Below are 57,671 nucleotides of genomic sequence, written 5' to 3' on the forward strand. Positions count from 1 at the left end.
GTATCGCTCCTCTCGTTTTAGTCTTAAATGAAACCTCAACTTGCTTGGCTCTACGACTGATGCAGGTGTAATGCGGACAACTTAACGGTACATGGGCTAACCTAAATATCGAGTCGATAAATCCTTGAAGCGCTCTCAATGGCATAGAAAAAACTCGTTTCACCATGAGTGCTGTCGTGATAGCTAAATCACTGAACCGACGCGGCCTCCCGCGCTTATTCTGTTTACTTTGCGCCCACCCGCTTATTGCTTCTTCATCAATCCAAAAGGTCAGAGAGCCACGGTTAATGAGTGATTGGTTGTATTGCTTCCAGTTGGTTGTTTTGTAACGAGGCTTAGGCATAGGGCTACGAGAGAGAGTGGACGTAGCTGATCAGATCGTAGGTTCTTGATTTAGTTCCATTGAATTACGCAACAAAGCCTTGATGTACTTCAAATTATCCAAGTCGAAATACAAACAAACGATCTCGCCATCGCTGATGTTTGCTTTGTTGAATTCGTGGAAGAAGCCCCTTCGATTAAGCAGCGTAGTCATAATATCAAAATGACTATTCTTGTATAAAATCCGACTCTCTTCTTTTAATAGAATTTCAGAACGCAATAGAGTCGATATGTTTTCAATCAAGCTAACTTGGCTCTCGGTATACGCTGTTGGGCTTAAATCAAACACCAAGAGCACCGCAAACACTTCGCCATCGATATCTCTTACCGGGACGCCGCAAAACGACTTATAGGCATCCGCTCCAATCGCAGAAACGGAATCACCACCAGCATGCCCACTCAAATACACCGTGCGATTTTCGTTATGCACATACTCACAAAAGAGGCTAATTTTGCTCTTATGTTGGTTACACGATATGTTTGAGGAGCTCCAAACACTCTCAGAACCAGAGCAACTCAAATCAGAGATCATGATGATGCCCGCATTCGATGCGTCCATTATGTCTCGTATATTATCCAATATAGATACCCAAGTATCGACATCGATATTTCTTCGCATCCCTTCAGAAGAGATTTTATCAAAAAGCATTAATATTTCTTTAGTGTCAGACAGTTAAACTTAATTGAATATTCATTAGTATACGTTGTAACAAAAATTCCAAGACCGATAGATTAGGGCGGTTATTGCCAAGCAACGACCAAACCCTACATCCTAGTTTTCTAGTTCAGAAGCATCATTCGCAGAGGCCCAAATTTCTGAGCGTCGATTCTTGGCTCTACCCTCTGACGTTGCGTTGGACGCAATAGGTTTACTTTCACCAAATGAGCGAATAACAAGGCGATTTTTCTCTACACCATCCGCGATTAAACCATCCGATGTCGTCAGTGCTCTTTGAAGCCCCAATGCTTGGTTATAACCTGCTTCGCCGGTGCTGTCAGTGTGTCCATCCACCGTAATCGCACTGCCGTTAGTCTTGAGCTCGCCTGCAAGTTGGCTCAGTGCTTTGCTGCCCATCGGCGATAAGTTGTGTTGGTCAAAACCAAAATGAAGTCGTGCCAACAACCCTTGACGCTCTTGGTTACTGATCCAAGTCTTACATCCTGACTGGTTCATACCTAGATTGGATTGACCTGCTAACGCTTGTTTTAGCTCACGGCTGTCAGACGGCTGCTCAATTTGTAAAAAGCCCTGTCTGTGCTGTGCAATGCCAACGACATCATCAACCGTGACACTGTGCTGATACTCACTGAACGCAGTATCGCAATAAACACTGATGCCTTCTTCCGCATTGGCGATAAGGCTAAATTGCAATGTCGATATGACGATTGAACCGATCATTAACTTTTTCATATTTCCCTCTAGTACAACTTAGTTATTCCGCTTGTTTTTGAGCCTTTACGGATGAGTTCTTCTATCTTTTCAATCAATTCATCTAGGTTAGATACGTCGATGATGTCTTCATTTGGGTCGACAACGCAGTCTTGGAAACCACTTTGTTGAGATGCTCGAAAATCGATACCAATAACACCAATGTATAAGCCGGGTATCTCCTCTCTTGCTTTGTTACACATGCCTCTGTCGACTAACCCTTTGAGGATGCCGTTATTCGGACTCTCCTGCCCATCGCTTAAGATCAGCAGCATCTTAATTTTCTTGTTGTAGACTTGCTGCTCTTCTTGATCGGAACTGTTCGGGTCACCGTCATGAAGCACCTGAGAACCTCTCAAAATACCTTGAAAAGCCGCAGTGCCACCGTCTGCCCACATCGAATTAATCGGATTCAAGTCTGAGAGCTTGTTCGATAGGCGAATGTTCGAAAACTGCGATGAATTGGAAGAACCATGCGCGTTAAATAAATTTGTTCCACTCACACTATAAAAATCAGGCTGTAACCCCGACTTATCAGTAAACATCGTCGACACTGATGTCGATAAATCTACATAGTTGTATACGTCTGCAACCAAGTAGTTATCTTGATAAATCACATCCTTAATACGTTTGGCGTACTTTTGATTCTCCGATTTTGGATATGAGCAACGTGACTGCCGGTCAGCACATCTAATCACGTCATTTTGTGAATAGGTGCGCCAGTAATCCCAGTTAACATCGTTGTAGGAATAAGGTGATACGTTCGTTTTATAGTTATCTTTGTAGCTCAACTGGCTTGTCGCCCGAGCTTGACTTCCCGAAACGATCTCCCTCGTTCGAACGTTAAAAGGCACAAAACCAACTCGATTAAGCAGTTTGTCTCCGGTTGTATCTTCTCCGGGCTCATCACAAACGTATTTCCACTCGCCATCGACATAGTCCTGTTTAATCGATGTGCAAAGAATTTTGCTGGATATTGCGTCGATGGCTGTCTTTAGATCGTCGATTTTTATGTGTCGACTTGAACCCCACCTGTCGTTCATTGAACCGGAAAAGTCCGACACAAACACAATATCGATGTTGTTATCACCAAGGTAAACCGGGTACTTTCTCGCTAACGAACGTCCCGCTAAGTCTTGCTGCTGATCAAACGAAGGGATAAAGCTACTCGCAAACCAAGAGTCATGTGTCGTCTTGGCATTCACGGTGTATTGGATGTATTCAAGAACCCCAGCGCCCTCATCTTCCGCTTGGTGGAACCGGTCTGCTGATAAATTGGTTGATTTGATGTCCCGAACATAATTTTCGACATACTTGGTCGCGAGCCCACGAGCCTGATCCGGTAGGTCTTCAATGGTTACCGCTATCGCCGCAGCCTCTGCTGAATCTCTGAGTCGGCTGGTCTCTTGTACATAACGTGTGCCCTCAACCGCCCAAAAAGTCATGCCCATGATTGGAACAAGCAATAAGCCCATCCAAACCGCGGCAACCCCTTGCTGTCTTTGGAGACTGAGATGCTGGCGATTGATATGGCGATCGTGCTGCATTTTCATTTCCTTATCTCCCAGGCATGATTGAAGAAGAGCCAATCTGAACCGTGGTACTGGTGCCACTGTTGAAGAAGGGCTTGAACCAAGAACTTTGCTCCTCACAAAGACTGATTCTGTACAGTGGATACACAACGCCCTTTTCTACCGGCGCTAAATCTGCATGCTCGATAATCGAATCGGTTTGGCAATTTAAGCTTCTGTACTTGCTGGTTGAGAATTCAGCGACATTAACTTTATTGGTCAATGACTCTATCTTGATCGCTACATTATCGACTGGTGTATTGAGCATTCGACTTGCCACTTTAGTCATGTCTTCTAACTCTGAATTAGTTACAGGTAGGTTTTGTCCTGCCAATACATCGGCTTCAAAATAGCGAGTACGCTCTTTGATAACATTGACTAAGGCAAAGCTGGATCGATCAAGCTTGGCGCGCGCGAGTAATTGATAGCTCAAGTCTGCTCCAAACAAATAAACGCCCCATAAGGCCACAAGAATGAAAACTAACTCAATGGTATACGAACCTTGCTGGCGCCTTTTAGAAAGCACACGTTGCTTACGGAGCATCATCTTTCCACCCCTCGTGTTCTAAATTCAAAACCATGGTGCTTGAAATATCCCTGTCAGCAGCACCAGCCAGTTTAATGACTGGGGTATAACGGTAGGTAACGGTGATCTCGGCTAAATCGTAATTGAAGTTCAAGCCTTGATCAGAGTGCCCCCTGTTCGCGACGAAATCGTCATAGGTTTTGAAATACTGACCTGCGATAGAGAACCTTGAGCTATCAATTAAGAAGCTCCATAGATTGTCATCATCTTCGATTAACGATTTGAACTTAGTTTCGTACTGCTCGTTGACCCCTTTGCCTTCATATATTTTGGTATTCCTGATGGTTTCTCTCAGCGAATACTCGGTCATATTCACGACGTAGATTTGATAGCTCGATTCGAAGATCGCGAAGGTGGCGAAAAACAGAACAAGCGCACCCAGCACAAACTCAATCGCCGTCACGCCCTTCTGCCTATTAAGAAGCTTCATCATTAACTCCTAGTTGAGTTAATTCAGCGGCGATGCTCTGAATCTCTTCCGCTGAAAAGTCACCTTTGAGTAACTTTTTGGCTGAGTCGATTTGCTGAGTTTTCATTAGTGCGATAGCTAGGTTCGCTTTTACTATCTTATTCGCCGGGTCTTCTTTTAAAACCGGAGCTAACGTTTCGATCGCCTGTTGGTACTCGCCATTAGCCATTTGAATCATCGCAATGTTGTTCTTAACCACGACATCGTCATAACCGCGTAAACGTGCTCGATTGAGCTCTTGATACGCTTCGTTGAATCTTCCAACTTTGGTGTATGACACACCGAGTAAGACGTGAATTTGACCCGAGGTATTCCCCGCATCTACTGACTCCATATAAGCAGCAATGGCACTTTCAACGTCATTTTTTGCATCAAAAACTTGCCCTTCTAACTGGTACAAGTTGGGATTTTCAAACCCCTCTTTTTGCAAATGTTGGACATAGAAATCTGCCGACTCGATATCCCCTTTATGAAAATATGCCCACGCCAGTTTCTCTTTTACTTCTGGGTCCTCGGAGCCCTGCTCTAGCTCGGATTTGTAATAACTAATCAAGCCGTCATAGTTCTTCACTTTTTCCATGCTCGTGACGTCGGCAAGCTGCAAGTCTTGTGGTGACGGGGCCGATTGACAGCCCGCCAACACATTCATCGACAAAAAAATGAGACAAAAACGTTTTCCCATCATTCGACGTCTCCCTATATATTCAATGTCATTTGCATGATGCTCGGCGCGAGAATCAAGATAACGATCGGGAACATGATGAAGAGGATCAATGGGACACTCATCTTCGCAGAGAGCTTACCTACCTTTTCCTCGACCGTAAGAATTTGGACTTTTCGCATGTCTTCCGCGAGGTCACTTAACACACTCGCCACGGATGTGCCGTATTGCAGGTTTTGGATGATGGTCAGTACAAAACTTCGTACTGGTGGCGTCGGGATACGCTCACTCAGATCATTGAGCGCCTTTTCTAAACCGTGTATTTTCGCCGAGTCCGATGTGCGCTTAATTTGGTAACAGAGGTCTGAATCAAATTCAGCCAGCTCTTTCCCCAAATAAACCAGCGCCGCTTCAATCGTCATACCGGTTTGGACACATACCGACATCATGTCGAGCAAATACGGCAATTGAGCTGATGTTCGACTGATCAACATCTTGCGGCGCATTTGAAGCATTGTATCTGGGACGACAATGACGCCAACCAGCGAGAAAATAACCACGAGCAGTTTGTTGGTTGACGTCATATCCCCTAACAGCACCACCCCAGAAACCAACGCTAATACCAACACCTTGGCCGGAAAATAGAATTTGGCCCAATCCGTGTTGTAATATCCCGCCTCAATCATTTTTTGCTCGAGTTCATGGCGATGTTCTTTACCAAAACGAACAAAAAAGCGATTTACGCGCGAAGGCGCACGAGCCGAATTATCCCCGATATAGAGCGCAACCTTCTTATGTCGTTGCTCTTTACGAATAGAATCAACAATCAAAAACAGTAACGAAAAAAACAACACAATAAGGGAAGCCAATAACATCATGCGCGTACTCCTCTCACTAACAACCAAACAAGAAATAGACCGAACAGTTCACTACCAAGCACGTAAAACAATACAAGCCTTCCTTCTGGGTCGTAGAGAACAAACTCCACATTATCGGGATTAACGTAGTTGAGAATAAGCATAAAAATCAGAGGAATAGCCGCAACTATTTTGGCGGAAATTCGAGCCTCCGAAGTCATCGCCATTTTCTTTTTCTCTAGCGTTCGAGAGTCCACTAGCACTCTAATCAGCCGCGCTAACACACCTTTGAGTTGGCCGCCTCGCGCGATATTCGCTCTGATCGTCACGGTAAAAAACAGAAACTCCGGATAAGGATAGTTTTTGCACGAACGTTTAAGCACCACTTCAGGTGACTCACCCAACTTCAGTCGGTCGCCCATTAGCTTAAATTCGCGGCCGATCGGGTTGTGCATTACATCGCCTACATAGCTGATAGCTTGCATTAAGCTGTCACCAGCAGTTACCGCACTCATTAGAATATTCAACGCATCAGGGAACGTATTCTCAAATTCTGTACGTCTTCTTGTAACCAGGACTCGATAACCGCAAAGGGTAAACACCATAGATGAACCCAGAACAAGCCATATATTGGTGATTGATAGCAACTCAACAACGATGTACCAAGATGCGATGATGCTGCCCGTAATATAGAGCGCAATGTAAAGAGAAGAACGCGGGCCTAACACCATTAACGTGGGTGATACGGACTCTTTGAACTTTTGCCAGTTTTGCTTACGAACCAAAGACTTGACGTTAATAGCATTGAAGTTTTCAGCTTCTACTTCTTCAATATTGAAAAACTGATTAACCTTTTTTACCTTTGAATCTCGGATCAAAAGCAGCACAAACGCAAAGAGGATTAACGAAAGCCAAAGCATGCTAAGCCCCCTTAAACGATGCTTTCAGCTCTTCATAGAGCCCGAAGAATTGCGCTTTTTTCACAAGCTCAGATCGTTGCATAATGCCATCGGTGACGAATTCGCCTTTTACGGTTTCTCCGTAGTGGGCGTCGTCATAACGAAAACGATAAATCTCTTCCATCACGACGCTGTCGCCTTCTAGGCCGACGATTTCCGAGATGCTTGTGATCTTGCGAGACCCATCGCGCAACCTGTTGACCTGAACAATCATTTGAACGGCACTCACGATCGTTCTTCTAATCGCATCAAGAGGCTGATTTAAGTTCGCCATCATGACCATCGATTCAACACGGGCAATCGCATCGCGCGGCGTGTTGGCGTGCAACGTAGACATCGACCCATCGTGTCCGGTGTTCATGGCTTGCAGCATTTCGAACGCTTCAGAGCCACGACACTCACCAAGAATAATGCGGTCTGGACGCATACGAAGCGCGTTAATAACCAATTCACGCTGCGTTACCGCTCCGGTTTGCTCAACACTTGAGGTTCGCGTTTCGAGTCGAACCAAGTTGGGTTGTTGCAGACGCAGTTCAGCCGCATCTTCAATGGTGACAATACGTTCATCTTCAGCAATGTATTGAGATAGCGCGTTAAGTAAAGTGGTTTTGCCTGAACCGGTACCACCAGAAATCAACACATTGATACGGCAACGAGAAGCAATCATCAACACTCTCGCCATATCTGGAGACATCGACCCAAACCCAATTAAATCTTCAAAACCGATGTTCTGCTCTCTGAACTTACGAATAGAGATCGAAGTACCATCCAACGAAATGGGAGGAATTACGATGTTCACACGGCTGCCGTCTTCTAACCTGGCATCTACCGTCGGCGAAAGTTCATCGACACGCCTTCCGACACGTGACGCAATGCGCTTAGCGATGGCTAACAACTGTTCTTCATTCACAAACGAGACTTCGGACTTTTTCACCTTACCGTGTCGTTCAAAAAAGATGTTGTTGGGCCCGTTCACCATGATGTCGGAAATGGACTGATCTTCGACTAAGGGCTGTAAAGGCCCCAAGCCAAACAGTTCATCAATCAAGCTTTTCACCAAGCCTGACTTCATCATCGAAGTAATCGGTCTTTGGTAGCTATTCGCCAACAAATCAACCGCCGCTTGTATCTGCGATTCAAGGTCTCGACGGCTCATTTTCTGAACCGCTTCGGCATCTAGGGCTTCAAATATCTGGCCACGAAACGCTAGGTATAAGTCTTTGTTAGAACTCATTTAGCACGCACCTTTTTCAACCAAGAGTTCATGCCCTTCTGGTCCATAGGTTGACCATTAATCAGCTTCACCAACTGTTCCATAGAACGACTAATATGACGGTCATGCTTATGCCCGCGTTTTCCATCGATAATGATGTGCGCCAGCGCTTTGCAGTAGTCGACTTCGAGATCAACATTGGCGCCTAAATACTTAATGAGATCGGGCTTTTGTAAAACGTAAGCGTTTTCCGGACGATGGTAGTTCACCACCGTAATCACACGAGTACGCGACGATAACGAAAGCTGTAAGTTGGAGACTTTTTCAAACAGTCGCTTTGCACTTCTTACTGAAGACACTGATGCGTCTAAAACCAACACAACCACATCAAAGTTTTCTACCAAGAGTTGAGGTTCAACTTTGAAATCCACACCACCAGAAAAGTCTTCGATAATGAAATTGGTGTTGCGCGCTAACAACTCGCACAAGGTTTGGTTGTAGTTAAGAACATCGCTTTGGCTCATGTCTCCATCAATCGCCAACAGACGTAGATTCTTGCGAGCGTTGATGAGGTAACTCAACGCCCCTTCTTCATCCATTTCGTGCAATGGTGCCGTGAACTCGTCGATGGTTCTCGGCTTAAAATCTTTTAGGCCGAGCAAAACATCAATGTTGGTATCGGCATATTGATGATCGACGAGAATCGTGTCCGAGCCTTGCGTCGATAACAGTGAGCTCAACTCAGTTGTGATAAACGATGCGCCAACGCCGCCTTTTGAACCGACAATCGCCACGCGCTTCGCTTTGCGTTTTTGGCTCACACCAGAAAACGTCTTCAGATTCTTGCTAACGTGGTTTAAGAAGTCAGCAAACTCCTGCTTATTCACCGGCCAGAACACGTAGTAAAAACCCATGTCTTTAAGAGAACGAAGCGTAGAAATAGCATCCTCTTTACCAATCACAACTACCCCTTTGTGTGTGGGTAGTTTGCTGGCAAAGGCTTTAGCGTCTTCAACCACATTGGTCGATTCATTAAGCTCTAGAATCACAATGTGGCTACTTTGTTGTTCTGTCAGCTTGGTCAATCCAGCTTTGGCTTTAACGCATGCAGGATCATTCCACCCTTCAAATCGAAAGACTTCTTGAACGAGGTCTAGACACTCTTGAGATTGATAGAACAAAGTACATCCGGCAACCCCTGTCGTTCCGGTCTGAACTGGCTTGGCCTTTGTTGTTAATGCTTTAGTCAGGTCAAACATTATTGCTCTCCTACCAATCGAGACTTGTAAGCCACTTGCTTCAAGCGCATCGATTCAGCAAAGCAGTCTGGCTGCCTCAACCGAACGTGAATCTGTGCTGGTGCGCATTCTTGAGTATTCAAACGCGTTAAGGTCACCTGAATCTTTAAGTCGCTCGGTAACAACGGAGCGCTTCGATACGAGACTCTTTGTGGCGCGATGACATGTGACGGATATTGATCGAAGATCTTTTGCAACATCGCTTTGCTGCGGGTTGATTTGTAATCCACAACATAGGTAGCTTCTTTATCCATTGACTCAATATCTTGAATCAAAGCGTTGATCTGCTTGGTGGTTTCAGCGCGGTTTTTCATCGCAAACTCAAAGCTGTGATGCTCTTTGTACACCAAGGCTTCAGCACCATGACCAACAAAATATTGCTCAGAGGCGCAGCCTAAAAGTGACGTGGTAAATAACGCCATTAATAGTAATTTCTTCATTGGATAAACCCTCCTTGCGACAACAGACGAATCGTTGCATCGGAAGACGTTACCGACTTGCCATCCCACTTAATGTTTAGCCAGCGCGCCAATGTAGAAGTCTTCTTGATGTAAGGCAGTTGAATGTCTTTCGGTTTCATCGGTTCAACAAGATTCACGGTCGCAACGATGATCAGTTCAGTTCGTTTTCTTTCTGTGGTTGCCTTGCGGAAGGCGGCACCTAGAACGGGAATATCGCCAACAAAAGGGATTTTTTGCATTTTTTCCAAATCAGCACTGCTCATCAAGCCACCAAGGACGAAGCTGTCACCATCAGCTAACTCTACGGTGGTCATCGCACGTCGTGAAGCCAGTTGCGGAACTTTGATACCTGCCGTTTCTATATAACCTTCAACTTCGCTTACTTCTGGCGCTAATTGCATGCGGATTCTGTCTTGGCTAAGCACTTTCGCGGTGAGATCGAGCTTGATGCCGAACTCTTTGAAGGAAATGTTCACATTGTTACTGGTAGTAACGATAACTGGCACTTCGCCGCCCACAAGGAAACTTGCAGACTCACCGGACAACACGGTTAAGTTAGGTTCAGCCAGAACTTCAGCAATCTGGTCGTTACCTAATGCCGTGATTAACGTACTCAGGTTTGCTGCATCGAATTGGTCGAAAACAAATTCGCCGACGCTTGAACCGACTGAACTCCAATCAACACCAACGGTTTGTCCAAACGACTCCGTTACCTGGGCCACTGATATTTTGACGTTCACTTGCTGGGTCGTTGCAACTTCAATGCGTTCGATGATCCCTTCCCACGTCATATTGCGGGCAAACACCATGCTTTCGGGCTCTTCATAATTTGAGCTGTCGGACTTAAACTCCAGCTTCACCGTTTTGTCCCATTTCTCTGTTTTTTCTCGTCCAAGCAGAGTGGCAACCAAACGATAGATATCGTCACGAGTCGCTTCGGAATCAACAAGACCACTCACGGCGACTTGCTCTCCCACAGACTGAATCTTGACTTTGGCATTAGGGAAATGAAATTTGAGTTGTCGTCTAATATCCGTTAAATCCAAATCAACAATAATGCGGTCTGAAAGCAGAACATCACCATCAATGCCATAGACGATCAGTCGTGATTGCCCAATAGCATTGGCGAACACAACTATCGTGTTGTCGTTGATTATTTTGTAGTCGACGATGTCAGGGTTATTAATAAACACTTGGCCAATCGGACTTTTTAACTGGATGTGCTGACCATCGTTGAGCGTGATGGAGCGATCGGCGGCAAAAGCGTTTGTTATAGAAAGTAAGCCAATCAGCGGCGCTAGAATGGAAGCAAACAGTACTTGTTTGATTCGATGGTGAATCATCATCACAAAGCCTCTCTCGGGTTGTTCTCGTTACCACGTAACTCAGCAATCCCTGTATAGTTATCGATAATATTGCGCACCTCCGCGAACTCGGGTTGCGTGTAGGTTTGGCTTCGGTAAATTTCGATGTGCATTGTTCGTTGCGCTAATGCAAGTTTTGGTAACTCGTCGGGGCTAACTTCGATGACCACCGTAGTCAGTCCATCCTCTTTACTCGGAGCGCGAGCGGTAATAGAACTATCGCCAGTTGCATCATTTCCAATGTTGAGTACTTTGACGTTTTTAAGAAACATCGACGCCTTCACCCCTCTAAAGCGCTTCGGTTTATCGATATTTCCAGCTAAGTTATCGTTTGGAGAACTTACAGTTAAGATATCGATGGACGTTCCAGGACGGATGTAATCGTTGATTAGGTTTTTGTCACTGACTTTAAGTGGGTACAACGTCATGCCTTCCGTGACCAAAAGATCTATGTATCCGGGCTGACCGGGCGTCACTTGATATTCAGGCAATACAACCTCGCCGGCGTTGAGGCTTCGATTGAGTAAAGTGGAGGGTGCAAAGCTGATTTGAGCGTCTTCTCTAACACCAAGCGTCAATGCTTGGCTCAGAGGGAGTTGTTGTTTAACGACGCCTTGCGCATCGATCGCACGTCCTTTTTCATAAGGTTCCGTGGTCATCCAAACGGCAACATGTTCTTCGTTTTTTTCTTCCACCACTTCAGTGGTCGTTGTCGATTGAGGTTCACTCTTGAACAAATCGACAACGCCTAGCGCGCCAACTATTAGGGCAGTAATGGCAACAAGTAATACCAGTCGAGATCTCATAATGTTCTCATTCTTGGAGGTTTATATATGTGGCGTGTTTTGAGTTAAAATTACCAAGTAGAATCCAACGCTAATCGCTATCCCATATGGAATACCTTGTTGGCCGTTCGACGTTTTTCTTACTAGCCTTTTACTTATCAGCTTGTTGTATACGAGATAAATAACGGCTAAAAATCCACCGGCAAAAGCCGTCATAACAAACGCCCAAAGTAAATCATTGAGAGGTATGGTAAGTGATAGAACCGCGGCATATTTAATATCGCCAGCTCCAATCCAAATCAGGGCGTAAACAATCAACCCTCCCCCTAACACCAGCAGAAAGCTCATAATTTGAATGTCTAACGGTGACAAAAAACATTGTAAAAAGAGCAATATCAACAAGGTGTGATTTTGTATCTTTCGATAGAGAAAATCGGTAGCCGATACATAGACACACACGATTACCAAAATCAGTAAATACACGTCAAAACTCAAAATTAGAAATATCACCTAGATTTATATGGATTAGCGTAAAGTATGTCTTAATTGATGTTCCTAATTAACTGAGCCAGACCAATGGAAAACATAGGTCTGGCACAAATATCTTTCGATATGATCTACATTAGCCAATAAGGCTTGATGTTAGCTGCTTGCAGTGTCAATAGCGGTAGCTACATCTTCAAAAGCACCTTCTAACTTACCAATGAAACCATCAGCGCCTACTGCAGTAGTTACTAATACAGCCATTGCTACTGCAATAAGACCATATTCAATAGCAGTTACACCGCGCTCATCGTTCTTGAATTGTGATAAAAACATGCTTGTTTTGACGTATAGCTTAGTAATCATTATGTGTTCCTATAAGGGCTGTTGAAAATTCGTCGCCATTATAATTAGCGCTACCAATCTATGGAAAATAACCCCTATCGACTTAATCAATAGGCCGGACGAAAAATGATCAAAATAAACACAATAAAAACAAAGGAATTAAAAACAAAACTATAATTAACAATGAGTTACATATAAAACCGGCCTCACAAGACAATATTAAATAAAATTTATAAACTTAAAAAAGTAAGACATCGGTCAATATTTTAACTTATCTAAACTTTATATAAGCTTTGGAACCAATCTAAGAATTAATTTACCCAGTTTTATTACTCCTTATAAAACTTGTTGAAATACAATTATCATCACGCTATTGTTCTTCAAATCAACAAACCATAAAAAATATAATTTATTTGTGTCAAAAGGTTAGTCGAATCATGAAACTACATTTCGAAAATATCATTTCGTTCATAGCGGTAGTGAGGAAGGTTCATTTAGCTCTGCTGCTCGCAAGCTTGGCAAGTCACAATCAACCGTTAGCACGGCTGTTCAAAATCTTGAGTCCGATTTAGGTTTCAATGTATTTAATAGGGAACACTCTAAAGTTTGGCTAACAGAAAAAGGAAAACGATTATTCCAGTTATCTTTACCTGTGGTATCGAAATATCGTGATCTAGTCACGATCGCACAGCAAATGAATATATCTGACCAAATAGTCTACCGGGTAGGCATAGACCCATTAGTGTTTAATAATAATGTAAAGAAAACACTATTAGCGTTTTCAGAAGCATTCCCTAACGTTGATTTACTTGTCGTAACTAAACCAAGTTTCGTGTTAGGTAACTATATAAATGAAGGGAAGATAGATTTAGCCTTAGGTAACCCCTATCACAAGACAAATTACGACTTCAACATAGAGGAGTTATTTCACGTCAACTGTTGGTGGGTGGCTCATGAAGACCTGGTAACCTTTAAGTCTCAAGCACCATCACAACGAGTTCTATTAATGGATGGTTGTGAAGAGCTGCTTAACTTGTCAAACATAGCATCGTATAACTTATGGCGACTGGACGACTTAGGAACCATCATCGATCTATGTAAGGCTCAAAAAGGCATCGCTTTTTTACCGGGGTTTCTCTTAGAGGGAAGTGTAGAAAATAGTAAACTTAAAGTAGTTACAGACCACCCTGATTTTTTTGGTAAGCGAGTTATTGCATCCCTTTTCTGGCAATTACATTCTGACTTTAGCTTGTTCAACCAATGGATCAAAAAAGAGCTGCAAACTACTGCCAGTTACAAGCAAACATTTGTTGCTGATTTAACTCAATAATACTCTGTTGAAATCTGACAATCACACTCTATTGAACTCTCCAGCTTCGAGTGTGATATTTCAATACCGATATTTTTCCAAATAGACACGCCACAATATACATACAAAATACACATAATTAATATTAAACATATCAGTTAATATATGCATTTTTATTTACTTCAAATTTTCCATTCCATAACCGTTCATAAATTTGTAATAAAACCTAGATATAAATTAAACTTTTAAGCGTGTTCGACACTTTATTAACACTCTAGTTTCTCACCAAACCTCGAACAAGGCCTCTAAAACTATGAACGAAGAATAACCCGCCATAGATAATGGCATTGAATAAGAAAAGAGCTTTTCTGTAGTCAAGTCAGACTAATCCCAGCTATCAGATTTTCTAACGATAATATCGATAATATCTGCGAGCTCTTTTCCTTTTTCTGTCAGACCGTAATATACCGTCACCGGAACTGTTTCTTCTTGCCTGCGCCAAATAAAACCTTCTTTGCTGAGTAACTTCAATCTCTCACTAAGTACTTTACTGGACACTAGAGCCAACTGCTTTTGAATTTGTCCAAAGCGTATCTCGTTACTCTGACCTAATAACCAAACGATGTGAGCAGTCCACTTCGTAGAGATCAATGCCAAATATTTATCAGCGCTGCAGTAACCTTCAGGTTGCTTACCCTGTTCACTCATATTTGCCTCTCAGCTTTTCCAAATCATCAATTGCATAGTTACTTAAAGGTAATTAGTTACTTTTAGGTAGCTAATTTCTTTTAGTAAGTACCCTATCTATTATGGCTTCAACCCAAAACACTAACAAGCAGGTAGTTCCATGAAGATATTTCTGTTCATAGTTTTAAACTCGATAACTTTTTTGTCATACGCATCAACAGATTACAAAAAGCCGCAGTCACCAACAGAACTGCACCAACTTTTCGCTGAATACTTTTCAAAACAAGACATCGACGGACTAGGAACTCTGTTCCATGAAGACGCCATATTCGTCCTAGATAACCAGGGTAACCTTGCTAGAGGGCCAAAGGCTATTAAGCCTATATTGAAAGGTTACCTTCAAGGTGACGTTGAAATGCTGACCCATGATGTATCTATCTATATTAACGGCGACACGGCTCTCATAAGGTCTGATTGGGAGATAGTTGGAGGCCCCAAAGGAACCGCTCTCGAAGTGATGAAGTATATAGATGGAGGTTGGCTATACGTAATTGACAACCCGAATGGTTTTTAAGTGGCTATCACACTTTAGAGCCTTGAAGAACAAAGTCTAAAAGCTTAGCAGGCAATAAACTACAGACACAAAAAAGCCCACGCTAGGTGGGCTTTTTGCTTGTTCATAAAGAACGAATTTGGTGCCGCTACTGGATTTTATTATCTAGTCTACGAGCATACTGAGCTATAGCTATCAAATTGAAACTAGCTCCTAAACTGCGTAGATTTACTTAGCTAACAGATCCATAACGACCTTACCAATCTGTTGTGCTAGATAAGGTGGTACAGCATTTCCCACCTGTACATACTGCTGTGTTCTGTTTCCTTCAAATATATAATTGTCTGGAAAAGTCTGCAAGCGAGCAGCTTCACGCACTGTCAAACTTCTGCATTGCTTTGGATCGTAATGAATAAAGTAATGACCATCTTTTGATATATGACTGGTAACTGTTGTCGCATATCTATTTGCCGCTTGGGTACGGAAACGGTCAGCATGTGAACCAGTATTCCAGTTTTCATGGTCAGGAGCCAGCTCAGCTGGGAAATCTCTCGCCTTAGGTGAAGTGCCACCACTTAATTGAGTAAATGCGGCGCTAAAAGCGTAACGCAGCAAATCGGATGTCATATGTCCGCGAGTCGCATGATTTAACACACAACCTGGATGATTATCTAAATACCAACTATCTAAATGTGGAGGTATCTTGTGCTCTATTTCCGATAATTGACTACTTTGACGCCCCAATCCCAACATTGGCTCAAGACTTAAATTATCTACAGCTTCTTTATCAAATTGTATTCCTAATATGCGTTTGAGCATTTTGGAGTTTCTCCGAACCTGTTTTTCCCAGTCCTTCGATATATCTTTCTGCTTAGAAAAACCACTTCTGAGCTGAGGCAAATCGGACAGTACTTGTTCAACCGATACTGTTCTTGCCATCGGATAGATCGTGCTGGGGATGCGGGTGATATCTTGCCGTACACCTAAGAGAATGACTCGATGTCGTGCCTGAGGGACACCATAGTGCTCGGAACGGATGAGAAAATCAGAGGAGTCTGAGTACTCAGGGTTCTTTGGATCTTCAGCCTCAACTACAAGTGAGAAAACTCTATATTCAGAGACACCTTGAACTGCCGTTACTTTGCCTGGGTTCCTTAAATCTTCCAAAATTTGGGGAAACATCACCTTACCGTCAATTTTTGCAGATAGGATACCGCGTACATTTTCCATCACAAACACATCAGGCTTCGCGATAGAAAGAACTTTGAGGTATTCTTTGTATAGAAAGTTTCTGTGATCGTCTTCGGCCTTATAATCTTTTATACCAGCATTACGAGAACGACCAGCTAACGAATAAGCTTGGCATGGAGGCCCCCCAATAACGACCTTAGGCCCTTGATGAATTGCCAACAGTTCACGAATTCGAGCATGAATTAACTCATTATCGTCACCAAGCGCTCTAGGCTCCTCTAATGTTTCGTAACTTGCCTCTGAAGCTTGTTTTGGATATAGACAAAAAAGATCTTCGCGAGTTAATTCTCCACGCACGTATCTAAAATAATCATCTAGCCCGCCATCCAGCACTTTAATTTTTCGATAGAAAGCTCGTGTTGTTAATGTTTTATGCGCAGAAGATTCTTTCTCGACCGAGACGCCGATTTTGAATGGATTGTTACCACCGTCATCTGTTACTGATGACACTCCTTCACCAAGCCCACCAGGCCCAGCAAAAAGGTCAATTACGAGCACTTCACCTGTTTTCATTTCACTATTACCACCAATAAAAATGCTAGGCAATGATACCAGGCTAAAACTGATGAGCAATAGGTTACTTTAGAAAAACAGGTTTATAGCCTATGTAAACCTGAGGGCTACTGATCGATTTAGATATATATCGAAACTTGTTATGTATGAAACCCTTCAGCCTGCAACTTCTTAAGCGCCTCAAATGCAATTTCACATTGTTTGGACGATGGCATTTTTCTAGGGATCGCAGCACAAATTTCAATAATACTATTTTCTCTAGGCGTTAACATACCACGCTCTTTAGCCCAATGTTTAACATCACCCCAAAACTTAGCACCTAACTTGAACACCTCGACCTCAACGTTGATTGAATTATCCAATGCATTTTCAGCCTTAACTTCCTTCACATTTTCAGCCGCCAGATCTGAAGATATAATTATACTCATAAAGGCTTTATTTATTGGTAGTTTGTTCTCAGCTAACCTTTGCCAACAAAGTGGTTTTTTTGCCCATTCACTGTAGTTTTTAATGCCTTCAGGAGGAGTAGTTATAACCCTTTGGGCCAACTCAGCAGATAGGAGCAAGGATGTTTGTAAGGCTGCTGGTATCTTCTGTATCTTCCAGATGAAATCAAGATCTATGACCATACCCATGCTCTTGGCGTCATTAACAAGTTTTGCAATTGCGTAAGTGACAATATTTGCTCGATAACCACCTTCATACCATTCAGCACTTGAGACGAGTTTTTCTGTTGTTCTAAATATGATCGCTTTAGCTATCAGTCTTTTAAACCATATATCATTGAAAGCAGTGCCTTCGCCCCCCCAATTTTTGCCGATTTTTTTTGCAAACTCTGAAAAGTTTTTTTGTGCACCAAGGCTAACTATATGTGGGCAACATAACCAAGTATTTTCATATTTCGCAAGGTCAGTTTTTACAAAAAACTGGCTCCGTGGATATTCAGCATCAAACTTCTTACGCTCAGTTTGAGTTCTTCTGCTTCTTTCATCTGCGAATTGGCCCCTAGCTCGCTCATAAAACCACTTCGTCTCTCGATAACTGTCAGTACTAGAAGGAGCTAAAATGCGACGAGATAGCTCTTCTATACGTATATGAAATGGGTGATTAGCAAAAAAATCCGCTGCGTTAACTTTATTCTGGCTGTTCGCGTACTCAGAAATTCTTGGGACTATTTCTTCAGAGCACTCCTTCGGAGTTAAGGTTAACTTCATCTGTACGAACACCTGCTGAATTTGCTCTTTCAGCACTTTACTCGCAGCATATAATGACGCCGTCGTCTGACCACCATTAACTATTTGAAGATTATGAACACTGGCTAATTGATAGCCTGAGTCAGTTTTAACTATTTCTATACTGTCAGCCGTAGCACTTAAGCCATTGTTATAAGAGAAAAACATATGGGGCTCGTCGCGAATAGTATCTCGAATACCTTTGTTCACTTTCCCCCGGACTTGAAGGAAACTTCTCACGTTAGCCTCAAGTAATCTAGGACCCCATTTATCATATATTTCTGCAAGCTGTTTTCCTGGAATAACAGCCAAATAACTTTCAAGGGCGTCATTTCCACCAGACGCTTTCAGTAACGGAATACCACCGCCAAAGTCATCTTTAAAGTTGATAACGGAATCAGCCCTAACGAGCCCTTGTTCCATGAAACGCTTCAACCGCTTAATATCCCAAATATTCAAGGTTATTGGCTTTTCATCAATAACATCAAAGCTAGCAGCATCAGTTCTTGCTCTATGGTCACCGTTAGTCACGATAATGAATTTTATTTTTTCTACACTATTCCATGTTGCTTTGATTAAATCAGCAATAGCAAATCCTGGGCTCGTTTCTTCAAGCCGCCCTCTAAACTGATCGTCTAAGCTTGCCTTCAAAAACCTGAAAAGCTTTTGGGATAAGCGTTTAATATGTTCTTTACGCAGGAGGCGAATTTCTCTATCCAAAGTAAAATCACATAGAATCAAACTCAAAATTCCATCATTTTCTCTAGGGTCACCACCATAACCATCAATTTGAGCAGAACCACGAGCGTATAGACTTTCATGAAAAGCACGGTTGGCGCTGTCGACCTCTCCAGCTTCACTAAGTAGGTCTCCTGATTTTTCAAAGAATGCTTCTACCGTTACTAAACCTAGGGCATCTGCGTCACCCTGTACATCAGCAATAAACTGGTGATGGAACTCTGCTAGATCTGACATTTTTAAAAACACTCACGAATACATTCAATTATATTGTTATTAAGCTTAAAAGGAGCACAGGCATCCAAGGATATCGAGTACCTCGCGTTCTGAACACCAAGGGGTAACGGATATTGTATGCGAGGAAATCCATCTACGACCTCAAAGTAAGTAGTGGACCTTATTAGCCAACGACGATCATCATATTTATTTAATGGGTCATAACCTGTTGAGTAGAGCGCATCTTCCCATTTCATATACGTATCACAGTCTTCCTTAAATAATGAGTCTGTTAGCGCAACAAAGTCATGTAGCGTCGTACCTTCAGGTACAATTGCAGACTCAGCATTAGTCACATTAAGAAATAAACGCCCACCATCACAATTAGCTAGTTGATCTGCTGATGAAATCGAAATAACAGATGTTGAAGCACTCCTACGGGTTTTTATTTCTACGCAACATCCAATTAGTTCAAAGTCTTTAGGTGCACCAAAGGGCCCTTTCCAAGCTCCAATCGCCATTTCAACGCCAAAATTTACCGAAAGCTCTCGAAGAAATGCTAGCTCACCAACTAGGCCTTGTTGCTCCTCAACAGTAAGGCCTTCGGTACGACCTGATCGTAAAAGATGATGCCATCTTTTCGTTCGTTGGATCACCTTTGCAAGGGCTTCATCAAGATTGGACGCATTCTCTCCTGCTTCAACCACATCTCTACAGAGGGTTTCAAAAAGCTCACCTTGGCTACTTTCTTTGAGGGCAAGCACAAATGCCCAGCGCCCTGATATTAATCTAAAGTTAACAAGGAGATGTTTAAGTTCCGGAAGTTTAAGTTTGGCGATTGGCTCAATTGGCAGCCTAAGCATAAGACCTGGCATTCCACCTTCTACAACCACCCAAAAAAAGTCAAATTGACCAGAGTTATTGACCCGTCTTGCATTACTAAGATCTAGGTCTTTCCATGGAGAGCTATCCATTTAACTCATCCTCATACTCTTCATCTATATCTTCTTCACCATAAAGCTCTTTATAGCGCTGGGTGTTAACAACGTAGGCAACTTTCTCTGATGGTTTTTTGGATACAGGAAGGCTAATACCCCAAGCAACAACAGGGTGACTTGGAATCAAAGAAACCTCTTTATCACCTTCTTTACCTCTTGGGGCCTTTGGTTTAACAAAGTGCAAAATAAATAATGGTTTGCTTCTTACTTTCCGATAAATCCAATCCGGGTAGTTACCTTTTTTATTGTAGGTATCTTCAGCAACTTGCGCCTTTTCCGACTCCACGCCAGCCTTTTCGATGCCAGTGGATGCAATCCTCATCTTTTTTCCGCTAAAAGACATAAAACCATCTTTTAAGTTATCAAGGTTAACGGAACGATTCGTAGGGATAATATCAACCCCTAGAGTATCGTTCTTATCACCTTTTTTCAGACTAGGAATTAGCAAGTCCCATAGCGCTAACTCATCTTCCTTTCGAGCATTCAAGTAGCTTCTAACCGGTGCAGTTTCGGTAATTACACTCTCAGGAGTATTACTCCAACCAGCTAGAAATTCATCAATATATTGTATTGGCACATCACGAAGTAATAATCCCCATGGAGTCATTTCCATCAATATAGTGGTCTTTTTCAGTCTATAAATCATATTTTGGGCTATATCTAGGTTCGTATCTAACTCTGCAGAATTGATACTGACCTTAGCTGTTTCAATAAATCTATTAGAAAGACCCACAAGAGTGGTAACTTCTCGACCGGCTCCCATCTTATTTTTTGCAGTTACCAACAATGATGCAGGATGGCTACGAACAGCAAGACCAAAATCTTCAGGGGTCGCTTTGGCCTGCTCCATTAATTTTAGCTCCTCATGAAGCTCCTCTGCCGCATTTGCTATAAAGGCATACCAATCTATCGCGTCATCAGGCATCCAAATTCGACACAGGTCTTCATACCCATTTCGATAACCGAACCATCGCCCCATTTGCATTAAAGTATCGTACATCATGGTATTACGCAGAAACCATGTAACTGTAAGACCTTCAAGAGTCAGCCCGCGAGAGAGTGAGAACCCACCGACAGCGATGACGGTTTGACCTCGCTCACCAGAACTCAAGTAGTCGAGTTCATTGGCCCTACTGTTAACTTCAACAACCTTGGCTGAAGCTATTGAATCAAATATAGATACTTGTACTTCTTCCCACTTAAACTCGACATCTTTGTATTCTGCTTCCCATACATCAAATAAGGCTTTTATTTCAGGCTCCATCAACCCTCTTGTTGAAGATGAGTTTATCCTCAAAGCGTTTTGAATCCGTTCTAGCGCTTCATGTAAACGATTTTTAAGTTGGCTTTGAACATTAGTGAATCGACTAGCATTAACCAACATTGAACAATGGGAACTTGATTGGCCTCTTAAATTTCTGATAGATCGTGATAAAAGAAACGTACGTAATGCAAACAATAGGGAATTAGGCAGCTGATATAAATCGTGGTTAATCTTATGCTTTATTGGTAGGAGAACTTCATTATCCGAAATACTTCGTAACCATGTTGGTTCTTTTTCATCAGGTAGCCCATCGATAAAAATTTTCTTCGGTCCAAAATAGTTGGTTGGAGCGTCTAAGCCAATAAGGAAATCTTTGGGAAATAGATCTTCTTCATGTACATTATGGTTTTCATCTGGATCTATGAAAATATTAGCAAAAGGAGTCGCGGTATAACCCACATAACAACTTCGATGAAACATCTTTAAGAGGTCACGTATTTGCCCATTAATCTTAGTAACTAGTTTATTACTGTATTTAGTGTTAATCGAAGCGTTATCAGCCTCATCATCAATCAGCAACATTGGCTGATCGATCATTTCTTTATCACCACGAGCGCTGTTGTCTTTGAGCCACTCGAGTAGATTCTCAAGCGTCCGGTGGTTTTTTTTAATAACCAACACAACTGGTACTCTATATGAATCTATCTCACTGGTATTTGTTGAGGCTGTCGGCTTGTTAAAATCTCTTGATGTATTCGTCAGGCTTACTGGGGTTCTATTTGGATCAAAATGTCCAACCCCTATAACGTGTTTTGCACTGCCACTTTTTTTATCAGAAGTTTTTCCTGTATCTCTACCAATAAAGCCTTCATCAATTCGGATTTGAGTTTGATTACGAAGGTTATTATGTATGCCCGCAACCACAATAATGAGACGGTACCCTGCGTCAGCGGCTTTACAGATCAGACTTGTGTAATTCAACGTTTTTCCACTTTGAACATGGCCAACGACCATGCCTCTGCGATCCCAAGAAGAATGTTCTTTAGGGTTTCCTAAACGGCCAAGAATTTTGTCCGTTACAATATCGGTCCCTGTGATAACGTCTCTTGGCAATCCACTTTTTAACAGGAGTTTTTCGTATCTTTTCCAGTAAAATGGTTCTATCTTTGGCTTTGCATCATCTAACCATGGTTTAAAGTCAGTACTGTCTACTATTGCGCCTAGGCCTACCGTAATACCCTGCTTAGACTCAATTTCACGAGCAATCCCTTCTATTGTTGAATCACTTAAATCACTAGCTACAACCCCTGCAATACTCTTCACAAAAATTCTCAGCTCATCCTCGGATTTACGAGGCTGATTAAAGAGTCCAGTTTCGACCATATCTAATACTTGCTGCCTGCTATTCATAAGCCTTTTTCCTTGAGGTAATTTGTGACCAATCGCTCTGATACATCCCAATTCGATTGCAACAGAGGGTAACTTTGAAGAATATCTCTAACCCGGTCTTGAGTAATACCGTTATTCAGAAGTACTTCGGTGAGATCAATAACGACCTGATTTAAATCTGATTCAGAGGTTTGCATCGCAACTATTGATTCTGCGTTACCCACCAGCTCAGCATGAAGCGCATCAATCGGTAAACCAGCTCCGAGCAATCTGATACAGCGTTCAAAACCTTCTTGAAGTTCATTCGGTAAACCATTTGTATAAGCTTGAAATACTGGGTGGTCTGAATTTGGTTTAAAGTGTATTTTCCCGTCGAGTTGAACCCTATTCCAAATAGGGTGTATCGTCCTATCAACCAACCTTTGCCCCCTACTTCGATAAGTCCTTTTCGAGGTGCCAACAAAACGTTCGATAACCCGCCTAAGTCGTTCGCGGACTAGCGGAGGCAACTGTGCCGATGATTTTTTTACATCAATTTTCCATTGAGCATCCATTGTATTAGGAATGTCGATGGCAATACGGCTTAATTTAGTTAATTCCGTTTGCTTCGCAAGCCCAAGCCAACTACCAGCAATGATTAATCTATTTTCTCGATATATATATAAGCCTTGAGATTTAAGGTGTCCTTCGTGACCGCCAAGCTCATCCCACTCAAGTTGAGTCATTTTTTTATAGTGTGGAATAGTGTAGCTACGAACACGTACATCACCATTAAACAAATGGATTACATCTTCTGGATCTCTCTGCGTAGATGGATGAAATGAAGCTGTAGGGTCCAACGGGGTCAGCAGACGTTCATTAATACTCAATTGAATTTGAGGTTTGTGCGTTTCTAAAAATCGATGAAAAGTAAGCCTTAAGTGTCGCTCTGCGAGAGAGAATTCCGCATTCATATGCTCAGTTATTTTTGCCGGTGTTTCAATTTCACCAATTAGGCGATCTAATTTTTGCCAGACAACAACCGTTCCCTGTTCATCAAGTAATTCGCAGCCTAATTCATTTCTGTAATTTTCTATTAATTCAAGAGTCCACTTATTTGTTTTTGAAACTAAGTCTAGATCCCAACGAGCACATGAAGTAATACCATTACATCTAGTCATGACGGTTAAAGATCTGCATTGAGAAAAGCTTGCACTTTTTAAACCAAGGCCAAATCTTCCTAGGTCTGACGGTAAGCGCTCAATCGCTGGGTTTTTACTACCTAACCTCATAGCTTCCAGCAACTCACTTTTAGACATACCAAATCCATCATCAGCAATTACAACTGATGGAGTACTTGAAATGGTATCTACAACAAGGCGAATATTACCAGCACCTGCAAATATTGAATTATCAATAATATCAGCCAAAGCGGTTTTCAGGCTGTAGCCAAAATCTCGATGTCCCTCGATTAGTGATGAAGCATGAGGCGCGGCATCCACATAGCGTGCAGTGACATTTTTTGGATCTATACACATAAATTTACTACTTAATTAACCAGTGCATCTTTGATTTATATGTTATCACCGCTCCCAATATCAGCCAAAGGGGGATCGTAAAAAGTATAAGCTAGTTAATAATTTACATTACTTTTAGGACAGTTATTCACTTTCCTCCTGCTTTGCAACACATAAAATCACCACTAGAGAAAGCTAGTGACAAGATTAGTTTTACTCCTCAACACTTTGTATGTTTGATTTACTGTTAAAGGCTGTATTTTTTCGCCATCTGAGCTTCTAAAATTAGCTACCGACACTACGTGATTATTAAAGGCTGCTTCAGCGTATATTTCAAAATGTCGAATTAACAAGGTACGTTGTTTTTGCAACCAGCTAAAAGTGTGATAATCGAGGAATTACAGGCACAAAAAAGCCCACACTAGGTGGGCTTTCTTTTTGAATTTGGTGCCCGCTACTGGACTCGAACCAGTGACACCTTGCATGTCATGCAAGTACTCTAACCAACTGAGCTAAGCGGGCAATGCTTTGAAACTTAACTAACCGCTTTACTAAGTGGCTAACGCTTCAGAACGAGATGGATAATAACGAGTGAATGGGTAGCGTGCAAGGATAAATTTGCACAAAACTGTTCGTTTGCTTTTAAAAACAACAATCAGAATAAATTTTAAACACAAAGCAGATCAAAGGGTTGAGATAGATCACATTTCAAGTCAACTTTACTGTCTAGCTACATAGACATGCTTTGTGTCTTTTAAACCTCCAACTGAACTTTTTAGCTTTAGATATTAGTTTGACTCTTCTTCGCTATCGAATACTACGTTGTAGTTCTCTGTATAAGTACAGTTAGGCTGGCGGCTGCAAGTAAAAAAGCGTCGTCCTTTGTAATCACCTTGGCTAGCTAATTTGATGATCATCGGGCTACCACACTTTTTACAGAATCGAACTTCCTTTGATGGTTCAATGAGATCGATGTGTGCCGCTAACAGTCTCTTTAAACGGCTTACTTGATAACTGTGTTTTACCGATGCACCAATTAATGGCAACCCTGAAGATTTGCATACGTGAATGAGCAGCTTTTCTCGGTCAACTTTACCTTTGTTCAACTCTTTGCCATTGTCGAGCTCAATGATGACACGTGGCTCTAGTGTTCTTGGATCGCACACTACAAAATCAAAATAGCTACGAGATATCTTGTTGTTGGCAATAAACCAGTTTTTCTTAGTATTGCTTTTTGCAGGAGCAAGCACGTTCGCCATGTTCACTTTTGCAAACACCACGCCATGATTACCCACTGCGGAGATCAAGGCCGTATAAAAGGTGGCTTGCTGTACGTTGAGCAATGCCCCTTTCTTTTGGTAAGCGTGGTCTTTTGTGTCGTCATGTTTAAATACGTACTTCTGAATGAAGTAAAAGAAGACAACAAGCACCACTACAACGATAAAAATATTAGTCATGTTCCACGCAAGTAGGGAGATTAAAGTGATTGTAGCGTAAGTAGAAAAGCATCATGTGGCAAGAAAAAGAGAATCAGTTGTTAACTAGAATCACGACCTTTTCTTTGGAACTGTTTGCTAACTGCTTGATTAACGCTTTTGGATAACCGACACAGCTCTCTTATTTGAGTATTCGGTCATTATTCAGCCTTTAAATTGATGCAGATCAATTTGCGCCAGTTTGTGATCAATTAGCCTGAAAAACGTTAGGCAAATGTTAATAAGGAAATTGATATGGAACTAAAACAAGACCCAAGATGTTATACCGATGTGTGTGTAGGTGGTAAATGGTTCCACTATGACCACTGCGGAACAAAAGCCTATATGCTAAAAGGCGGTTCTTCCGCGGTGATTGAACTAGCAAGAGAACCTGCTACAGAGGGCGAACTGGTTGAAATGCTGCAAGGTGTCGCTAAATAACTCATGTAAACAAGATTGATATAGACAAACTCGACATGTCGCTAACTAAACCCCATATTTAACTCAAACTTTGATATTAGCGGTCTCAGAGTATTCCAGAAGCCATTCTTATCTCTCGAAGATCAGAATGGCTTTTTGTTTCCTTAGTAGCGATTAACTTTCAGCGATGACAACTTGGTTCCTACCCGACTCTTTCGCTTGATATAACGCATCATCCGCTGCTTTGAGGTACTTCTTGTAGGTGTCTTGGTTGAATTTCATTTGGGCAATACCAATCGACGCCCCTATCGATGTGGTGAGGTCTATAGAGCCTGAATGTGTATCAATTGGTGTTTCAGCAATGGCTAAACGAATTGCGTTCAATTGTTGTTCAGGATCGACGGATCCAGATAGCAACAGGACAAACTCCTCACCGCCCCAGCGAGCTACTACGTCATTTGGGAATAGGTGTTGATTTACTCGCCTTGCGACTTCAACTAAAACTTGGTCACCAATATCATGTCCAAAGGTGTCATTAACGCGTTTAAAGTGATCAAGATCTAGAATGACTAAACTGATACCAAACTGCGAAGTGTTAAATTGCATGGGCTGAGTTAACAACAGCTCTAGATAGCGTCGGTTGTATAAACCCGTAAGTTCACACGTTGTAGATTGAGTGAGCAGCGCTTTGTTTTTGCTTTGAATGCTGCGAAGCCTAATCGCCAGTAATACAGCACTAATACTGACCATTATAATTAATGCGACCACGATTCTGTTTCTAAGTTGTTCCTTTTGAAGCAGTAATTCGTTGAGGTCTTTTTCAGTATTAAGTAGTTCATTTTCTTTGGCGAGTGTCGCCGTTGCATAGTCTTGTTCTAATAAGAAAATGTCGCTCTGCCTTTTATCAAACAGCAGCGCTTTGTTGCCATGATAATATTGTTTGTAGTAATTGAGGGCAGTATCAAGGTCACCCTGAGACTCATAATATTCGGCCAGTGTTTTTAAGCCCAGTACCTTCCAACTTCTGCTCCCAACCACTTCAAAGATCGAAAATGCGCGTTCAAGGTCATCCAATATGGCGTCATCATGATGGAGACCAATATTCGCTAATGCGCGATTAAGATAGCACTGCCCGTTTTGAAGCGTGTACTTCTCGATATTAGGTGCTTGAAGACATTGATTAGTAACTCGTAATGCTTTGTTAAAATCACCTTCTGCTAACAACACATCACTGTATGTTCTAAGCAGTAAAATTTTGTATCGAGCACTGACTCTGTCGCTGTCGAGCGCTTTTGCTTTCTCATAAGCAATACGGCCATTCGTCACATCACCACTGCTCAAATGCGTAAATGACTCGTTGATGTAAAGAATGCCAATCGCGTCATCTTCAAGTAAGCCACTTTTAAAATAGAGCTTTTTTGCTTTCTCGATAATACGCAGGGCCTTAGGCCAGTCCTCTAAATAAATATAGAGCAGCGCCATGTTTGACATTAGCTTACTGTTATAGATGTGCGTTGGATATTGCTTGCCAAGTTGCAATCCTTTATGAAAGAAGTACTGAGCGTCTTGCAGGTCATTTCGCACATTATTGATCGCCCCTGCGGTGTTGTACGCTTTCACCAACAGCTGATCGTAGTGAATAGATTCAGCAATGCCTATCGCGGACCGAATTTCAATTTCAGCAATTGCGAGTTCGCCTTCCTTTAGGTATTCAATCGCAGATTCGACCAATGATTCTGACTTCAACCACAACATACCTTCATGCTCAGACAACGCTTTTATTTGTTCTACGTAGGCCATCACGGCGTCGGCGTCTCGTTGATGTTGAGCGACATTCGACAAAATCATAAGTCGATAAGCTTGGTATATTGCTTTGTCATTAACGCCAGTGGGCGACCGTAGTAGAACAAGCTGATGTTTTGCAACAGAGGGGTCACTGCGAGATAAACCGAGAATATGAATTAACTTTTTTCCATATTCAGTTTGAGAGAGTTCTTTTTCTGGGGTGTAGACAGAAGTGTTGTCGGCTTGAGGAGAGCTCAAGTCCACATCATTGAGCGGATACAACAAATAAAGCCCGAGTACGGCACTCATTGTTACAACGAGTAGAAACGAACCTAAAACGTTGTTTTTATTCATGTATTAAGACCGTTACAAATTGAATGACCATATCACTGCTGTTTATCTATATTAGAAACTTATTATACCCGAGCCCTACACAGATTAAAATGTTGTCATCTCGAAGAACTGAGCAAGGTTATTCTCACTAATTAGAATAATCAGGCAACTTTCTTGATTTAACTCAGATAATCATCTACCTCATTGGCGTTATAGTAATTTTCCTGTTCCTACCTCCGCGGCTTCTTTAGAACAAGCGGAAGCATAATGAGAATTAACAATGACCCAAATTAATGAACAACGTCTTGTAGAACATTTCTGCAATCTAGTGAAAATTGATAGTGAATCACGCAATGAAAAAGCCATCGCAGAAGCGCTGGCTGAGCAGCTAGGCGAACTAGGCTTTGACGTACATAGACTGGCGGTTCCTGAGGAAGTCTCTAACGGATTCAACATCTACGCTCGTCTAGATGGCACTCTTTCAGGAAGCACAGTATTCAGTTGCCACATGGACACAGTAACACCAGGTATCGGTATTGAACCAATCATCGAAGACGGCATCATCCGTTCAAAAGGCAATACGATTCTAGGCGGCGACGATAAGTCTGGTATCGCAGCTATCATGGAAGCGGTTCGCTGTATCAAAGCTGAAGGCAAAGCGCACAAAACTATTGAAATCGCGTTCACCGTATTCGAAGAAGGCGGTCTGTTCGGCTCTTTGAACTTCGATATGTCTTACATTCAATCAGAGCACGCTATCGTACTTGATACAGGTGGCCCAATTGGCACCATCGTAAACGCAGCTCCGGGTCAGCAGAAGATTGTTGCTAAGATCAAAGGCCGCCCTGCTCACGCTGGTTTAGCGCCAGAAGAAGGCATCAGCGCAATTCAAGTGGCTGCAGACGCTATCACTAAGATGAACCTACTTCGTATCGATGAAGAAACTACGGCAAACGTCGGTATTGTTCAAGGCGGTCAAGCGACCAACATCGTAATGCCGGAACTTAAAGTAGTGGCTGAAGCACGTTCTCTAAACGGCGAAAAGCTAACGGCTCAAGTTGAGCACATGATCTCTACATTCCAAGAAAGCGCGAAGCAATTCGGCGCTGAAGTAGAAATCGAATCGACTCGTGCTTACGATGCATTCGTGATTGCAGACGATCACCCGCATATTCTTTCTATCAAATCAGCGTTTGAAAAGCTTGGCGTAACGGCAAACACTAAACGCACTGGCGGCGGTAGTGATGCAAACAACTTCAATGCGAAAGGTCTAACAACGGTTAACCTATCTACAGGTATGGCGAAAGTTCACACCACCGAAGAGTACATCGCAGTGAAAGATATGGTCGCTATCACTGAGTTTGTTGTAGCTTACGTAACACAATAATCTAGTGACCGATTTGGGGGAATTAATCTCCCCTATTTGTTACAACAAAGCCGAGACATCATAACGATGCTCGGCTTTTTAGATTGTCTTAAGTTCTGTGTAATTGTCTCACCTAAAGCGTATAGCTAAGAATTTGAGCTTAAAAACCCCTACGCTTCCAGAACTGGCTTTCGTCTTTTGCGACTAAATCGAATGTTTTGTCGGCAATGATATTGCCTTTCAATTTCACAGTCATACGCCATTTGCCAAGCTTGTTCGAAACTGGCGACCAAATGGTATCTCCTAAGTAAAAATCCCAATCGTTGTTGCCTACGTACTCTTCACCCTCAAACGGTTCTAATACTTCACCTTTGTCGGTGGTAATATCTGGGTGACAGATGCAGTAACGGATCTTTTCACCTTTGGCTTTTTTGATATTCAAGATATAGCCAAACTCTACGTCGATTTCAGCATCAACAATGGTGGTGAACTCTTGGATTTTTGGTAGATCTTTAGATTTGGAATCCCACTTGGAATAGATACCGTAAGAAGTCATGTCGACCACAACAGAGCGCTTTGCCATTTCAATCGTTACCTTGAAGTTGTTCTATTAATTTAATTCTATTTGCCATTCAGCCAAGCTGGATAAGCACGAGGCTATTCTTGCCAATCTTTTGCCATGCGCTTAATCACAGACGGTTCGATGTCGTGAATACTGCCATATTGCTCTCGGCATACCTCGATGATCAATTCTGCTTTGTATTTTCTTGCAAGTTGGCGGTAAGCCTTCATTTCCCAATGCTTAATAAAGGTATTCGAAACAACAACATCTAACCCTTGCTTCAAGCCGTTTTCCGCCGTGTTTTGACACCACTCATGAGCTTGCTGTAACTGCCTAGGATCAAAATGGTAGTCACCTTGCTCATTCACGTAATACATATCCGCTTCGACATGTAATGCATCGTAGGTTTTCGCTTTTGTTGACTTGCCAGAACCGGGCAACCCTCGAATGAGTATTAACTTCATCTGTCACTTTACAGGCTAATTCGAAAACATGAGTTTATCGTAAATGCTAACCGCTTGCTCTGATAACTGCCTAGTTCTACATAACAGAACCAAGCACTTATGCATTACTCGAGTAGTCATTAAACATTATAAGACGCCCTCGACGTCGGAAGGTGGCTTCTGATAGAAAACACAAATAATTTACATCTATCCATTTTGGATATCGACAAGCGTATCAAACTACTATAGATTTAGATGTATAGACGTCTACATATCTAGCTTAGGGAGAAAGCTTTGCCTATTCGCATTCCAGACCAATTGCCAGCATCTGATGTTCTTCGTGAAGAAAACATCTTCGTGATGCCGTTATCAAGAGCATCGACACAGGAAATTCGTCCACTTCGAGTCTTGATCCTCAACCTAATGCCGAAGAAGATTGAAACTGAAACTCAATTCTTACGCCTACTATCGAACAGTCCATTGCAAGTGGATGTAGAGCTGCTGCGCATTGATGACCGACCAAGCAAAAACACACCGACTGAACACCTTGATAACTTCTACCGCCAATTTGAAATGGTCAAAGGCAGAAACTTTGATGGATTGATCATTACTGGTGCACCGCTTGGCTTGGTTCAATTTGAAGATGTTATTTACTGGGACCACCTAAAAACCATCATGGAATGGGCAAACAAGCACGTGACCTCAACCTTGTATGTGTGTTGGGCGGCTCAGGCGGGTTTGAAATTACTGTATGATTTGCCAAAGCGCACTCGTAAAGAGAAGCTTTCTGGTGTTTATAATCACGAGATTCATCACCCTTACCACCCGCTTCTGCGTGGTTTTGACGATACCTTTTTAGCACCGCACTCTCGCTACGCAGATTTCTCTCAGGAATACTTAGCCGAGCATACCGACCTTGATGTTCTTGCGACTTCTGATGTGGCTGGCGTATATCTGGCGGCGACCAAAGATAAGCGAAACGTGTTTGTAACGGGTCACCCTGAATACGAAGCTCATACGCTTCATCATGAGTACATCCGTGACTTAGGTGAAGGCATGGAACCCGTTATTCCGATCAACTACTACCCGGGCAACAACCCAGATAATAAGCCGGTTGCTAGTTGGCGTAGTCATGGCCACTTGTTGTTCTCAAACTGGTTGAACTACTGCGTTTACCAACAGACACCTTACGATTTGGATCACTTCAGCGAAGAAAACTTCACTAAAGACGATTGAGTAGTACGTCATTTAGGTAACAAATTACTTAGGTGAAAAGTCACTTAGGTAATTCACAAGAAAGCCGTGTTCAGTAGGTTACTGAAAAAACAGTAGGTTGTTGATAAAACACCAAATTGGACACGGCTTTTTTATGGTGAGTGACTCGCATTCCACAACAGATTTACCACTTCGACTAATTCGATTTCATATCATGGGGCTGTGTTCATAAGGAGCTGCACATGCCTGCCAATTCGTTATCGCCAAACCCCACATTATTATCAAGCCTTGTATTAATCCTCTCCCTTTCAATAGTGGGGTGCATTTCTGTTACAGAAGGGCCACCTAAGATTAAGAGTGATCCTATCGCGATGTCTGAGTCTCGCATTGAATTAGGTTTGGGTTACATGGGACAAGGTAATATGGTGAGAGCACGTGAAAATCTCGAACTGGCGGTCAAGCATGCACCAAGCTATTACCGAGCACGACTTTCAATGGCGCATTACTACGAACAAGTCGGTGAAGTGGATGAAGCGAGAATCACCTATCAGAAAGCGCTTCGTTTAGATTCCCAAAACGGCAACGTGCTCAATAACTACGGTACCTTTCTATGTAAACAAGGTGAATACGATCAAGCCGATAAATACTTCAATCGCGCCATTGATCAGCCCTACTATTATTTAGTATCTGCTAGTTATGAGAACGCTGGATTTTGCGCGTTTAAAGCAGGGAATGCCGATAAGGCTAAGTATTACTTCACTAGAGCCATCGACCATGATCCAAACCGAATAAGATCAGTTCTCCAACTATCAACGATTGAAGTGAATGAAGCTGACTACAACGACGCTCGACTGCGTCTATTCAAATTCCACCAGCGTTATGGTTACCAAGTTCCTTCACTTAAGATCCTAATCGAACTAGAACGCAAAGCCGGTAACAATGCAATTCAAGAAAAGTATCAAAGTAAGTTAGACGAACTGCTTTCGGCTTAGGACACTTGCACTAAAAATAACTAAATAGCCAAATAATCAAAGAACCAAATAATTAAATAGCCAAATAGCCAAATAGCCAAATAGCCAAAACAAAAACGGGCTTGTTGAATGTATCAACAAGCCCGTTCATGATTTTAGACGTGAGTTTTGAACCTGTGACTTCAGTTATGAGTTCGCTACTTCAAGTCAATCCACTGCTGACGTTGTTCGTCATCCATGAACGTCCATGCAACAAAACGGCTGACTTTTTGACCTTGTGACATTTCAACCACTTTCACTTGTTTCGCTCTCAGCTTGCCAAGTTCTGAACGGATCATATCAACGTTGTCTTTCTTAGAAATTAGCGTTGTAAACCACAAGACTTGAGTTGCGAAAAGGTGGCTCTCTTTTGCCATCTTTAAGATGAAAGCCGCTTCGCCACCCGGGCACCACAACTCCGTTTTTTGTCCACCGAAGTTCAACGTTGGCTTATCTTGCTTCGCAGACGGCTTTTTCGATTCTGGCTTGAATGATTTACCCGCTTTCTTTGCTCGGTTCGCCGCTAGATTATCTAACTTGCGTTGAGAACCTTGTTCAGCTTCTTCTTGTGAACCATGGAAAGGAGGATTACAAATAGTGACATCGTAACGCTCATTATCCTTGATCACACCTTTGAAGATGGATTCAGAATCGGCTTGTAGACGACTGCGAACCTTACCTTTGAGGTTCGCATTACTTTCTGCAATAAAGTTCGCCGCTTTCACTGAGATAGGATCCACATCCGTACCAGTACAACGCCATTTATACTCTGTCGCACCGATGATTGGGTAGATACAGTTTGCACCAACACCGATATCTAGCGCTTTAACCGAAGCATGGTTATAAGGTTCGCCTTGGCCATCGCTATTCAGAATATCTGCGACTCTGTGGATGTAATCGGCACGCCCAGGAATTGGCGGACACAAGTAGCCTGCAGGAATATCCCAATGCTTCACACCGTAATGATGAGCAAGTAAGGCTTTGTTCAAAAGCTTGACCGCCAGAGGATCGGAAAAGTTCACCGTATCTTCCCCTACAGGGTTCTTAATCAGGTGTTCTTTCAACTCAGGCAATGCCGCGACCAACAGGTCAAAATCGTATCGACCTGTGTGTTGATTTCTTGGATGCAAGCCGCCTTGAGGCTTTTCAGCCGAACGTCTTTTCTGGGCTGCGTTTTTGTTAAACGATGTTTTGTTAAACGGCGTTTTATTCGAACCCGGTTTACCATTGTTATCTTTGCCAAAAGATCGCTTCGATTTGTTGTTGCCCGCCCCTTTTGAAGCCGTATTTTTTCGGCGTTGTTCTGATGTATCTTTTGAAGAAGTACGCTTGTCGCTGCTTGGTTTACCTGTATTTTGCTTAGCATCACCTTGCTTGCTGTTACCTGGCTTACTAATGCCTTCTTTAGCTTGGTTGTCTTTTGTTTTTGCTGATGAAGTACTGTTTTTCGACAGGCTTAGCGTCGTTCTGTTTTCTGATTGGCTCATTGGGCTACTTCTTTAAATCTAAATACATCATGAATAAACGGGCATCCAACTCTAGTTGGTGATATTCCGGTTCCATGTGACAGCATAGTTGGTAAAAGGCTTTATCGTGTTCTTTCTCTTTGATGTGCGCCAGTTCGTGCACGACCAACATTCTGAGTAAAGGCTCTGGGGCATTTCGAAAAACACTCGCGATACGAATTTCATTCTTCGACTTTATCTTTCCACCATGATTCTTTGCCACATAAGTGTGAAGACCTAGTGCATTATTGATCAGGTGGATCTTTCCGTCGTAAATCACTTTGCTAATTGGCGGTGTTTTCTTCATATAGCGATTTTTTATCTCAATCGCATAGTCAAACAAGGCTTTCTCGCTTTTTATCTCGTGATTATCTGGATAGCGAGCTTCAAACCACGGCACTAACTTACCCGACTCAACTAACTGAGTCACAGGGTCGATAATGTGCTTTGGATAGCCTTGGATATATCGCAAAGAAGGATGCATGTAAAAAAACCGTACCAGTAACACCACGACAATACGTTGTGGTCTTGAAATTTGAGCCGCATAGTGTAACTGATCACACTTTTCTAATCACCTAGGATTCGTTACACTTTAGCGAGATTCACCAAGAGCTAGACTCAAAAAGAGATTGTAAAAATGAAACGTGTTGTATTGTACGTCGCAGACAAATGCCCTCACTGTAAAGATGCCCAGCGCTATTTGGACTCTAAAAAAATTGAATATCGTCTAACGAATGCAAAAATGCAGCGTGGTCGTAAAGAATTACAAGCGATGGGTGCTCGTTCTATCCCTGTGCTTAAAATCGGCGATCAAGTGATGGTCGGCTGGAACCAAAAGAACTTCGATAAGATGTATAACTCAAAGAACACATAACGTGATCTAGAGATCAGTACTCCTACACAACAAAGCCCGCATACTCTAACTAGAATATGCGGGCTTTGTTATTTCATACTCATGGTAGATGTATACCAGAAGCAAGCAACAGCATGTTGGTCATACTCACAAATCACCCTTTGACTTTCATGGTTCCATTGCAACTCGCGCATTGGTACTTCTCTTTAATGCCAAGGATTTTTTCAAAAACATTGCGATGAATTCTAACCAGCCTTTGATTTTTGCACTTACATTTCATAGCGTTACGCGGTCTGTATTGTTAATGTTTCGGTGCCGTAAATATCGGCCACTCAATGCAAATTAACAATATTGTCAGTCACACGTTTTCCTTAGATTAATATAACTGACTTCAAACTTTCAACTCAACAAAGTGTAATGCTGAGTGATTAGTTAATAGAAAATAAGGAACAGGAAACAAAGCGTTAAGTATGACCTATCTCAGTATCATCTCAGTCATAGAGCAACTACCAATTTGAATTCAATTTGATGCTAGTGAGATTACTCATGAATACCTCACACATAACGTTTTACGAAATCAATAAAGGTTCTGTCTGCCTTCGATAGATATCCTTCCTTTCTCCATGCCAAAGATAGATTCAGTTTCACCGGGTCTTTAAATGGTACACCCACCACATCCTCCTCATACTCTGTCACTAAGCTGAGTAGCGCAGTAATGGCGAACTCTCGCTTCACGATAGAAAGAATCATAGGCAGTAAATTAGTTTCGAATGCGATGGTCAGGTCTAGATTGTATTTTTTACACGTTGCATCGATAAAGTCTCGATGGAAATAACCCGACTTGAACATGATGAGTTCTTGGGCAAAAAACTCTTCAAAGGTGATTGATGGTTGCGAAGCCAATGGGTGATCTTTGCCTACAACGGCTAACATCTCCGAACTTAGTAGGTGGTCGGTTTCAAGATCATCAGGCACATTTTCATGATTAATAACGCCGATATCGAGTTCACCGTTTAATAGCATCTCCCGAATCGAAGCAGTACCAGCATCAATCAGCGTCAATTTAAGGTTTGGGTATTGGCTTTTAAATGCCATCAACACTTGCGGGAAAAAGTAGCTCCCCATCATACTCGGAGCCCCTAAACGCACCTCGCCTTTCTCCAAGCCTTTCAGTTCATTCATCGCAAGTTGGGCATCCTCGAACTGCTGAGCAATTCTCTTCGCATGTTCAAGCAACACCTTGCCCTCTTCCGTTAAAGTGACGGATTTATCTCCGCGTCGAAATAGCACCAACTCTAAAGTTTGCTCCAATTTTTTGATAGAGATACTCAAAGCAGGTTGGGCAATATGCAGCGCTTTGGCTGCTTGAGTAAAGTTACCGAACTGAGCGACGGCTAAGAAATGACGAAGAGGTTTTGATTCAAGCATGGTGATATATTTAATATATAGAGGTGATATTTTTAATATATTTCTTTAATCATCACGATACTGATAATTTGTTCACAAATAGCTTATTAACTCATACAGGCATAGCGTAAATGTTTGATAAAGGCAGCCCTCAATACAAACGAATCACCCAATCTTTGGCTATTGGTTCGTTTATTATTTTCTGCAACTTGTACCTTTTTCAACCTATCTTGCCGCATATGGCAGTTCATTTCCAAGTATCGGAAACCCAAATCAACTGGTTGTTTGCCGCAACGACTCTTGGTTTATCGATTAGCTTGGTGCCATGGGCTATCGCCTCAGAAACTTTCGGTCGAAAACCTATCATCTTGTTCAGCCTTTTTGCGATTCCTTTGATTGGGCTAAGCATGGTATTCACAACGACTCTGTTGCAACTTGTGATTGCCAGAGCATTTATGGGCATTGCTGTCGCCGCTTTTGCTGGTGTAGCGGTTGCCTATATGGTGGAAGAGTTGTCTCCGAAAGCATTCGCGGTCGCGATTGGTGGTTATATTGCAGCCAATTCGTTGGGTGGTATTTTCGGACGTGTCCTCGGGGGCTTAATCACAGACTATTTCGACTGGCATGCGACTGTGTTGTTTTTTGTGGTCGGCTCCTTAATCGGCGCTCTCTATATTGCATATAGCTTGCCTGACCAACAAAACTTCAAACCACAGAAAGGGTTGTTCTTTCACCATAACCGCTCTGTGGTTCTACATCTAAAGAATCGCACACTGTGGTTAGCAATGCTGATCGGCGGTGCTAACTTCGCACTGTTTGTTAATCTCTATTCGGTAATGGGCTTTCGATTGGTATCTGAGCCTCACTCGGTTCCGGTGGGTTTAGCGTCACTCATTTTCTTATGTTATTTAGCGGGTACGGTAAGTTCCAAGCTGTCTAACCGATGGACAAATCGATTCGATCCTTTAACTGGAATATTAATTGGTGTGTGTATCAGTTTATTGGGGATGTTGATCTCGGCAGTCGACAAAATCCCGTTCATGCTAGCAGGGTTGCTGTTGATTAGCGGCGGAGCTTTCTTCGCCCATACCCTTGCCTACTCTTGGGTGAGTCAAAAAGCACCAAGTGCTAAAGCCACGGCGACTGCGTTATACCTTGTTCACTATTATATTGGCGGAAGCTTGGGCGGGTTCTTGCTCTTGTATTGCTGGCAACTATTCGGTTGGAATGGTGTGATTGCAGGTGGTTCAATCTTCTATATCGTCATATTTACTTGGGTTTATCAGTTAAAACAGCTTCAAATGACTACGTCTAAACTCGCCGAGGCTTGAGTCAGGCCTACGAACGAATCAATTATTACTTTTGATTGGTGGCGGTTCTGATATCCTACGAAAAAATTCAATTCGGAACCTGTTATGTCGAACACTCAAAGCACAGATCTTCAAACCATCCACGACCAAATAAAACAATGGTTAGACGACGTTGTGATTGGCCTAAACCTGTGTCCCTTTGCTGCAAAACCACAACGAAATAAGCAGATTAAGATCTTTGTGAGTGAAGCAAAAACCGAAGAAATGTTACTTGAAGATATCATGACGCATTTCGTTGAGTTAGATAACACGCCAGTTGCTGAATTAGAGACGACTTTGGTGGTTGTCCCTAACATGCTGCAAGATTTTTTCGACTACAACATGTTCATTGATTGGATTGAAGCACTGATCAAGCAGGAAGATTGGGAAGGTATCTATCAAGTCGCCACCTTCCACCCAGATTACTGTTTTGGTGGTGCCGATCCAGAAGACGATGAGAACCTAACAAATCGCTCTCCTTATCCGGTTTACCATTTGATTCGCGAAGCGAGTATGGAGAAAGTGTTAAAGCACTATCCGAATCCAGAAGCGATTCCTGATACCAACATTGCAAGAGTTGAATCTTTAACACCAGCGGAACGTCGTCAATTGTTTCCTTATCTATTCAGCTAATCGCGAACCGTTAAGCATTAAGCATTAAGGACTAACAAATTTCGGCTTACAAACCGGAATGTTCTTGATGATATGGACGAGAAATAAACTGATCTCGTCCATTTTGTTTAGCAATATACAGGCACTCATCGGCAACTTTTATTAACGAGTCTAACGCCGACATTCGTTCCCCTTTGGTATCCCAAGTACTCAATTCAAAATGACACGCGCCGATTGATATGGTGACTGGCTTTCTATCCAGTGTGATTTTCTTCATCTCTTGCAAAAGAATCCTGAACTTATCTTCAACATAACTGGGTGTTCTATTTGGATACCAAAGAATAAACTCCTCGCCACCGAAACGCGCCACAAACTCGCCTTCTTGAGTGTTATGACTCAAGACATTCGCTACTTTCTTTAAAACAACATCACCCATTTGGTGGCCGTAAGTATCATTAACGACCTTAAAGAAATCAATGTCGACAACCGCTAGTGTCCCTTTACCTAAAGATCCTTTTAACTGTTCAACTTCTGCATTCAGCGTTTTGAACAAACAACGTCTATTCGGTAAGTGGGTAAGTGGATCATACAGGGCTTGGTATTCAAGTTTTTCGTTCAGTTCTTGCAGTTTACGTTCTTGCTGCCTTCTAACCAGTTCTACTTCTATCCATGAAGCCATCAACCTCATCACATCGATATCGAACTCTTTGAATTCTCTGTAATACGGTCTAGGACTTGAAAAGTTTAAGGTGCCGTAAAGCTCTTCGTTAACGAAAATAGGAATGCCAATATAGGACTCTAACCCGAAAGACTGATATGCAGGATGAGTTGCATATTTATCGTGTTTACCGCAATGTTCAATGCAGATAGGGCCGATTGATTTACACGTAATTTCACAATAGGTCGATCGATAATCGAAAATATCGCCGGTGTGCAGTTCCACGCCATCAGGGGTAATGCAGTGTTCCACTCGATAGCGGTTGCCTTCTACTTTCGACAGGATACCAATATCTAAATCAAAGCGTTCGAGTCCCATAATAAGCAGTTGAGCGATCTGACTATCGAAACCTTTTCGATAGTCATTGGTAATTTGATACAAGCGGCGTATAACAATTTCGCTTTCACTGGCTTGGTGCATAACTGGGATCCCACAGCTGCCGAATTTAATGACAACATCACTATTTGGTATATGAAGAAGAGTAAAGTGTAAAAAACCTAATAATCAATTGGTTTGTATGCAAAATACCTCATTGGTCCAATGAATAAAAGTCGACTTCTTCGACTTTGCGTTAGCACCCTATTCCTAGCTTTGATAAAATGATCCATTAACGAAACAGAATGGATAGGAAAATGAACCTTTCTCAACTAAGCCAAGAAATCTACGATCACCTTTACCGCGACATTGAAGAGTTCCGCAGCACTTTTGATCTGCCTGTTGCTGCTCCTGAAACAATGGACGAAAAAGGCGATACGTTACATACCTCTCTAGCGATAGAAGAACTAACAGAACTAGCAGAAGCAGACTCTAAAATCGAGCAAGCTGACGCTATCGTAGACAGCGTTTATGTTTTGATGGGACGTTTAGTTCACCTTGGCCAAGCTAAGGTTGAAGATAACCTAGCGATCAGCTATCTGATCGACCTGCTATTGAATGTTTGTAAAAACCGTTCAATCGGCTTCTTGCCTTGTTGGGACGAAGTACACTCAAGCAACATGAGCAAAGTATGTCGCAACGAAACTGAATACGCTGAAACAGAAGCTTTCTATGCTGAGCAAAACATCAAGCTGATGGCGGTTCAAAAAGGTGAATACATCATCGCTAAATGTGCAGAAGATTTTGTATCTGAAGGTAAGATAATTCGCCAAGGTAAAGTACTTAAATCAGTACACTACCGCCCTGCGAACCTTGAGCCTCTAACGGCTTAAGCGAGTCTTTTAGCTTTCTAAATCATTAATGTTTTAGCGAGTCAAAACAACAAACGCCACGTTACGATAACGTGGCGTTTTAATATCTATCGTTTTATTTTCTGTGTCTTCTCGTTCTTGAAAACGTCACCGTGTTACCACTATACCAGTCGCGCCATGTGATAAACCGCTACATATTCACCGTTTCTAAAGGCAAACCCTGCCGACTCCCCTTCAATAACAAAACCGAACTTCTTGTAGAGATTGATGGCTCTTTCATTGTCGGTGTACACCGTTAGTTCCATCCGTTTGATGTTGATCCAGTTATCACACAGATCGATTGCTGTCGCGAGCAGTTGACTCCCAACGCCTCTGCCTAACACATCGTCTTTAACACCCATACCGAATGAAGCTACATGTCGCCTTCTCGGGTTTACACACACTTCCATTCCTAAATTCCCAACAATCTTCTCGTCGATCAATGCAACATAAGAGTACACATTGTCAGGCATATTTGAGATTCGTTTCTGCCAGCTTTCCAGAGATGGATTTGGGAGTTGCAGCGTACCGGTATAAGCATTAGTGCATTCGTAGACTTCTTTTATTCCCTTTGCATCTGACGGTTCAGACCGTCTCACTATAATACTCATCGCAACTCCTACTATTATTCTTCACTCAATATGAAACACATCCTTCATGCGCACCTAGACACACTAACAAATAGTAAATATTTAACAATAGGTTAGCCTGAATTGTTTTTAATAGAGCTGATATGAGAATAGGCGTAGATGATCTAAAGAGGACGTTGATTTGAGGAATAAAAACGAGTTGAGCTGGAAGAAATTCGGTATAGGCACCTTAATTGTGCCCATATCTTGAAACCTGTGGCGTTGGTTTACTCTAGTTCATCATTCTTTGGTTGATCACTTCCTGATTAATTATGAACTGGCTAATCTTGATCGAGTTAATCACGCTCACATTGAACTTGCATGACTTTAAGATCGGCGGTGTTTAGTTTCTCAGCTAGTGCTGCACCTTCTTCATTACATTGCTCAAGAGTTGTAAATTGGGTATTAACTTCCATTTCTGCAGTGCTATCCGCGCCACCCATCATCAAACTTAGAATTAGTGTTAGTTCGTACATCTAGTAATCCTCTTTAGAGTAATTAAAGCGTCCATTCGAATAAGATAAAGTGACTAGAGTCAATCCTACGCACTTGAGTTGTTGAAATGAATTCTAGCGATTCGCTCAATTTGAGTCTTACCATTTTGTGCCAAACGAAAACAAATCCCTAAACTAAAAAAGACCAAAAGCCTGCGCTTCTGGTCTCTTATTCTAAATCTGACTTATCTAAGGTCATTTAGTTAATACAACTTAAGGTTCAATTTCTGAGTCGCTTTTCTCTAAGCTAACGACATTCAAAACCGCAAATGCAGAGGCTAGAAATAAGCCTAATATCCAAACAAAATACCACATGAGAAACTCCTTAATACAGTGAATGGCTATTACGTTCGACATACTCGGTATCGAGTCGTCCAAACATAGTTCGGTAGCTGAAAGCGGTGTAACACAGGATGATGGGTACCATCACAAATGCCACGCCTGTCATGATATTCAAGGTCAGTTCGCTTGAGGTGGAATCCCACAGCGTAAGGCTGTGACTCGGGTTAACGCTGGACGGGATAATGAACGGGAACATCGTAAAACCAGCCGTTAAGAGGATGCAAGCATTAGTCAGACTTGAACTAATAAAAGCAATCGCATCCCACTTTAATCTTGCACTGAGCAATGCCAATAGCGGAATGACCACGCTGCCAATCTGCGCAAACCACATCCAAGGGTAAATCTCGAAGTTGGTTAACCAAGCACCGGTTTCTGCTACCGCTTGTTTGTTTAACGGATTTGAAACTGCACTATGGTTCAACTCACTGGCAATCAAATAACCATCAATTTGGCTTATCGCTAAACCGCCAATGACCATCAGGCTAGCCACAAATACCGCAGTCACTTGCGTAACCACTCTTGCCTTTGCATAAAGCGCATCTGTGGTTTTCATCATCAGCCAAGCACTGCCTTGCAACAACGCCATCAATAACCCAACCAGACCACACAAAAGCGCGAATGGGTTAATCAAATCGATAAACGACCCATGGTAATCAACCATAAGCAAACTATTGAGCGAGAAAGGAAGTCCCTGCATCAAGTTGCCAAATGCGACACCAAATAAAATGGGAGGAAAGAAGCCTGAGAACGAGATGGCTAAGTCACACACTTTTCGCCATTGGTCGTTATCTATTTTGGCTCGATACTCAAACGCAAGAGGACGTAACCACAATGAGATAAGAGCCAAGTACATCGCCACATAAAGGCTTGAAAACGATGTCGCATAAACCAGAGGCCAAGCCGCAAACAAAGCACCACCAGCGGTAATGAGCCAAACTTGGTTGCCATCCCAATGGGGTGCGATGGAGTTAATCATGACTCGTCTTTCAGCGTTCGTTTTGCCAATAAACGGTAATAACGCCCCCACTCCCATATCAAAACCATCGGTGATCATAAAACCAATCAGCAGTACACCAATCAGAACCCACCAAATTAAACGTAATGTGTCATATTCGAACATGAGTCAGTCACCTTATTGTTGAACTTGTTGTGCCAATTTGGCTTCAAGCGATGTTGGATTTTGTTCATAGTGATAACGCCCCGTTTTTAAACTGCTTGGGCCTTTTTTAGCGACAGTGATCATCAAGTAGCTTTCAACAATAATAAATACTGTGTATAGGCTAATAATAAGCGCGAGAGACGTAAGTAGGTTTTCAACGGTTTGAGAAGAAGCCGCGACTGCAACAGGAAGAATTTCACCGACCGCCCAAGGCTGACGACCATACTCCGCAACAAACCAACCCGCTTCGATTGCCACCCAAGGTAATGGAATTGACCAAAGTGCTGCCTTCAATAACCAAGGCTTTTGAGTAATGTTTTTTCGGTAGGTTTGTAAGAAAGCCGCGCCAAAGACAAACAACATAATGAAGCCACAGCCAACCATGATTCTGAATGACCAGAACAGCGGCCACACCGTTGGGATTGAATCGTCTGCTGCTTGTTGAATTTGTTGTTCGGTAGCATCAGTGACCGTATCGGTATAACGCTTGAGTAACAGTCCATAACCGAGGTCGTGCTTAGTTTGGTCGAAGGCTTGTTCTGTTTCATCAGACGTATCGCCCGCTCGCAAACGCTCTAGCAAGTCATATGCAACAATGCCGTTGCGAATACGGACCAGGTGCTGATCGCGCAAATCGTGTAAACCCGTCACTTGTTCATCCAGAGATCGCGTTGCAATAATGCCCATCACATAAGGAATTTTCACTGCGAAATCAGTTTTGCCTTCCTCTTGGTTTGGTAATCCGAACAAAGTAAAAGCCGCAGGAGCAGGCTCGGTGTGCCATTCCGCTTCAATCGCTGCGAGTTTTACTTTTTGGACATCACCCAGTTCATAACCAGATTCATCGCCAAGTACGATTACCGAAATGATAGAAGCTATTCCGAAAGATGCCGCCACAGCGAAAGAGCGTTTTGCAAAGGCGATGTCTCGACCTTTCAGTAAGTAATATGAACTCACACCAAGAATAAACATCGAGCCACAGGTATACGCTGAGGCCACTGTATGCAGGAATTTAACTTGAGCGACAGGGTTGAGCACAACTTCCGCAAAGCTGGTCATTTCCATACGCATGGTTTGGTAATTGAACTCAGATCCAATCGGGTTTTGCATCCAACCATTGGCAACCAAAATCCACAGTGCAGAGAAGCTTGAGCCCAACGCCACCAGCCACGTCACCATAAGGTGTTGACGTTTCGATAGCTTTTCCCAACCGAAGAAGAACAGTCCGACAAAGGTGGATTCTAAAAAGAAAGCGACAAGCGCTTCAATGGCCAAAGGGGCACCAAAGATATCCCCGACATAGTGAGAATAGTAAGACCAGTTAGTGCCAAACTGGAATTCCATGGTTAAACCTGTGGTTACGCCCAAAGCAAAGTTAATACCAAACAACTTTCCCCAGAATCGAGTCATGTCCTGGTAAATTTGCTTACCAGTCAGCACATAGAGCGATTCCATGATCGCCAAAAGACAGGACATACCAATGGTTAAGGGGACAAAGAGAAAATGAAACATAGCAGTTAGCGCAAACTGCACACGCGACAATTCAACAACATCAAACATTAAAGCTCCAAACATCATAATGATGGCTTTCATATTAAGAATTGGAGCGTATTTCAGCACAGTTCTGACGAACCAAACTAGAACAGATAATCAGTTAAAAAACAGAACAGATGACTAGCAAAAAGGAACGGTGGGCGAAAACTTGGGTATCGATTATCTAAGCTTGTGATTCCATAACTTGAACTAACTTACCAAGTGTTTGAATCGCCGATGCTATTTTTTCGTCACATGCGTAGGAACAATTGAGGCGAATGTGGTGAGAGAACTTCTTATCACCACTGAAAATGATGCCCGGTGCAACAGAGATATTGTGTTCAAGGGCTTGTTCATACAATGTCTCGACGCAGATCTTCGCCGACAGTTCGATCCATACAAAATAGCCACCTTGATTCTTATGGATTAGAGCGCTCGATGGCAAACTTGTTTCTAGCAAAGCTATATGTTCCTTCTTCCTTTCATTCAAAAGTTTACGAAGTTTTTTAAGATGGTTGTCGTAGCTATAAAATGTGAGGTAATGAGACAAGCCAAGCTGAATAGGAATGCTACTGGAGAGTGTCGACAAGTGCTGCAACCGCTGAATCTTTAGTGCTTGTTTACCTGCCACTACCCAGCCGATTCGGAAGCCCGGTGATAGCGATTTGGAAAACGAACCACACAACATGATTTGTTCGCCTGTGTCGTAGGCTTTGGCGGGCAATGATGTTTGATTACCAACGTGAAGCTCTCGGTATACATCGTCTTCAATCATCGGGATCTTGTGTTGATTCACCAACTTTGCCAGTCGTTGCTTGTTGCTGTCACTCATCGAATAGCCAACTGGGTTTTGCGATTCCGTCATAAACCAGCACGCTTTGATGTCCATTGAAGCGAACACCGATTCCAACACATCTAAATCTATACCAGTTTCAGGGCCTGTTGGTATCTCAACTGCCGTCAGGTTTAACCTCTCAATGGTCTGCAACACACCATAGAACGCAGGGTACTCGATAGCGACCAAGTCACCCGGTTCCGTGCAAGATTGCAGACATAAATTTAGGGCTTCCATCGCTCCGGAGGTAATCACGATGTCATCTGGCAGTACATTTAACCCATGCATTTGGTAACGCTGGGCGATTTGCCTACGGAGTGTTTCACTGCCCGGTGGTAAATTGGTGAGCATGCTGTTGTCAGGCATTTGGCGGCTGGCATTGGCTAAACTGCGCGACAATGCTTGATGCGGAAACAAGGCTGGATCTGGAAATGCCGAGCTCAGTGGAATGATGCTGGGGTCTTTGGCTCGTTGAAGCACATCATAAAGCAGATCACTGATCTTAACCGGATACGGTTTTATGGCCTTTTGTTGTATGTGTTCTGAGGTGAATACATTTCTGCGAGGTAATACGAAATAACCAGATTTCGGCTTTGATCGAACATAACCTTGGTCTTCTAACTGCTGATACGCTTGCAGTACCGTTTCAATGCTGAGTTTATAGCGCTTACAAGCGTCTCTTATTGATGGGATCTTTTCACCACTCAACCAGATATTTTGTTCTATCTGGTTCTTGATTGTATTGGCGAGTATTTGTGATTTTTTCATCAATAAGTTCGTTCGTATTCGAAGGTGGATGAACAGATTATATTATAGGTAAAACAATGTCCTTCCCTAATAACATTCAATGCGTTGTCGTACTGCCAGCCTAGGACTTACATAAGCACTCTCTTAAAAAGAACTCCGTTGACAGCTATCTCATAAAAAATGGCATCACGCTTATAAAGAGTGATGCCATTAATTTTTCAAGGCTTAACTAATCCTATTCAAACTAGTTAGCTGGACGCCACACGCCCCACTGATCATTTTCGTAGGTCGCTTTAGGGTTTTCTCCACCCTGAACCCACCATTGTGCTTTCCACGACTGGTTTGAGTACGTTACTACTTCACCACCAAGGTAAGTTGCTGATGAATCCCACGTGCCTAGGTCTGGGTCAGGTGTCGGATCAGGATCTGGCGTTGGATCTGGGTCTGGTGTTACGCCACCGTCATCAGCAATCACTTCAAACGTGAAGGTTTCAACACTCTCGCTTTCAATAGAGCTAGCCATGAACGACAAAGTCTCGTTCACTGTAATCGCAGTCGTATCAACCACAATAGAAGCTGTGCCATTGTTTTGAATGCTTACTACGGAACCTTGAGTTTGAGTTAATGTCGCCGCTTCGCTTGTTGCAATCACAACTTTGTCGCCAGCGTTCACTACATTGTCACTCTTCACTAGCTCGTAGATGTCGCCTTTCAGTGGTTCAACACCACCGTCGCCACCATCAATCAGCGTTAACTGACCAGAAGCACGGCTATCCTTTGAGTTGAAGAAGTTACGTGAAGGATCGTTTTGGAAATACATGTAGTGCTGCATTTCAGCATGCCAGTCACCAATGAAGATCGCGCCATCCTTAAACTCTTCGTGCCAGCCATTAATTTCAGATGCCAATAGTCGAGCCCAATCGTTAACGTTTGAAGCGTCGATGACGATGTCGAAGCTACGCGCTACTTCACCATATTTGTTGATGATGTCGTACTTAACGGTGTCACCAATTTCAGGCGTACCAAACTGGTCAGAAACAAACAAGTCGCCACGAACTAGATCAGGTTGTGGTGTAGGATCTGGCGGAGGTGTAGTACCACCCGCGATAGTAATGTCTGAACAGTTGTAAAAGCCTTCGCCAGCTGCATCATCACGTTGCCAACGTACATATAGGATTGCATCACCAGAGCGGTCAGATGGAATCGTCACGTTGATACGGTATTTACCACCGCTTACAGGAACATTACCCACTTCTTGGATAAGATCTAAGTCACCCCACGCTAGGCCTTTGCTCAGGTCTGCGTTCGGCTTCGTTAGGTAGAACTCCCAAAATGAAGGATTGTGTGGCGCAGTCGCGTTGAATACATATTCAAATGTACCTGTACTTAGCTCGGTGCGAGTCCAACCAGTATGTGGTGCTCCCATGCCGCGCTTTTGCGAATCATTGGCATAACACAATGTGCCATCAGGAATCGCCGCTTTCACAGCATTTATGTTGTTGAAATCTTGAATGTTTTTCGCGTACTCGTTACGTTGAACGAACGGGTATGAACCAGAAATATCTTTTGCTTGAGCACATGCAGCGTTAGGCGGCGTACCCGACCAAACTCCGCCCTGCTCGTAACATGTGTTCTGACGTGCACTTGGAAACTCAGACCAACCATGAGCATTTGCCACTGACGGCACACTCGATAGCATAGCCATACCTACTGCTATTTTAAGAATATTATTATTTGTTGTTTTCACTTTCCCACTCTCTATTATTTTACCCTGAACACAACATCAATTGATCACTTATCAATCAAAATCGCACTTCGAGGGTTTATAGTTTTTGTTTGAAGAACAACGAAAAATATATACGTCAATTTTATCAATAACAGCGGGTTTTATATTGATAGGAATCAGAATCACACAACTCAAACAAATGCATTGTAGATAGATGATGTTGCTTCGAATTATTGGATCTCAGTATTCCGTCTTGATTGAGGAAACAATATTCAAAGTGAATAAAAAAACGGCTTAATGATTAAGCCGTTTTGAAGTTTGTATATCGAATAGAAATCAGAGCCTAGTCGATTAGTGGAATATTAATCTAACTTTTTCCACTGCTGTTCAACCCAATTAGGGTCAATTGCAATTCCTGGCAAGTAATCTTCGTTGTTACATTCTGCCGCCCATGGGCCGTAACACTCATAGACTCCCTCACCTTCAAATAGAACGATGTCTCCATCCACATAGCTACCGAAACCTTCTGGGTAAACATAATCATATTCAGGCGGTGGTGTGCCAGCTTCAACCAAATGGAAGTTCAACGTCTGTTGCCCTACCAACTTGCCTTCGCTGTTTTTCACACTCACGACTAACATGTGGTGGCCAGCTTCTGATTTGGATAAAGGCAGCGCTACAGATTCTGACGAATCATCTTTTACTTCACCACTCCAGTGTGCCAATGACTCTCGGCTATGGTTATACACCGTCAACTCAGCTTTAGCATCACCTTCAGCCACCAGTGTTAAGTCTAGAATTGTCGCTTCTTCACCGACTACGTATTCAGGCTCTAACCCTTCAACCGTGAGTGAGGTATCTGGTTCCGGCACGTCAACATCGTAGCCTATTTCTACGCTCTGAATACCACTATCTGCATTAACGTATATCGGGTTTACGCCATAAATTGGAACAAAGCCGTTTTCACTCAACACGCCCGACTTAATATTCTTACGTTCTTCATTTACTTTGGTCGCCAATGCTTTTGACCAGTTCTTTGATTGGCCAGCTGCGCTGTCAGTAATATCAAGACGAGTACTTAGTGCAACATTTTCGCCAGAACCATCAAAGACACGAGTATAAACCGCATCACCTTCCCTGAGGTTGGCGGTCGGTATTATTTGACCTGCTTTGTCCCAATCCGGTAGTTGCGAATCATCACCATCAAATACCACATCAATCGCATTGTAGAATGCTTTGTCTGTGTCACCGACATCCCAAACAGCCAAAATGACATGGTAACCTTCTCGCACAGGTACATCACAGGTATGAGTAGCCGTGTCTTGTGTCATATCTCCGTGACCATCAACCTCACAGAAAGGTGTTAAGTCAAAGGCTGCTCGTTCCAATGGTTCATTCTGATCCCATCCTTCTTTCGTGATGTAATACTTGAAACCAGCCGCTATGTGGTTAGCCCTAAATGTCCATTCAAATTCTTGAGATCCCGCTTCTATTGGGCGTTTCTGCCAGCGCTCTGAAGTTTGTTCATCTAGATTTCTTGCGATTGATATTTCAGCACTGGCAATATAGCCATCAGCAGGTCCACCTTCTGGGAAGCCATCGAAGCCTTCCACACTTTGCGGCTCATACTGTATGTTTCCACAGTCCATGTTCTTCGCCTGACCTTCAGAATCTTCTAAATGGCACAAAGCGACACGACTTATTATGTTGCCTTCATCATTTAATGACACAAAGCCGTGTGCCATAGCACCACCACACACGGTAGACAAAGCGATCGCTAAAGCCGTTTTCTCTATTCCAATTCTCATAACATTTCCATTTAAAGACTTCATATTTCCAATTAAAGGCCCAGATGATCTTTGTCTGTCGACCTAACCAACGTTCTAAGTTGAGCAAATATGCGATTCGTCATTAATGCTTACTCAACACAAGCATTAACAAAGCAAATGCATATCAGTCAATTTGAGCATGGTTGAATAATGAGTGAATATTTAGTCAATAAGGCTGATTGAGAATCAACAAAGCTCATACGAAGTAGAAAGTGAATTATATATCTGAAAAATATGAGGTTTACCCAAGAAACCAAAGGAAGCTATGGCTAGATACTTTAATAATTCGTTGGGTACGTAAGAGATGTACTTTGTTAAAGCAGGGATAAATTAAAAGTAGTTAGAAGACATAAGGGACAGTAAATATGGAAACTTCTCGTCAAAATAACGATTTTGACGAGACGAATTAGAATCAACGGATTTAATAGCGGCTATGCATTCCCATGCGATGTGACATGTCGTCGTCCATACGACCGCCCTTCCAGCCGCTTCCACCCAAAAGGTTGAGCACATCACGCGCGGTGTAACTTTCACCGCCGAAGAAGTCACTAGACACATCATTACGTAACAGCTGGATAGTGGGAACCAATTCAACATCAAGATCTTGTGGATCCGCAAACAAAGACAATGCGATCTGTTGTTGGCGTTTACTCAGTTCATTAGAGCTTGTTTCAACCTGTCCTATCGAGAAGAAATCACGGCTTCCGTAACTCTTCACCATCTTTGCAGACAGTAGTTTAATCACCTTTTTGATTCTTCGTCTTTGAATGTATCTAAACATATTTAGTCCCTTTACTCACTCGTCTTTAACCCAATAATCCGCTTAACCAAATGACCTTTTTAGCAAATACTCTTTCTAACCAAACGCTCTCTCTAACCAAACAACAGATAGGTTTGATTATCTACTGAGATACTTTTTACTTCAGTGTTAAATACGGATTCTAGCTGCTCAGGTGTAAGCACTTGTTCTGCACTGCCAGAAGCTTGTAGAACGCCTTTGTCGAGCAACAATACTTGGTCGGCGTGTCTTAAGGTCCGGTTCAGATCGTGGTTTGCCATGATCACCGCAATGCCTTTTGCTGCTACTCGTTCAATGAGCTTGTATAACAAGGCTTCTTGAGCAATATCTAGTGGAGCTGCTGGTTCATCGAGGATCAGCAGTTTCGCGTAAGGGTTCAACGTTGGCCAGATCTGTAAACACATTCCAGCTAAACGAACGCGCTGCCATTCACCACCAGACAACGTTTGAATAGAACGATGAAGTTTGTCTGAGATGTCCAACATCTGGCTTATTTCGCCCAAAGCTACGTTGATTTCAGTATCAAGGCCGTGTGAGGAGCTTGGCAGTGACAACGCAAGGTATTGGAACACTTCTAAGTTGAAGGCTGGCCTTGCGCTTTGACACAAATAAGCGCGGTGCAATGATAAGTCTTGTAACGACAATTCAGACAAGTCTTGACCATCAATGGTGATATCACCTTTATAGTCGTTCCCTATTCCTGATGTCGCTTCAAGTAAGGTGCTTTTACCGCTACCATTGGGGCCGATAACGTGAGTCACCTGCCCTTGCTTGAGCTCAAATGATAGCGGTAATAAACGAGCGCCGACGCTCAGGCTCTTAATTTGAATCATGATTTTTAATTAACATCCAAATAAAGATCGGCGCACCGATACTGGTGGTCATCACACCCAAAGGCAATTCTGCTGAATCGAGTAACGTACGCGCGCAGATATCGGCAAACACCAACAAAGCAGCACCAGCAACGGCAGACAAAGGAAGAAGATATCGGTTGTCGGTACCAATCGCTAAACGGAGTAAGTGTGGGACAACTAAGCCGACAAAGCTGATTACGCCGCCTAATGCCACCGCGCAGCCTACCAAAATAGATACAGCGAAGATCAAACGCCAACGCAGTTTAGGGACATTCACGCCCAGTTGTGCGGCATGAGTCTCCCCTATCATCAGTTTATCGAGCTTACTGCCTTGTAAGCACAACCAGATGATGACGGGAATCATGACTAACGTCAGTGAGTGTTGATACCAAGTCACGCCACCCAAACTGCCCATCAACCAATACATTAATAAGCGTAGGCTGAGGTCATCACTAAAATAGAAAGCCCATGTCACCATCGCGCCAGAAAGAATGCCTAACGCGACACCCACCAGCAATAATTTGGCCGTGGTCAGTCGCATCGTTTTGACCATGCTCACCAGAATCACGGTGAAACAGAGTGACCCTAATACGGCAGCAATCATGAAGAGTTCAGGCGTAGGAGCAAACGGCAAGAAGAACAGCACGATCACCATGGCTAAACTCGCGCCACCGGAAATACCGAGCACACCCGGCTCTGCTAATACATTACCCAATAAGACTTGTAAGCTTGCGCCAGATACAGCTAACCCAGCCCCAATAGCAATCGCAGCCAGTAATCGAGGTAAGCGTAAATCAATCAGTAGTTTTTGTTCTAACGTGGACAAGGTGCCCAGAGGGGAAATGAAAAGATCGCCAACCATCAGGTAAATCGCACTCAGCGCGACAAGCAGTGCTGCCATGAGATAAATGGCTCGCGTCCATTTGCGCTGTTTTTGGTGAAGAAGTTGTTGGAAATCCATATCAAGCTACTTTGAAAATGTTCGCGTAACCTTACCTGTATACCCAAATAAACTCAAGGCTCACACCGTAATGTGAACCTTGATATTTCAACCAGTTGAGCGATTGTTTTAATCGTTTAAACCCGACTAAGTATTAATCGTACACAAGCTGACCGTGGTCGAACCGTGTTTCAACTTCGCACACCATTAAGGCCGCTCGTTGACCGATGGCCACGTTACGATTTGGGAATACCACGGCTTCGTTTTCATTCTTCGCCATTAATGGTTTATCACCATCATGACCAAATACTTCACCGTGCTTGAACGCGGTAAAGTTCTCTACAGAATCAGAGAACATGAAATCAAAGTCATCATGCAAGCGCACAATTGTGCGGCTAACACGATACATGATGGTTCGCTTAGGTAGATGCTCTGGCTCTGCTTCAGCAATCAAGTTACGTATCGCCAAATCAAAAGCAGTGAGCTTATCAAGTTGGTTCTCACCAATTCTTGCTACCTGACCTAATTCCATTGTCAGTGCTTGCGCTTCAAAGTTTTCAGCGCTGTACCAACTGAAGGTGCTTGTTGGTGCATTCGACAGCAACACTGCTTCAATGTGAGCGCTGTTAATGAAATCGAACAGCTCTTTATTGCGAACTTCGTGGCGAACCTTAGGGCTCACGGCGAACGAATAATGTTTAGACAAGCGGATCGCACAATGCAGGTCTAAGTGCCAGCGAGTTGCGGGTTCCGTCTGCTTATAAAAATCAGTAACCAATAACTTCAAGTTCTTCGCAATATCCACTTCTCGATTACTTTCGTGCTGTTTTTCATCAAACAGACGATTCATATTCACATCAAGAAAACGAGTATGTGCGTTGGTTGCTTCTGGGTGAGCAATAATAAACAGGCATCTCGCATTCACTTCTTGGAAGCCTGTTTCGATATCTTCGATGAGCTTATCGATAAGCTCCATTGGTGAAGTTTCATCACCATGAACACCAGTTGAAAAGATGATGTTTTTGGTTTCAGAATTATATTCCGCGGGAATCACTTCCAACACACCACGTTGATGAAGCTTAATTTGAACACCGTTACTTAGTACGGTCTGTCCTGCAAACACTTCTTGCTCAAGATCTAGGCTGTCAAAAAGAAATGATTGGCGAAAGAGGGTCTTCGTCATGCGCTACTCCTTAAATGCACGGCCGTATGTTAATAAATTGTTCATAAAAATTGTGTCGCTAGGATCGCACTTATTAACAGAAACTCCGTTATCACTCACAAATACTGCCCATATATTTTAAATTTCATGCTTATCAACAAACCGACGTCTGTTCCAAATAACCATTTCAAATGACCATTCCAAATTTCATTCTCAATGGTCAATTTAATATTTAATTATTTCAGCAAGATAAGAGCCACGTAAGCTAACACAGCTCTTACCTGCAATGAACAGATTGAGATCAATTAATCTTCTTGATTCAGTAATCTTTCAAATTCATCGATTTGAACTTTGACCATGTCGATACTTTGCTGCCAAAAGTCCGCTTTAGTCAGGTCCATACTTAAGTGTTTTTTAACCACCTCTTCTGCCATCATACTGCCAGTATCGCGCAATAAAGAGACGTAATCACCGTAGAATTGATCACCTTTAGCATCACGTTGTGCGTAAACACCTTTACTGAAGAGGTAACCGAACAGGTATGGGTAGTTGTAGAAACTCACTTGAGAGATACTGAAGTGAAGCTTACTCGCCCAGAAATAAGGGTCGGCTTCGGTCATTGCATCGCCGTACCATTCTTTCCAAGTCGTTTCCATCAGGTCACACAGCTGCTGAGCCGTGAGCTCGCCTTTTTCACGCTGCTCGTAAAACGCTTTTTCAAATTCAAAACGAACCGGAATATTGACCATTAATGCTAAAGAAGAAGACAACTCTTCCCATAGCATTTCTAATTTTTCATTTCGTGTTTGCGCTTGCTTCAACAAGTGATCACGAACAATATTCTCTGCAAAAATCGATGCGGTTTCAGCGAGCGTCATTGGATAGCGTGTTTGACAAAGTGGCATGTCTTTCATTACCCAATTGTGGAACGCGTGGCCAAGCTCGTGTGCCAGTGTCATTAAGTCAGAGCGGCTACCACTCCACGTCATGAACACAAGCGGTGTACGTGTCGCAGCAAACTTGGTGCAGTAAGCGCCTAAACGTTTGTTGGCAGCTGGTGCGGCATCAATCCAACCGTTCTCAACCATTAATGCGACAAACTCAGCCATCTCTGGATTGACTTCGGCGAAGGCAGTTTTGATCACTTCGATCGCTTCATCAAATGGATAAACCTTAGATTCACTGTCACCCAACGGCGGCATCGCGGCTAAATGGTTCCAAGGCTTCATTTCATCCAAGCCGTGAACTCTTGCCATCAACAGACCCGCTTTCTGGCCTACTTCGCGATTTGCCTTTGCTACTGACATCATGGTGTCCAGCGTTTCAGGCACGATGCGGCTGCCGTGTAGGCTTGGATCTAAGAAATGTACGTCGCTTATTTTCGAACGCTTTTTGTTTTCCGTCAGTCGCCAGCCTGCCAATGCATTTAAAATGGAAGCAAATGATTCTTGATGCGTTTTCATTGCGCCTTGCACAGCACGCCACGCAGACTCTTGCTTATCGAATTCACTTCCGTATAACAGGCTAGCGGCTTGTGAGAAACCTAGAGCTTCCTCTTCACCGTCCAGCTTTAGCGACAGTTTTAAAGAACCGGTTAGGTTATCGTATAAACGCCCCCATGCGTCGCGGCCATCGACTTTCATTGCGGCTAATAGCTGTTCTTCAGCTACGCTCAGTCGGCTACTTGCAAGTTTACGAGAGCTTTCAATCGCAAATCGTTGCCCTGCAACATCAACGCTATCATGCTCCAACACAGCGTTGATAAACTCCGGCTCAGCATGGATTAATGTGTCTTCATAAGGGCTGAACGCTTGAGACATCTCAGAGTTCAGTTTAGCGACGCGGCCAAGCAGTGCTTTCGCTTCTGTATGTGTTGCATCAACAGATGCATGGCAGTTAGCAAATGTGTTGATGGTGCTGAGTAACGTACCTGCCGCTTCTGAGGTTTGGATTGCGTTTTGCATGGCAAGAATAATGTGGCGCTTTTCAACATGTAGGTACAACAGCTCAATACATTGCTGAATGAGTTCAATATCTTGTTCTATTTTCACATCATCCAGATCGCGATAAGCGATACTTAGATCCCAACTAGGTGTTGTCATGACTAATTCCTTTCACGTAAGTAGTAATACCAATCTGGTATAGCGGCTGTAAACGCCACTTTATACTTTTAATATATTTAGTAGATTTAATGCTCTTAATAGATTGTTAATTCTTAAACTGTGTTTCTGAACACTCAGAGAACTGGCAGCCCTACCGCCTTTACGCTGACAAAGCTTTGTGCAAACTGAGTGATTTGAATATGGGTTATAGAGGCATTCTCAATCGACAATTTCGAGTACAGACTCGGGTTTTTCCAGTCAATATCAAGGCAATGTGCCAAGATCATTCGAATCACACCACCATGAGTAACGAGCAATAAATTGTCACTATCACAGGTCAGAAGTTGCGACCAACCTTGGGTAACTCTGTCATGGAAGTTCTGTAAACTTTCAGCACCGGACAGCTGATGATTTGCAGGATCTTGCCAGAAGGTTTCTAGCATTGACCATTTATCATCAAGTTCATCGAAAGCGACACCATCGACTTCGCCAAAGTTCATCTCTTGAAATTCAAGATCTACCGACAAAGGCAGTGACTTACGTTTAGCATACAAGTTGGCTAAGTCGCTGCACCGTCTTAATGGCGAGGTAATAACACAATCCAAAGAGAGGTTTTGCTCAGCCAAAGATTCACAAATGCGTTGCTGCATTTCGGGCTTAACCAATACGTCAGAGAAACCATTGAGCGCGGCTTTTCCTTCGACCTTGCCGTGTCTAATCAAATAGATATTTTTGGTGGTTCCGTTTTCCATGTACTCGACCTAACCTGTAGAATGTATAGAGTGGTTTGACGGTTTTAAGTTCAACGGCAATCCAGCCGCAATCAATGTCACTCGCTCGACAACACGAGCCAGTGATTGATTCATGCGCCCTGCGTTATCCACAAATAATCGAGATACTTTACCCAAAGGCACGACACCAAGCCCCACTTCGTTAGACACCATGATGATCTGAGCGTCGGTTTGCTCAACGCTTTTCACCAAGGCTTCAACTACAGCTTCCACTTGTGCATTGGTCGCACCTTCACCCAACTCAAAAATAATGTTATTGAGCCACAATGTTAAGCAGTCAATTAACACCACATCTTGTGCATCAAAAGTGAGGAGTTTGCTCGCTAACTCAACCGGCACTTCGTGTTCGATCCAACGATGATCACGACGTTGTTGATGATGTGCAATTCGCTCGCGCATTTCGTCATCGAAGTAAGTGGCCGTAGCAATATAATGCAAACGCCCATTTGAGCATGCAACAAGCGCACATAATGCTTGTTGTTCTGCAAAACTAGACTTACCAGAACGAGCCCCACCCAATACCAGATGGCTATTTCGCTGACTTGCTTGATTAATTTGATTAGCTTGATTGTTTTGATTCGTTTGATTCGTATTTGTCATAGGAAACCGTTACAGAAAGCTACTGTAAAAAGCAGCTGTGAACACAAGGTAAATCAACAGTTCCATCAACTGTTGAGCCGCACCTAAGCAATCTCCAGTGAAGCCGCCAATTCGAGCCATCAACCACTTTTTGATACCCACTCTAAACAGGTAGGCAATTACGGATAAGACAAGCGTAAACTCTAGACCAAACCATAGGCTTGGTAACACGCCAACCAACATCAAAAAGACAAGTTCACCTTTGGTTTGTTTATTGGCTAGAGGTTTACTTTTACTGGTGTCTAAGTCACTAACGTAAGGCATGTCATAGATCAGTGAAGCGGCAATTGCACGGCTAAAGGT

54 protein-coding genes, 1 tRNA gene and 2 pseudogenes (1 of these 57 running past the window's edge) are annotated in these 57,671 nt (G+C 42.8%); 10 read left to right on the forward strand and 47 right to left on the reverse strand.

Annotation, left to right across the window (positions count from 1 at the left end; all coding sequences use genetic code 11):
• The 16 genes and pseudogenes from AACW75_RS00005 to AACW75_RS00080 form a co-directional block, all read right to left on the reverse strand.
• Nucleotides 1–343, reverse strand: a 343-nt coding sequence (locus AACW75_RS00005) for a transposase (protein ID WP_179946907.1), incomplete at its 3' end; no start/stop codon positions are given.
• A gap of 81 nt (nucleotides 344–424) precedes the next feature.
• Nucleotides 425–1,030: pseudogene (locus AACW75_RS00010) on the reverse strand (GAF domain-containing protein); the annotation flags it as partial.
• 123 nt (nucleotides 1,031–1,153) lie between these two features.
• Complete coding sequence (locus AACW75_RS00015; RefSeq protein ID WP_145568302.1) at nucleotides 1,154–1,792, reverse strand: OmpA family protein; 639 nt, start codon at nucleotides 1,790–1,792, stop codon at nucleotides 1,154–1,156.
• An 8-nt stretch (nucleotides 1,793–1,800) separates the two neighbouring features.
• A complete protein-coding gene (locus AACW75_RS00020; RefSeq protein WP_145568488.1) occupies nucleotides 1,801–3,357 on the reverse strand; it encodes a TadE/TadG family type IV pilus assembly protein in 1,557 nt (518 codons plus the stop codon).
• A 10-nt stretch (nucleotides 3,358–3,367) separates the two neighbouring features.
• On the reverse strand, nucleotides 3,368–3,925 hold the full coding sequence (gene tadF, locus AACW75_RS00025; RefSeq protein ID WP_108117470.1) for a tight adherence pilus pseudopilin TadF: 558 nt from the start codon (nucleotides 3,923–3,925) through the stop codon (nucleotides 3,368–3,370).
• Complete coding sequence (locus tag AACW75_RS00030; RefSeq protein WP_145568485.1) at nucleotides 3,915–4,397, reverse strand: TadE/TadG family type IV pilus assembly protein; 483 nt, start codon at nucleotides 4,395–4,397, stop codon at nucleotides 3,915–3,917. Before AACW75_RS00030 ends, tadF begins: the two co-directional genes overlap by 11 nt.
• Nucleotides 4,384–5,121 (reverse strand): tetratricopeptide repeat protein, encoded by a 738-nt coding sequence (locus AACW75_RS00035; RefSeq protein ID WP_186437153.1) that lies wholly within the window; start codon nucleotides 5,119–5,121, stop codon nucleotides 4,384–4,386. Before AACW75_RS00035 ends, AACW75_RS00030 begins: the two co-directional genes overlap by 14 nt.
• An 11-nt stretch (nucleotides 5,122–5,132) precedes the next feature.
• Entirely contained in the window at nucleotides 5,133–5,975 is an 843-nt protein-coding gene (locus AACW75_RS00040; protein WP_237297349.1) for a type II secretion system F family protein, read from the reverse strand.
• Nucleotides 5,972–6,874 carry a type II secretion system F family protein gene (locus tag AACW75_RS00045; protein ID WP_135458522.1) on the reverse strand — a complete coding sequence of 301 codons (903 nt, stop codon included), beginning with the start codon at nucleotides 6,872–6,874 and terminating at the stop codon, nucleotides 5,972–5,974. The genes AACW75_RS00040 and AACW75_RS00045 overlap by 4 nt, the downstream gene beginning before the upstream one ends.
• Before the next feature lies 1 nt (nucleotide 6,875).
• On the reverse strand, nucleotides 6,876–8,147 hold the full coding sequence (locus tag AACW75_RS00050; protein ID WP_004733950.1) for a CpaF family protein: 1,272 nt from the start codon (nucleotides 8,145–8,147) through the stop codon (nucleotides 6,876–6,878).
• A complete protein-coding gene (locus tag AACW75_RS00055; RefSeq protein WP_145568301.1) occupies nucleotides 8,144–9,385 on the reverse strand; it encodes an AAA family ATPase in 1,242 nt (413 codons plus the stop codon). Before AACW75_RS00055 ends, AACW75_RS00050 begins: the two co-directional genes overlap by 4 nt.
• On the reverse strand, nucleotides 9,385–9,864 hold the full coding sequence (locus AACW75_RS00060) for a hypothetical protein (protein WP_135458523.1): 480 nt from the start codon (nucleotides 9,862–9,864) through the stop codon (nucleotides 9,385–9,387). Before AACW75_RS00060 ends, AACW75_RS00055 begins: the two co-directional genes overlap by 1 nt.
• A complete protein-coding gene (locus AACW75_RS00065) occupies nucleotides 9,861–11,231 on the reverse strand; it encodes a type II and III secretion system protein family protein (RefSeq protein ID WP_135458541.1) in 1,371 nt (456 codons plus the stop codon). Before AACW75_RS00065 ends, AACW75_RS00060 begins: the two co-directional genes overlap by 4 nt.
• On the reverse strand, nucleotides 11,231–12,055 hold the full coding sequence (gene cpaB, locus AACW75_RS00070; protein ID WP_004733954.1) for a Flp pilus assembly protein CpaB: 825 nt from the start codon (nucleotides 12,053–12,055) through the stop codon (nucleotides 11,231–11,233). Before cpaB ends, AACW75_RS00065 begins: the two co-directional genes overlap by 1 nt.
• A 21-nt stretch (nucleotides 12,056–12,076) precedes the next feature.
• Nucleotides 12,077–12,517: an A24 family peptidase gene (locus AACW75_RS00075; protein ID WP_004733955.1), complete on the reverse strand. Its 441-nt coding sequence runs from the start codon at nucleotides 12,515–12,517 to the stop codon at nucleotides 12,077–12,079.
• Between the two features lie 159 nt (nucleotides 12,518–12,676).
• Nucleotides 12,677–12,883, reverse strand: a complete 207-nt coding sequence (locus AACW75_RS00080; RefSeq protein WP_017080668.1) for a Flp family type IVb pilin — start codon at nucleotides 12,881–12,883, stop codon at nucleotides 12,677–12,679.
• 416 nt (nucleotides 12,884–13,299) lie between these two features.
• Here AACW75_RS00080 and AACW75_RS00085 point away from each other — a divergent pair.
• Nucleotides 13,300–14,192, forward strand: a pseudogene (locus tag AACW75_RS00085) (LysR family transcriptional regulator).
• 363 nt (nucleotides 14,193–14,555) lie between these two features.
• On the opposite strand, the gene AACW75_RS00090 reads toward AACW75_RS00085, so the two are convergent.
• On the reverse strand, nucleotides 14,556–14,879 hold the full coding sequence (locus AACW75_RS00090; RefSeq protein ID WP_017075065.1) for a winged helix-turn-helix transcriptional regulator: 324 nt from the start codon (nucleotides 14,877–14,879) through the stop codon (nucleotides 14,556–14,558).
• Between the two features lie 139 nt (nucleotides 14,880–15,018).
• On the opposite strand from AACW75_RS00090, the gene AACW75_RS00095 reads away from it, so the two are divergent.
• Nucleotides 15,019–15,432, forward strand: a complete 414-nt coding sequence (locus AACW75_RS00095; RefSeq protein WP_145568300.1) for a YybH family protein — start codon at nucleotides 15,019–15,021, stop codon at nucleotides 15,430–15,432.
• 207 nt (nucleotides 15,433–15,639) lie between these two features.
• Here AACW75_RS00095 and AACW75_RS00100 read toward each other — a convergent pair whose 3' ends face one another.
• The 7 genes from AACW75_RS00100 to AACW75_RS00130 all read right to left on the reverse strand — a co-directional run bounded on the left by AACW75_RS00100 (nucleotide 15,640) and on the right by AACW75_RS00130 (nucleotide 25,965).
• Nucleotides 15,640–17,175: a DNA cytosine methyltransferase gene (locus tag AACW75_RS00100; RefSeq protein WP_017080666.1), complete on the reverse strand. Its 1,536-nt coding sequence runs from the start codon at nucleotides 17,173–17,175 to the stop codon at nucleotides 15,640–15,642.
• A 140-nt stretch (nucleotides 17,176–17,315) separates the two neighbouring features.
• The gene (locus tag AACW75_RS00105) at nucleotides 17,316–19,382 is read right to left on the reverse strand and encodes an AIPR family protein (RefSeq protein WP_029224158.1); all 2,067 of its coding nucleotides are present in this window, start codon (nucleotides 19,380–19,382) and stop codon (nucleotides 17,316–17,318) included.
• A 2-nt stretch (nucleotides 19,383–19,384) separates the two neighbouring features.
• Nucleotides 19,385–20,335 carry a PD-(D/E)XK motif protein gene (locus AACW75_RS00110; RefSeq protein ID WP_017080664.1) on the reverse strand — a complete coding sequence of 317 codons (951 nt, stop codon included), beginning with the start codon at nucleotides 20,333–20,335 and terminating at the stop codon, nucleotides 19,385–19,387.
• Complete coding sequence (locus AACW75_RS00115; protein ID WP_237297350.1) at nucleotides 20,328–23,033, reverse strand: Z1 domain-containing protein; 2,706 nt, start codon at nucleotides 23,031–23,033, stop codon at nucleotides 20,328–20,330. The genes AACW75_RS00110 and AACW75_RS00115 overlap by 8 nt, the downstream gene beginning before the upstream one ends.
• Nucleotides 23,030–24,529, reverse strand: coding sequence for an ATP-binding protein (locus AACW75_RS00120; RefSeq protein WP_108194189.1), 1,500 nt, complete (start codon nucleotides 24,527–24,529; stop codon nucleotides 23,030–23,032). The genes AACW75_RS00115 and AACW75_RS00120 overlap by 4 nt, the downstream gene beginning before the upstream one ends.
• Before the next feature lie 424 nt (nucleotides 24,530–24,953).
• Nucleotides 24,954–25,030: transfer RNA gene (locus AACW75_RS00125), tRNA-Val, on the reverse strand.
• Nucleotides 25,031–25,296: 266 nt separating this feature from the next.
• On the reverse strand, nucleotides 25,297–25,965 hold the full coding sequence (locus AACW75_RS00130; RefSeq protein WP_017075067.1) for a DUF2726 domain-containing protein: 669 nt from the start codon (nucleotides 25,963–25,965) through the stop codon (nucleotides 25,297–25,299).
• Nucleotides 25,966–26,238: 273 nt separating this feature from the next.
• Between AACW75_RS00130 and AACW75_RS00135 the strand changes: the two genes are divergently transcribed.
• Nucleotides 26,239–26,424: a hypothetical protein gene (locus AACW75_RS00135; protein WP_017075068.1), complete on the forward strand. Its 186-nt coding sequence runs from the start codon at nucleotides 26,239–26,241 to the stop codon at nucleotides 26,422–26,424.
• 153 nt (nucleotides 26,425–26,577) lie between these two features.
• On the opposite strand, the gene AACW75_RS00140 is transcribed toward AACW75_RS00135, so the two are convergent.
• Nucleotides 26,578–28,542, reverse strand: a complete 1,965-nt coding sequence (locus AACW75_RS00140; RefSeq protein ID WP_145568299.1) for a tetratricopeptide repeat-containing diguanylate cyclase — start codon at nucleotides 28,540–28,542, stop codon at nucleotides 26,578–26,580.
• A 259-nt stretch (nucleotides 28,543–28,801) separates the two neighbouring features.
• Here AACW75_RS00140 and AACW75_RS00145 point away from each other — a divergent pair, with 259 nt between their 5' ends.
• On the forward strand, nucleotides 28,802–29,908 hold the full coding sequence (locus tag AACW75_RS00145) for a M20/M25/M40 family metallo-hydrolase (protein WP_145568298.1): 1,107 nt from the start codon (nucleotides 28,802–28,804) through the stop codon (nucleotides 29,906–29,908).
• Between the two features lie 139 nt (nucleotides 29,909–30,047).
• On the opposite strand, the gene AACW75_RS00150 is transcribed toward AACW75_RS00145, so the two are convergent.
• Nucleotides 30,048–30,470: a DUF3859 domain-containing protein gene (locus AACW75_RS00150; RefSeq protein WP_145568297.1), complete on the reverse strand. Its 423-nt coding sequence runs from the start codon at nucleotides 30,468–30,470 to the stop codon at nucleotides 30,048–30,050.
• 74 nt (nucleotides 30,471–30,544) lie between these two features.
• Nucleotides 30,545–30,913 carry an ATP-binding protein gene (locus tag AACW75_RS00155; protein WP_145568296.1) on the reverse strand — a complete coding sequence of 123 codons (369 nt, stop codon included), beginning with the start codon at nucleotides 30,911–30,913 and terminating at the stop codon, nucleotides 30,545–30,547.
• A 273-nt stretch (nucleotides 30,914–31,186) separates the two neighbouring features.
• Here AACW75_RS00155 and metA point away from each other — a divergent pair, with 273 nt between their 5' ends.
• Nucleotides 31,187–32,128 (forward strand): homoserine O-acetyltransferase MetA, encoded by a 942-nt coding sequence (gene metA / locus AACW75_RS00160; protein ID WP_145568295.1) that lies wholly within the window; start codon nucleotides 31,187–31,189, stop codon nucleotides 32,126–32,128.
• Nucleotides 32,129–32,349: 221 nt separating this feature from the next.
• The gene (pilW, locus tag AACW75_RS00165) at nucleotides 32,350–33,099 is read left to right on the forward strand and encodes a type IV pilus biogenesis/stability protein PilW (protein ID WP_145568294.1); all 750 of its coding nucleotides are present in this window, start codon (nucleotides 32,350–32,352) and stop codon (nucleotides 33,097–33,099) included.
• Between the two features lie 176 nt (nucleotides 33,100–33,275).
• Here the strand turns inward: pilW and rlmF are convergent, their stop codons facing one another.
• Entirely contained in the window at nucleotides 33,276–34,604 is a 1,329-nt protein-coding gene (rlmF, locus tag AACW75_RS00170; RefSeq protein ID WP_145568293.1) for a 23S rRNA (adenine(1618)-N(6))-methyltransferase RlmF, read from the reverse strand.
• A 4-nt stretch (nucleotides 34,605–34,608) separates the two neighbouring features.
• Nucleotides 34,609–35,106 carry a YgjP-like metallopeptidase domain-containing protein gene (locus AACW75_RS00175; RefSeq protein ID WP_135454796.1) on the reverse strand — a complete coding sequence of 166 codons (498 nt, stop codon included), beginning with the start codon at nucleotides 35,104–35,106 and terminating at the stop codon, nucleotides 34,609–34,611.
• A gap of 153 nt (nucleotides 35,107–35,259) precedes the next feature.
• Between AACW75_RS00175 and AACW75_RS00180 the strand changes: the two genes are divergently transcribed.
• Nucleotides 35,260–35,496, forward strand: coding sequence for a glutaredoxin family protein (locus AACW75_RS00180; protein WP_004734934.1), 237 nt, complete (start codon nucleotides 35,260–35,262; stop codon nucleotides 35,494–35,496).
• A 534-nt stretch (nucleotides 35,497–36,030) separates the two neighbouring features.
• Here AACW75_RS00180 and AACW75_RS00185 read toward each other — a convergent pair.
• Entirely contained in the window at nucleotides 36,031–36,903 is an 873-nt protein-coding gene (locus tag AACW75_RS00185) for a LysR family transcriptional regulator (protein ID WP_145568292.1), read from the reverse strand.
• 110 nt (nucleotides 36,904–37,013) lie between these two features.
• Between AACW75_RS00185 and AACW75_RS00190 the strand changes: the two genes are divergently transcribed.
• Together AACW75_RS00190 and AACW75_RS00195 are read left to right on the forward strand one after the other, a co-directional pair.
• Nucleotides 37,014–38,213 (forward strand): MFS transporter, encoded by a 1,200-nt coding sequence (locus AACW75_RS00190; protein ID WP_145568291.1) that lies wholly within the window; start codon nucleotides 37,014–37,016, stop codon nucleotides 38,211–38,213.
• An 84-nt stretch (nucleotides 38,214–38,297) separates the two neighbouring features.
• On the forward strand, nucleotides 38,298–38,864 hold the full coding sequence (locus AACW75_RS00195) for a DUF1415 domain-containing protein (RefSeq protein WP_145568290.1): 567 nt from the start codon (nucleotides 38,298–38,300) through the stop codon (nucleotides 38,862–38,864).
• A gap of 46 nt (nucleotides 38,865–38,910) precedes the next feature.
• On the opposite strand, the gene AACW75_RS00200 is transcribed toward AACW75_RS00195, so the two are convergent.
• The gene (locus AACW75_RS00200) at nucleotides 38,911–39,981 is read right to left on the reverse strand and encodes a sensor domain-containing diguanylate cyclase (protein WP_237297351.1); all 1,071 of its coding nucleotides are present in this window, start codon (nucleotides 39,979–39,981) and stop codon (nucleotides 38,911–38,913) included.
• Between the two features lie 212 nt (nucleotides 39,982–40,193).
• Between AACW75_RS00200 and AACW75_RS00205 the strand changes: the two genes are divergently transcribed.
• The gene (locus tag AACW75_RS00205; RefSeq protein WP_145568288.1) at nucleotides 40,194–40,769 is read left to right on the forward strand and encodes a nucleoside triphosphate pyrophosphohydrolase family protein; all 576 of its coding nucleotides are present in this window, start codon (nucleotides 40,194–40,196) and stop codon (nucleotides 40,767–40,769) included.
• 140 nt (nucleotides 40,770–40,909) lie between these two features.
• Here AACW75_RS00205 and AACW75_RS00210 read toward each other — a convergent pair whose 3' ends face one another.
• The 16 genes from AACW75_RS00210 to AACW75_RS00285 form a co-directional block, all read right to left on the reverse strand.
• A complete protein-coding gene (locus AACW75_RS00210) occupies nucleotides 40,910–41,398 on the reverse strand; it encodes a GNAT family N-acetyltransferase (RefSeq protein WP_017075083.1) in 489 nt (162 codons plus the stop codon).
• 314 nt (nucleotides 41,399–41,712) lie between these two features.
• Nucleotides 41,713–41,892: a hypothetical protein gene (locus tag AACW75_RS00215; protein ID WP_017075084.1), complete on the reverse strand. Its 180-nt coding sequence runs from the start codon at nucleotides 41,890–41,892 to the stop codon at nucleotides 41,713–41,715.
• Between the two features lie 231 nt (nucleotides 41,893–42,123).
• Complete coding sequence (cydX, locus tag AACW75_RS00220; RefSeq protein WP_145568287.1) at nucleotides 42,124–42,225, reverse strand: cytochrome bd-I oxidase subunit CydX; 102 nt, start codon at nucleotides 42,223–42,225, stop codon at nucleotides 42,124–42,126.
• Between the two features lie 10 nt (nucleotides 42,226–42,235).
• Nucleotides 42,236–43,372 carry a cytochrome d ubiquinol oxidase subunit II gene (cydB, locus tag AACW75_RS00225; RefSeq protein WP_145568286.1) on the reverse strand — a complete coding sequence of 379 codons (1,137 nt, stop codon included), beginning with the start codon at nucleotides 43,370–43,372 and terminating at the stop codon, nucleotides 42,236–42,238.
• Nucleotides 43,373–43,384: 12 nt separating this feature from the next.
• Nucleotides 43,385–44,971 (reverse strand): cytochrome ubiquinol oxidase subunit I, encoded by a 1,587-nt coding sequence (locus tag AACW75_RS00230; protein WP_145568285.1) that lies wholly within the window; start codon nucleotides 44,969–44,971, stop codon nucleotides 43,385–43,387.
• A 157-nt stretch (nucleotides 44,972–45,128) separates the two neighbouring features.
• Nucleotides 45,129–46,547, reverse strand: coding sequence for an aminotransferase-like domain-containing protein (locus tag AACW75_RS00235; RefSeq protein WP_186437152.1), 1,419 nt, complete (start codon nucleotides 46,545–46,547; stop codon nucleotides 45,129–45,131).
• 223 nt (nucleotides 46,548–46,770) lie between these two features.
• On the reverse strand, nucleotides 46,771–48,225 hold the full coding sequence (locus AACW75_RS00240) for a lytic polysaccharide monooxygenase (protein ID WP_145568483.1): 1,455 nt from the start codon (nucleotides 48,223–48,225) through the stop codon (nucleotides 46,771–46,773).
• 389 nt (nucleotides 48,226–48,614) lie between these two features.
• Nucleotides 48,615–50,060: an N-acetylglucosamine-binding protein GbpA gene (gene gbpA / locus AACW75_RS00245; protein ID WP_145568283.1), complete on the reverse strand. Its 1,446-nt coding sequence runs from the start codon at nucleotides 50,058–50,060 to the stop codon at nucleotides 48,615–48,617.
• 442 nt (nucleotides 50,061–50,502) lie between these two features.
• The gene (locus AACW75_RS00250) at nucleotides 50,503–50,862 is read right to left on the reverse strand and encodes a DUF6559 family protein (RefSeq protein ID WP_145568282.1); all 360 of its coding nucleotides are present in this window, start codon (nucleotides 50,860–50,862) and stop codon (nucleotides 50,503–50,505) included.
• 92 nt (nucleotides 50,863–50,954) lie between these two features.
• Nucleotides 50,955–51,713, reverse strand: coding sequence for a vitamin B12 ABC transporter ATP-binding protein BtuD (gene btuD / locus AACW75_RS00255; protein ID WP_145568281.1), 759 nt, complete (start codon nucleotides 51,711–51,713; stop codon nucleotides 50,955–50,957).
• Nucleotides 51,700–52,695: a vitamin B12 ABC transporter permease BtuC gene (gene btuC, locus AACW75_RS00260; protein WP_019824084.1), complete on the reverse strand. Its 996-nt coding sequence runs from the start codon at nucleotides 52,693–52,695 to the stop codon at nucleotides 51,700–51,702. Before btuC ends, btuD begins: the two co-directional genes overlap by 14 nt.
• 133 nt (nucleotides 52,696–52,828) lie before the next feature.
• Entirely contained in the window at nucleotides 52,829–53,857 is a 1,029-nt protein-coding gene (locus AACW75_RS00265; protein WP_145568280.1) for a succinylglutamate desuccinylase, read from the reverse strand.
• A 284-nt stretch (nucleotides 53,858–54,141) separates the two neighbouring features.
• Nucleotides 54,142–55,938 (reverse strand): M3 family oligoendopeptidase, encoded by a 1,797-nt coding sequence (locus AACW75_RS00270; RefSeq protein WP_135454818.1) that lies wholly within the window; start codon nucleotides 55,936–55,938, stop codon nucleotides 54,142–54,144.
• Nucleotides 55,939–56,072: 134 nt separating this feature from the next.
• Nucleotides 56,073–56,690, reverse strand: a complete 618-nt coding sequence (locus AACW75_RS00275) for a histidine phosphatase family protein (protein WP_135454819.1) — start codon at nucleotides 56,688–56,690, stop codon at nucleotides 56,073–56,075.
• 9 nt (nucleotides 56,691–56,699) lie between these two features.
• Entirely contained in the window at nucleotides 56,700–57,329 is a 630-nt protein-coding gene (cobU, locus tag AACW75_RS00280) for a bifunctional adenosylcobinamide kinase/adenosylcobinamide-phosphate guanylyltransferase (RefSeq protein ID WP_135454821.1), read from the reverse strand.
• A gap of 9 nt (nucleotides 57,330–57,338) precedes the next feature.
• Nucleotides 57,339–57,671 carry the end of an adenosylcobinamide-GDP ribazoletransferase gene (locus tag AACW75_RS00285; protein ID WP_135454824.1) on the reverse strand. Its footprint extends 474 nt past the window's final position, so 333 of the gene's 807 nt are visible here — the last part of the coding sequence; its start codon lies off the right edge, out of view; it ends in the stop codon at nucleotides 57,339–57,341.

Source organism: Vibrio sp. L3-7, from assembly GCF_963898195.1.
Classification (GTDB): domain Bacteria; phylum Pseudomonadota; class Gammaproteobacteria; order Enterobacterales; family Vibrionaceae; genus Vibrio; species Vibrio echinoideorum.

Coding starts and splice junctions, on each gene's coding strand:
- pilW (WP_145568294.1), top strand. CDS start 32,350: ATGCCTGCCAATTCGTTATCGCCAAACCCCACATTATTATCAAGCCTT.
- AACW75_RS00110 (WP_017080664.1), bottom strand. CDS start 20,335: ATGGATAGCTCTCCATGGAAAGACCTAGATCTTAGTAATGCAAGACGG.
- cydB (WP_145568286.1), bottom strand. CDS start 43,372: ATGTTCGAATATGACACATTACGTTTAATTTGGTGGGTTCTGATTGGT.
- AACW75_RS00050 (WP_004733950.1), bottom strand. CDS start 8,147: ATGAGTTCTAACAAAGACTTATACCTAGCGTTTCGTGGCCAGATATTT.
- AACW75_RS00195 (WP_145568290.1), top strand. CDS start 38,298: ATGTCGAACACTCAAAGCACAGATCTTCAAACCATCCACGACCAAATA.
- AACW75_RS00175 (WP_135454796.1), bottom strand. CDS start 35,106: ATGCATCCTTCTTTGCGATATATCCAAGGCTATCCAAAGCACATTATC.
- AACW75_RS00080 (WP_017080668.1), bottom strand. CDS start 12,883: ATGATTACTAAGCTATACGTCAAAACAAGCATGTTTTTATCACAATTC.
- AACW75_RS00210 (WP_017075083.1), bottom strand. CDS start 41,398: ATGAGTATTATAGTGAGACGGTCTGAACCGTCAGATGCAAAGGGAATA.
- rlmF (WP_145568293.1), bottom strand. CDS start 34,604: ATGAGCCAATCAGAAAACAGAACGACGCTAAGCCTGTCGAAAAACAGT.
- AACW75_RS00150 (WP_145568297.1), bottom strand. CDS start 30,470: ATGGCAAAGCGCTCTGTTGTGGTCGACATGACTTCTTACGGTATCTAT.
- AACW75_RS00155 (WP_145568296.1), bottom strand. CDS start 30,913: ATGAAGTTAATACTCATTCGAGGGTTGCCCGGTTCTGGCAAGTCAACA.
- AACW75_RS00215 (WP_017075084.1), bottom strand. CDS start 41,892: ATGTACGAACTAACACTAATTCTAAGTTTGATGATGGGTGGCGCGGAT.
- AACW75_RS00035 (WP_186437153.1), bottom strand. CDS start 5,121: ATGATGGGAAAACGTTTTTGTCTCATTTTTTTGTCGATGAATGTGTTG.
- AACW75_RS00030 (WP_145568485.1), bottom strand. CDS start 4,397: ATGAAGCTTCTTAATAGGCAGAAGGGCGTGACGGCGATTGAGTTTGTG.
- AACW75_RS00240 (WP_145568483.1), bottom strand. CDS start 48,225: ATGCTATCGAGTGTGCCGTCAGTGGCAAATGCTCATGGTTGGTCTGAG.
- AACW75_RS00055 (WP_145568301.1), bottom strand. CDS start 9,385: ATGTTTGACCTGACTAAAGCATTAACAACAAAGGCCAAGCCAGTTCAG.
- AACW75_RS00130 (WP_017075067.1), bottom strand. CDS start 25,965: ATGACTAATATTTTTATCGTTGTAGTGGTGCTTGTTGTCTTCTTTTAC.
- AACW75_RS00015 (WP_145568302.1), bottom strand. CDS start 1,792: ATGAAAAAGTTAATGATCGGTTCAATCGTCATATCGACATTGCAATTT.
- AACW75_RS00205 (WP_145568288.1), top strand. CDS start 40,194: ATGAACCTTTCTCAACTAAGCCAAGAAATCTACGATCACCTTTACCGC.
- AACW75_RS00200 (WP_237297351.1), bottom strand. CDS start 39,981: ATGCACCAAGCCAGTGAAAGCGAAATTGTTATACGCCGCTTGTATCAA.
- AACW75_RS00105 (WP_029224158.1), bottom strand. CDS start 19,382: ATGTCAGATCTAGCAGAGTTCCATCACCAGTTTATTGCTGATGTACAG.
- AACW75_RS00140 (WP_145568299.1), bottom strand. CDS start 28,542: ATGAATAAAAACAACGTTTTAGGTTCGTTTCTACTCGTTGTAACAATG.
- AACW75_RS00020 (WP_145568488.1), bottom strand. CDS start 3,357: ATGCAGCACGATCGCCATATCAATCGCCAGCATCTCAGTCTCCAAAGA.
- AACW75_RS00100 (WP_017080666.1), bottom strand. CDS start 17,175: ATGAAAACAGGTGAAGTGCTCGTAATTGACCTTTTTGCTGGGCCTGGT.
- AACW75_RS00115 (WP_237297350.1), bottom strand. CDS start 23,033: ATGAATAGCAGGCAGCAAGTATTAGATATGGTCGAAACTGGACTCTTT.
- AACW75_RS00190 (WP_145568291.1), top strand. CDS start 37,014: ATGTTTGATAAAGGCAGCCCTCAATACAAACGAATCACCCAATCTTTG.
- cpaB (WP_004733954.1), bottom strand. CDS start 12,055: ATGAGATCTCGACTGGTATTACTTGTTGCCATTACTGCCCTAATAGTT.
- AACW75_RS00045 (WP_135458522.1), bottom strand. CDS start 6,874: ATGCTTTGGCTTTCGTTAATCCTCTTTGCGTTTGTGCTGCTTTTGATC.
- AACW75_RS00095 (WP_145568300.1), top strand. CDS start 15,019: ATGAAGATATTTCTGTTCATAGTTTTAAACTCGATAACTTTTTTGTCA.
- AACW75_RS00265 (WP_145568280.1), bottom strand. CDS start 53,857: ATGACGAAGACCCTCTTTCGCCAATCATTTCTTTTTGACAGCCTAGAT.
- btuC (WP_019824084.1), bottom strand. CDS start 52,695: ATGGATTTCCAACAACTTCTTCACCAAAAACAGCGCAAATGGACGCGA.
- cobU (WP_135454821.1), bottom strand. CDS start 57,329: ATGACAAATACGAATCAAACGAATCAAAACAATCAAGCTAATCAAATT.
- AACW75_RS00040 (WP_237297349.1), bottom strand. CDS start 5,975: ATGATGTTATTGGCTTCCCTTATTGTGTTGTTTTTTTCGTTACTGTTT.
- AACW75_RS00120 (WP_108194189.1), bottom strand. CDS start 24,529: ATGTGTATAGATCCAAAAAATGTCACTGCACGCTATGTGGATGCCGCG.
- AACW75_RS00275 (WP_135454819.1), bottom strand. CDS start 56,690: ATGGAAAACGGAACCACCAAAAATATCTATTTGATTAGACACGGCAAG.
- AACW75_RS00135 (WP_017075068.1), top strand. CDS start 26,239: ATGGAACTAAAACAAGACCCAAGATGTTATACCGATGTGTGTGTAGGT.
- tadF (WP_108117470.1), bottom strand. CDS start 3,925: ATGCTCCGTAAGCAACGTGTGCTTTCTAAAAGGCGCCAGCAAGGTTCG.
- cydX (WP_145568287.1), bottom strand. CDS start 42,225: ATGTGGTATTTTGTTTGGATATTAGGCTTATTTCTAGCCTCTGCATTT.
- AACW75_RS00250 (WP_145568282.1), bottom strand. CDS start 50,862: ATGTTTAGATACATTCAAAGACGAAGAATCAAAAAGGTGATTAAACTA.
- AACW75_RS00185 (WP_145568292.1), bottom strand. CDS start 36,903: ATGCTTGAATCAAAACCTCTTCGTCATTTCTTAGCCGTCGCTCAGTTC.
- AACW75_RS00065 (WP_135458541.1), bottom strand. CDS start 11,231: ATGATGATTCACCATCGAATCAAACAAGTACTGTTTGCTTCCATTCTA.
- btuD (WP_145568281.1), bottom strand. CDS start 51,713: ATGATTCAAATTAAGAGCCTGAGCGTCGGCGCTCGTTTATTACCGCTA.
- AACW75_RS00270 (WP_135454818.1), bottom strand. CDS start 55,938: ATGACAACACCTAGTTGGGATCTAAGTATCGCTTATCGCGATCTGGAT.
- AACW75_RS00180 (WP_004734934.1), top strand. CDS start 35,260: ATGAAACGTGTTGTATTGTACGTCGCAGACAAATGCCCTCACTGTAAA.
- AACW75_RS00145 (WP_145568298.1), top strand. CDS start 28,802: ATGACCCAAATTAATGAACAACGTCTTGTAGAACATTTCTGCAATCTA.
- AACW75_RS00060 (WP_135458523.1), bottom strand. CDS start 9,864: ATGAAGAAATTACTATTAATGGCGTTATTTACCACGTCACTTTTAGGC.
- AACW75_RS00230 (WP_145568285.1), bottom strand. CDS start 44,971: ATGTTTGATGTTGTTGAATTGTCGCGTGTGCAGTTTGCGCTAACTGCT.
- AACW75_RS00090 (WP_017075065.1), bottom strand. CDS start 14,879: ATGAGTGAACAGGGTAAGCAACCTGAAGGTTACTGCAGCGCTGATAAA.
- AACW75_RS00235 (WP_186437152.1), bottom strand. CDS start 46,547: ATGAAAAAATCACAAATACTCGCCAATACAATCAAGAACCAGATAGAA.
- gbpA (WP_145568283.1), bottom strand. CDS start 50,060: ATGAGAATTGGAATAGAGAAAACGGCTTTAGCGATCGCTTTGTCTACC.